General features: G+C 72.3%; 61 protein-coding genes (2 of these 61 only partly in view). 25 read left to right on the top strand and 36 right to left on the bottom strand.

Annotated features, from left to right (window positions below; all coding sequences use genetic code 11):
* Positions 1–484, top strand: the final stretch of a protein-coding gene (locus ACFPIJ_RS22740; RefSeq protein ID WP_380117189.1) for a hypothetical protein. 2,534 nt of this gene lie to the left of the window's left edge; only the last 484 of its 3,018 coding nucleotides appear in the window; its start codon lies beyond the left edge, outside the window; it ends in the stop codon at positions 482–484.
* 128 nt (positions 485–612) lie between these two features.
* On the opposite strand, the gene ACFPIJ_RS22735 is transcribed toward ACFPIJ_RS22740, so the two are convergent.
* A complete protein-coding gene (locus ACFPIJ_RS22735) occupies positions 613–1,863 on the bottom strand; it encodes an MFS transporter (protein ID WP_380117188.1) in 1,251 nt (416 codons plus the stop codon).
* 75 nt (positions 1,864–1,938) lie between these two features.
* On the opposite strand from ACFPIJ_RS22735, the gene ACFPIJ_RS22730 reads away from it, so the two are divergent.
* The gene (locus ACFPIJ_RS22730; RefSeq protein ID WP_380117187.1) at positions 1,939–2,469 is read left to right on the top strand and encodes an SMI1/KNR4 family protein; all 531 of its coding nucleotides are present in this window, start codon (positions 1,939–1,941) and stop codon (positions 2,467–2,469) included.
* A 13-nt stretch (positions 2,470–2,482) separates the two neighbouring features.
* Here ACFPIJ_RS22730 and ACFPIJ_RS22725 read toward each other — a convergent pair whose 3' ends face one another.
* The 3 genes from ACFPIJ_RS22725 to ACFPIJ_RS22715 form a co-directional block, all read right to left on the bottom strand.
* The gene (locus ACFPIJ_RS22725) at positions 2,483–3,910 is read right to left on the bottom strand and encodes a Fic family protein (RefSeq protein WP_380117186.1); all 1,428 of its coding nucleotides are present in this window, start codon (positions 3,908–3,910) and stop codon (positions 2,483–2,485) included.
* Between the two features lie 96 nt (positions 3,911–4,006).
* Positions 4,007–5,008 carry an aldo/keto reductase gene (locus ACFPIJ_RS22720; RefSeq protein ID WP_380117185.1) on the bottom strand — a complete coding sequence of 334 codons (1,002 nt, stop codon included), beginning with the start codon at positions 5,006–5,008 and terminating at the stop codon, positions 4,007–4,009.
* A complete protein-coding gene (locus tag ACFPIJ_RS22715) occupies positions 5,005–5,436 on the bottom strand; it encodes a VOC family protein (protein WP_380117184.1) in 432 nt (143 codons plus the stop codon). The genes ACFPIJ_RS22720 and ACFPIJ_RS22715 overlap by 4 nt, the downstream gene beginning before the upstream one ends.
* Positions 5,437–5,499: 63 nt before the next feature.
* Here ACFPIJ_RS22715 and ACFPIJ_RS22710 point away from each other — a divergent pair, with 63 nt between their 5' ends.
* Positions 5,500–6,102: a TetR/AcrR family transcriptional regulator gene (locus ACFPIJ_RS22710; protein ID WP_380117183.1), complete on the top strand. Its 603-nt coding sequence runs from the start codon at positions 5,500–5,502 to the stop codon at positions 6,100–6,102.
* A 66-nt stretch (positions 6,103–6,168) separates the two neighbouring features.
* Here ACFPIJ_RS22710 and ACFPIJ_RS22705 read toward each other — a convergent pair whose 3' ends face one another.
* The 6 genes from ACFPIJ_RS22705 to ACFPIJ_RS22680 all read right to left on the bottom strand — a co-directional run bounded on the left by ACFPIJ_RS22705 (position 6,169) and on the right by ACFPIJ_RS22680 (position 11,923).
* The gene (locus ACFPIJ_RS22705; RefSeq protein ID WP_380117182.1) at positions 6,169–7,566 is read right to left on the bottom strand and encodes an MFS transporter; all 1,398 of its coding nucleotides are present in this window, start codon (positions 7,564–7,566) and stop codon (positions 6,169–6,171) included.
* 245 nt (positions 7,567–7,811) lie between these two features.
* Positions 7,812–8,132: an ArsR/SmtB family transcription factor gene (locus ACFPIJ_RS22700; RefSeq protein WP_380117181.1), complete on the bottom strand. Its 321-nt coding sequence runs from the start codon at positions 8,130–8,132 to the stop codon at positions 7,812–7,814.
* Positions 8,129–8,566 (bottom strand): SRPBCC domain-containing protein, encoded by a 438-nt coding sequence (locus ACFPIJ_RS22695; protein WP_380117180.1) that lies wholly within the window; start codon positions 8,564–8,566, stop codon positions 8,129–8,131. The genes ACFPIJ_RS22700 and ACFPIJ_RS22695 overlap by 4 nt, the downstream gene beginning before the upstream one ends.
* A 176-nt stretch (positions 8,567–8,742) precedes the next feature.
* Positions 8,743–9,936 (bottom strand): mandelate racemase/muconate lactonizing enzyme family protein, encoded by a 1,194-nt coding sequence (locus ACFPIJ_RS22690; protein ID WP_380117179.1) that lies wholly within the window; start codon positions 9,934–9,936, stop codon positions 8,743–8,745.
* A complete protein-coding gene (locus ACFPIJ_RS22685) occupies positions 9,933–10,820 on the bottom strand; it encodes a glycoside hydrolase family 88 protein (RefSeq protein WP_380117178.1) in 888 nt (295 codons plus the stop codon). The genes ACFPIJ_RS22690 and ACFPIJ_RS22685 overlap by 4 nt, the downstream gene beginning before the upstream one ends.
* A 152-nt stretch (positions 10,821–10,972) precedes the next feature.
* Positions 10,973–11,923 carry a GlxA family transcriptional regulator gene (locus ACFPIJ_RS22680; RefSeq protein WP_380117177.1) on the bottom strand — a complete coding sequence of 317 codons (951 nt, stop codon included), beginning with the start codon at positions 11,921–11,923 and terminating at the stop codon, positions 10,973–10,975.
* A gap of 109 nt (positions 11,924–12,032) precedes the next feature.
* Between ACFPIJ_RS22680 and ACFPIJ_RS22675 the strand changes: the two genes are divergently transcribed.
* Positions 12,033–12,959 carry an NAD-dependent epimerase/dehydratase family protein gene (locus ACFPIJ_RS22675; protein ID WP_380117176.1) on the top strand — a complete coding sequence of 309 codons (927 nt, stop codon included), beginning with the start codon at positions 12,033–12,035 and terminating at the stop codon, positions 12,957–12,959.
* Between the two features lie 98 nt (positions 12,960–13,057).
* On the opposite strand, the gene ACFPIJ_RS22670 is transcribed toward ACFPIJ_RS22675, so the two are convergent.
* From ACFPIJ_RS22670 to ACFPIJ_RS22650, 5 genes are read right to left on the bottom strand one after another with little or no spacing between them, the layout of a single operon-like run.
* Positions 13,058–14,326 (bottom strand): dihydroorotase, encoded by a 1,269-nt coding sequence (locus ACFPIJ_RS22670; RefSeq protein WP_380117175.1) that lies wholly within the window; start codon positions 14,324–14,326, stop codon positions 13,058–13,060.
* Complete coding sequence (locus tag ACFPIJ_RS22665) at positions 14,323–15,597, bottom strand: Zn-dependent hydrolase (RefSeq protein WP_380117174.1); 1,275 nt, start codon at positions 15,595–15,597, stop codon at positions 14,323–14,325. Before ACFPIJ_RS22665 ends, ACFPIJ_RS22670 begins: the two co-directional genes overlap by 4 nt.
* Positions 15,594–15,968 (bottom strand): hypothetical protein, encoded by a 375-nt coding sequence (locus ACFPIJ_RS22660; RefSeq protein ID WP_380117173.1) that lies wholly within the window; start codon positions 15,966–15,968, stop codon positions 15,594–15,596. The genes ACFPIJ_RS22665 and ACFPIJ_RS22660 overlap by 4 nt, the downstream gene beginning before the upstream one ends.
* A gap of 27 nt (positions 15,969–15,995) precedes the next feature.
* Entirely contained in the window at positions 15,996–16,565 is a 570-nt protein-coding gene (locus ACFPIJ_RS22655) for a hypothetical protein (protein ID WP_380117172.1), read from the bottom strand.
* Positions 16,562–17,458, bottom strand: coding sequence for an IclR family transcriptional regulator (locus ACFPIJ_RS22650; protein WP_380117171.1), 897 nt, complete (start codon positions 17,456–17,458; stop codon positions 16,562–16,564). Before ACFPIJ_RS22650 ends, ACFPIJ_RS22655 begins: the two co-directional genes overlap by 4 nt.
* 200 nt (positions 17,459–17,658) lie before the next feature.
* Here ACFPIJ_RS22650 and ACFPIJ_RS22645 point away from each other — a divergent pair, with 200 nt between their 5' ends.
* From ACFPIJ_RS22645 to ACFPIJ_RS22610, 8 genes are read left to right on the top strand one after another with little or no spacing between them, the layout of a single operon-like run.
* Positions 17,659–18,726, top strand: coding sequence for an ABC transporter permease (locus tag ACFPIJ_RS22645; RefSeq protein WP_380117170.1), 1,068 nt, complete (start codon positions 17,659–17,661; stop codon positions 18,724–18,726).
* Positions 18,723–19,544, top strand: coding sequence for an ABC transporter permease (locus ACFPIJ_RS22640; RefSeq protein WP_380117169.1), 822 nt, complete (start codon positions 18,723–18,725; stop codon positions 19,542–19,544). Before ACFPIJ_RS22645 ends, ACFPIJ_RS22640 begins: the two co-directional genes overlap by 4 nt.
* Entirely contained in the window at positions 19,541–20,344 is an 804-nt protein-coding gene (locus tag ACFPIJ_RS22635) for an ABC transporter ATP-binding protein (RefSeq protein ID WP_380117168.1), read from the top strand. Before ACFPIJ_RS22640 ends, ACFPIJ_RS22635 begins: the two co-directional genes overlap by 4 nt.
* Positions 20,341–21,315 carry an oligopeptide/dipeptide ABC transporter ATP-binding protein gene (locus ACFPIJ_RS22630; protein ID WP_380117167.1) on the top strand — a complete coding sequence of 325 codons (975 nt, stop codon included), beginning with the start codon at positions 20,341–20,343 and terminating at the stop codon, positions 21,313–21,315. Before ACFPIJ_RS22635 ends, ACFPIJ_RS22630 begins: the two co-directional genes overlap by 4 nt.
* A gap of 38 nt (positions 21,316–21,353) precedes the next feature.
* Entirely contained in the window at positions 21,354–22,982 is a 1,629-nt protein-coding gene (locus ACFPIJ_RS22625; protein WP_380117166.1) for an ABC transporter substrate-binding protein, read from the top strand.
* Complete coding sequence (locus ACFPIJ_RS22620; protein WP_380117165.1) at positions 22,979–24,367, top strand: amidase; 1,389 nt, start codon at positions 22,979–22,981, stop codon at positions 24,365–24,367. The genes ACFPIJ_RS22625 and ACFPIJ_RS22620 overlap by 4 nt, the downstream gene beginning before the upstream one ends.
* Positions 24,364–25,449 (top strand): ring-opening amidohydrolase, encoded by a 1,086-nt coding sequence (locus ACFPIJ_RS22615; protein WP_380117164.1) that lies wholly within the window; start codon positions 24,364–24,366, stop codon positions 25,447–25,449. Before ACFPIJ_RS22620 ends, ACFPIJ_RS22615 begins: the two co-directional genes overlap by 4 nt.
* An 8-nt stretch (positions 25,450–25,457) precedes the next feature.
* A complete protein-coding gene (locus ACFPIJ_RS22610; RefSeq protein WP_380117163.1) occupies positions 25,458–26,387 on the top strand; it encodes a hypothetical protein in 930 nt (309 codons plus the stop codon).
* 217 nt (positions 26,388–26,604) lie between these two features.
* Here the strand turns inward: ACFPIJ_RS22610 and ACFPIJ_RS22605 are convergent, their stop codons facing one another.
* Complete coding sequence (locus ACFPIJ_RS22605) at positions 26,605–27,519, bottom strand: cation diffusion facilitator family transporter (RefSeq protein WP_380117162.1); 915 nt, start codon at positions 27,517–27,519, stop codon at positions 26,605–26,607.
* A 218-nt stretch (positions 27,520–27,737) separates the two neighbouring features.
* Between ACFPIJ_RS22605 and ACFPIJ_RS22600 the strand changes: the two genes are divergently transcribed.
* The 4 genes from ACFPIJ_RS22600 to ACFPIJ_RS22585 all read left to right on the top strand — a co-directional run bounded on the left by ACFPIJ_RS22600 (position 27,738) and on the right by ACFPIJ_RS22585 (position 31,268).
* Positions 27,738–27,923 (top strand): hypothetical protein, encoded by a 186-nt coding sequence (locus tag ACFPIJ_RS22600; RefSeq protein WP_380117161.1) that lies wholly within the window; start codon positions 27,738–27,740, stop codon positions 27,921–27,923.
* Entirely contained in the window at positions 27,920–29,959 is a 2,040-nt protein-coding gene (locus ACFPIJ_RS22595; RefSeq protein WP_380117160.1) for a bifunctional copper resistance protein CopD/cytochrome c oxidase assembly protein, read from the top strand. The genes ACFPIJ_RS22600 and ACFPIJ_RS22595 overlap by 4 nt, the downstream gene beginning before the upstream one ends.
* Positions 29,960–30,066: 107 nt before the next feature.
* On the top strand, positions 30,067–30,711 hold the full coding sequence (locus ACFPIJ_RS22590; protein WP_380117207.1) for a DsbA family protein: 645 nt from the start codon (positions 30,067–30,069) through the stop codon (positions 30,709–30,711).
* Entirely contained in the window at positions 30,711–31,268 is a 558-nt protein-coding gene (locus ACFPIJ_RS22585) for a vitamin K epoxide reductase family protein (protein ID WP_380117159.1), read from the top strand. Before ACFPIJ_RS22590 ends, ACFPIJ_RS22585 begins: the two co-directional genes overlap by 1 nt.
* Before the next feature lie 285 nt (positions 31,269–31,553).
* On the opposite strand, the gene ACFPIJ_RS22580 is transcribed toward ACFPIJ_RS22585, so the two are convergent.
* Positions 31,554–32,060: a hypothetical protein gene (locus ACFPIJ_RS22580; RefSeq protein WP_380117158.1), complete on the bottom strand. Its 507-nt coding sequence runs from the start codon at positions 32,058–32,060 to the stop codon at positions 31,554–31,556.
* Positions 32,061–32,208: 148 nt separating this feature from the next.
* Between ACFPIJ_RS22580 and ACFPIJ_RS22575 the strand changes: the two genes are divergently transcribed.
* The gene (locus ACFPIJ_RS22575) at positions 32,209–32,595 is read left to right on the top strand and encodes a hypothetical protein (RefSeq protein WP_380117157.1); all 387 of its coding nucleotides are present in this window, start codon (positions 32,209–32,211) and stop codon (positions 32,593–32,595) included.
* 117 nt (positions 32,596–32,712) lie between these two features.
* On the opposite strand, the gene ACFPIJ_RS22570 is transcribed toward ACFPIJ_RS22575, so the two are convergent.
* The 3 genes from ACFPIJ_RS22570 to ACFPIJ_RS22560 all read right to left on the bottom strand — a co-directional run bounded on the left by ACFPIJ_RS22570 (position 32,713) and on the right by ACFPIJ_RS22560 (position 34,353).
* Positions 32,713–32,967 (bottom strand): DUF4229 domain-containing protein, encoded by a 255-nt coding sequence (locus ACFPIJ_RS22570; protein ID WP_380117156.1) that lies wholly within the window; start codon positions 32,965–32,967, stop codon positions 32,713–32,715.
* Positions 32,968–33,043: 76 nt separating this feature from the next.
* Positions 33,044–33,985 carry a M56 family metallopeptidase gene (locus ACFPIJ_RS22565; protein WP_380117155.1) on the bottom strand — a complete coding sequence of 314 codons (942 nt, stop codon included), beginning with the start codon at positions 33,983–33,985 and terminating at the stop codon, positions 33,044–33,046.
* A complete protein-coding gene (locus ACFPIJ_RS22560) occupies positions 33,982–34,353 on the bottom strand; it encodes a BlaI/MecI/CopY family transcriptional regulator (RefSeq protein ID WP_239136184.1) in 372 nt (123 codons plus the stop codon). Before ACFPIJ_RS22560 ends, ACFPIJ_RS22565 begins: the two co-directional genes overlap by 4 nt.
* 438 nt (positions 34,354–34,791) lie before the next feature.
* Here ACFPIJ_RS22560 and ACFPIJ_RS22555 point away from each other — a divergent pair, with 438 nt between their 5' ends.
* Positions 34,792–35,241 carry a hypothetical protein gene (locus ACFPIJ_RS22555; RefSeq protein WP_380117154.1) on the top strand — a complete coding sequence of 150 codons (450 nt, stop codon included), beginning with the start codon at positions 34,792–34,794 and terminating at the stop codon, positions 35,239–35,241.
* A 1-nt stretch (position 35,242) separates the two neighbouring features.
* Here the strand turns inward: ACFPIJ_RS22555 and ACFPIJ_RS22550 are convergent, their stop codons facing one another.
* From ACFPIJ_RS22550 to ACFPIJ_RS22540, 3 genes are all read right to left on the bottom strand, one after another.
* Complete coding sequence (locus tag ACFPIJ_RS22550; protein WP_380117153.1) at positions 35,243–36,316, bottom strand: Dyp-type peroxidase; 1,074 nt, start codon at positions 36,314–36,316, stop codon at positions 35,243–35,245.
* Positions 36,317–36,425: 109 nt separating this feature from the next.
* A complete protein-coding gene (locus ACFPIJ_RS22545; RefSeq protein ID WP_380117206.1) occupies positions 36,426–36,950 on the bottom strand; it encodes a DUF2269 domain-containing protein in 525 nt (174 codons plus the stop codon).
* Positions 36,951–36,952: 2 nt separating this feature from the next.
* The gene (locus tag ACFPIJ_RS22540; protein WP_380117152.1) at positions 36,953–37,138 is read right to left on the bottom strand and encodes a hypothetical protein; all 186 of its coding nucleotides are present in this window, start codon (positions 37,136–37,138) and stop codon (positions 36,953–36,955) included.
* A gap of 81 nt (positions 37,139–37,219) precedes the next feature.
* Between ACFPIJ_RS22540 and ACFPIJ_RS22535 the strand changes: the two genes are divergently transcribed.
* Positions 37,220–37,795, top strand: a complete 576-nt coding sequence (locus ACFPIJ_RS22535) for a TetR/AcrR family transcriptional regulator (RefSeq protein WP_380117151.1) — start codon at positions 37,220–37,222, stop codon at positions 37,793–37,795.
* 48 nt (positions 37,796–37,843) lie between these two features.
* On the opposite strand, the gene ACFPIJ_RS22530 is transcribed toward ACFPIJ_RS22535, so the two are convergent.
* The 8 genes from ACFPIJ_RS22530 to ACFPIJ_RS22495 form a co-directional block, all read right to left on the bottom strand.
* Positions 37,844–38,464, bottom strand: a complete 621-nt coding sequence (locus ACFPIJ_RS22530; protein WP_380117150.1) for a DUF305 domain-containing protein — start codon at positions 38,462–38,464, stop codon at positions 37,844–37,846.
* Positions 38,465–38,567: 103 nt separating this feature from the next.
* Complete coding sequence (locus ACFPIJ_RS22525) at positions 38,568–38,966, bottom strand: DUF6153 family protein (RefSeq protein ID WP_380117149.1); 399 nt, start codon at positions 38,964–38,966, stop codon at positions 38,568–38,570.
* A 32-nt stretch (positions 38,967–38,998) separates the two neighbouring features.
* Positions 38,999–39,232: a GNAT family N-acetyltransferase gene (locus ACFPIJ_RS22520; protein WP_380117148.1), complete on the bottom strand. Its 234-nt coding sequence runs from the start codon at positions 39,230–39,232 to the stop codon at positions 38,999–39,001.
* A gap of 13 nt (positions 39,233–39,245) precedes the next feature.
* Entirely contained in the window at positions 39,246–39,593 is a 348-nt protein-coding gene (locus ACFPIJ_RS22515) for a GNAT family N-acetyltransferase (RefSeq protein WP_380117147.1), read from the bottom strand.
* A 93-nt stretch (positions 39,594–39,686) separates the two neighbouring features.
* On the bottom strand, positions 39,687–40,388 hold the full coding sequence (locus ACFPIJ_RS22510) for an NAD(P)H-binding protein (protein ID WP_380117146.1): 702 nt from the start codon (positions 40,386–40,388) through the stop codon (positions 39,687–39,689).
* Positions 40,354–40,668, bottom strand: coding sequence for a histidine kinase dimerization/phospho-acceptor domain-containing protein (locus ACFPIJ_RS22505; protein WP_380117145.1), 315 nt, complete (start codon positions 40,666–40,668; stop codon positions 40,354–40,356). Before ACFPIJ_RS22505 ends, ACFPIJ_RS22510 begins: the two co-directional genes overlap by 35 nt.
* 280 nt (positions 40,669–40,948) lie before the next feature.
* The gene (locus ACFPIJ_RS22500; protein WP_380117144.1) at positions 40,949–41,587 is read right to left on the bottom strand and encodes a response regulator; all 639 of its coding nucleotides are present in this window, start codon (positions 41,585–41,587) and stop codon (positions 40,949–40,951) included.
* Between the two features lie 38 nt (positions 41,588–41,625).
* Complete coding sequence (locus tag ACFPIJ_RS22495; protein WP_380117143.1) at positions 41,626–42,708, bottom strand: sensor histidine kinase; 1,083 nt, start codon at positions 42,706–42,708, stop codon at positions 41,626–41,628.
* A 65-nt stretch (positions 42,709–42,773) separates the two neighbouring features.
* Here ACFPIJ_RS22495 and ACFPIJ_RS22490 point away from each other — a divergent pair, with 65 nt between their 5' ends.
* Entirely contained in the window at positions 42,774–44,630 is a 1,857-nt protein-coding gene (locus ACFPIJ_RS22490; RefSeq protein WP_380117142.1) for a DJ-1/PfpI family protein, read from the top strand.
* Positions 44,631–44,717: 87 nt separating this feature from the next.
* Here ACFPIJ_RS22490 and ACFPIJ_RS22485 read toward each other — a convergent pair whose 3' ends face one another.
* The gene (locus ACFPIJ_RS22485) at positions 44,718–45,686 is read right to left on the bottom strand and encodes an EamA family transporter (protein WP_380117141.1); all 969 of its coding nucleotides are present in this window, start codon (positions 45,684–45,686) and stop codon (positions 44,718–44,720) included.
* A gap of 38 nt (positions 45,687–45,724) precedes the next feature.
* Between ACFPIJ_RS22485 and ACFPIJ_RS22480 the strand changes: the two genes are divergently transcribed.
* Entirely contained in the window at positions 45,725–46,255 is a 531-nt protein-coding gene (locus ACFPIJ_RS22480; protein WP_380117140.1) for a CGNR zinc finger domain-containing protein, read from the top strand.
* 66 nt (positions 46,256–46,321) lie between these two features.
* On the opposite strand, the gene ACFPIJ_RS22475 is transcribed toward ACFPIJ_RS22480, so the two are convergent.
* Positions 46,322–48,787 carry an FtsX-like permease family protein gene (locus tag ACFPIJ_RS22475; RefSeq protein ID WP_380117139.1) on the bottom strand — a complete coding sequence of 822 codons (2,466 nt, stop codon included), beginning with the start codon at positions 48,785–48,787 and terminating at the stop codon, positions 46,322–46,324.
* Complete coding sequence (locus tag ACFPIJ_RS22470) at positions 48,784–49,551, bottom strand: ABC transporter ATP-binding protein (protein ID WP_380117138.1); 768 nt, start codon at positions 49,549–49,551, stop codon at positions 48,784–48,786. The genes ACFPIJ_RS22475 and ACFPIJ_RS22470 overlap by 4 nt, the downstream gene beginning before the upstream one ends.
* A 241-nt stretch (positions 49,552–49,792) precedes the next feature.
* Here ACFPIJ_RS22470 and ACFPIJ_RS22465 point away from each other — a divergent pair, with 241 nt between their 5' ends.
* Positions 49,793–50,971 carry an RCC1 domain-containing protein gene (locus tag ACFPIJ_RS22465; protein ID WP_380117137.1) on the top strand — a complete coding sequence of 393 codons (1,179 nt, stop codon included), beginning with the start codon at positions 49,793–49,795 and terminating at the stop codon, positions 50,969–50,971.
* Between the two features lie 37 nt (positions 50,972–51,008).
* Here the strand turns inward: ACFPIJ_RS22465 and ACFPIJ_RS22460 are convergent, their stop codons facing one another.
* A complete protein-coding gene (locus tag ACFPIJ_RS22460) occupies positions 51,009–51,665 on the bottom strand; it encodes a response regulator (protein WP_380117136.1) in 657 nt (218 codons plus the stop codon).
* Positions 51,653–52,888 (bottom strand): sensor histidine kinase, encoded by a 1,236-nt coding sequence (locus ACFPIJ_RS22455; protein WP_380117135.1) that lies wholly within the window; start codon positions 52,886–52,888, stop codon positions 51,653–51,655. Before ACFPIJ_RS22455 ends, ACFPIJ_RS22460 begins: the two co-directional genes overlap by 13 nt.
* A gap of 124 nt (positions 52,889–53,012) precedes the next feature.
* On the opposite strand from ACFPIJ_RS22455, the gene ACFPIJ_RS22450 reads away from it, so the two are divergent.
* From ACFPIJ_RS22450 to ACFPIJ_RS22440, 3 genes are all read left to right on the top strand, one after another.
* Entirely contained in the window at positions 53,013–53,213 is a 201-nt protein-coding gene (locus ACFPIJ_RS22450; protein ID WP_380117134.1) for a hypothetical protein, read from the top strand.
* Between the two features lie 111 nt (positions 53,214–53,324).
* Positions 53,325–53,660, top strand: coding sequence for a YciI family protein (locus tag ACFPIJ_RS22445; RefSeq protein ID WP_380117133.1), 336 nt, complete (start codon positions 53,325–53,327; stop codon positions 53,658–53,660).
* Positions 53,657–53,835, top strand: partial view of an RNA polymerase sigma factor gene (locus ACFPIJ_RS22440; protein WP_380117132.1) — the start only. 1,057 nt of this gene lie beyond the right edge of the window; only the first 179 of its 1,236 coding nucleotides appear in the window; the start codon lies at positions 53,657–53,659; its stop codon lies off the right edge, out of view. Before ACFPIJ_RS22445 ends, ACFPIJ_RS22440 begins: the two co-directional genes overlap by 4 nt.

Raw genomic sequence — 53,835 nt, 5'->3', positions numbered from 1 at the left:
CGTGTTCAGCAGAACCGGGCTCAGCGCCGGCACGCACACCATCGTGGTCACCAAGCTGTCCGGTAGTTACGCGGTGCTCGACGGGTTCGCGGTCCTGAACACGGGCCCTTCCACGACCCGCCTCGATGACACCGACAGCCGGATCGCGTACAGCGGCTTCACCCTGCAGTCCGGCCGGACCTTCGGCGACCTCAACGGCGACATCCACTACGCCACCACCAACGGATCCACCGCCACCCTGACGTTCACCGGCACCGGCATCACCGTCTACGGCGAACAGAACACCGACCAGGGCAACCTCGGCATCACCATCGACGGCGGCACCCAACAAACCGTCAACACCGTCCCCGCCGACGGCGTACGCCACGCCAACGTCGCCGTCTACACCAGAACCGGACTCAGCGCCGGCACCCACACCATCGTCGTCACCAAACTGTCGGGCACGTACGCGGTGCTGGACGGATTCGCGGTGACCTCGAGCTGACAGCGTGGGCCGCGGCGGTCTGACCGCCGCGGCCCACGTGTCACTGGCCGAGCTTCACCCGATCGGTCCGGGTCGAAGAAGTCGTCCGGTGAAGGCTGGGTGATGGCGTGGCATCACCCAGCAGGGTCTCAGTCGACATGTTCGGGCTCGTCGGTGGTTGCCTGCGCCGCCCAGAGTTGTGGCGTCACGGTGGCGATCAGCGCGACGGCGGCGAGACTGGTCAGCCCGCCGATGACCAGCGCCGCGCCGCCCGAGGTCCCGGCGGCCAGCAGACCGGCGCGGGCCCCGCCGAGCTGTGGTCCGGCCACGCCGACCACGTGCTCGACCGCGGAGATCCGGCCCCGGTGCGACTCCGGCGTCGCGGACTGCACCACGGTGCCGCGGCACACCACCGCCCAGGTGTCGGCGCCGCCGGCCACCCCGAGCGCCACCAGCACGATCAGCAACTGCGGTGCCGCCCCGGCGATCGCCAGCGCCACCGCCCAGGTCACACCGCAGGCCAGCAGGGCGAGACCCGGCCGGTCGAACCTCGTCACGACCCCGGAGAACGCCGAGGCGGCCACCCCGCCGACGGCGACCGCCGCGGTCAGCAACCCCAGCACCTGCGGTGAGCCGCCGAACCGCTCGTCGTTGATGACCGGGAACAGCGCCATCGGCATCGCCAGCACCGTGGCGGCCAGGTCGGCGAGCAGCGCACCCCGCACGACCGGGGTGCCCACGACGAACCGCAGCCCTTCCCCGATCGCAGCGATCCCGGGCCGGCTCGTCGCCGTTGCCACCTTGCCGGCGGCTGGCAGGCCGGCGATGCCGAGCAGCGCGACGAGGAAGCTCGCCACGTCGATCACGAAGCACCACGTGATGCCCCATACCGCGGTCACCGCACCCGCCAGCACCGGCCCGGCGAGCAGCGTCACCTGGAAGGAGAGCTGGTTCAGGGCCAACCCGGCGGCCAGCCGCTCCGGAGGCAGCAACCCCGGCACGATGCTGCGCAGCACCGGGCTCCCGAGACCGGAGCACGCGGAGGCGACCGCGGTGAGCGCGAGCATCACCCACACCCCGTCCCGGCCGGCGGTCGCCGCGACGAGCACCATCAACGCGCTCGTGACGGCCTGACCGGATGTCACGAGCAGGGCAAGGCGCCGGCGGTCGATGTGATCGATGACGGCACTCCCGAGCAGGGCGATGGAGATCAGTGGTACCGCCGCGAACAACCCGACCAGCCCGACGATTGCCGGGTTGTGCGTCTGCGTCCACAGGTAGTAGACGACGGCGAAGGACGTGAAGTGGCTGCCCAGACTCGATGCGGTCGACCCGAGCCACAGCCTGCGGAAGGCGGCGGTTTCCCGGAGTGGACGAACGTCAACCAGCGACCTCAGCACCCGCCACCCCCATCGGCTCCCACGCACGTGCGCCGCCGTAGAAACCTACTATGTCGATGGGTAAGATGTACATTTATGGCCGAGCTCTTCGCCGGCCGGCGCTACGGTGGTCCGGTGGATCTCGCAGCGTTCGACGCCCTGGCCGAGCCGTTGCGGCGGAAGTCGGCCGAATCGGTAGCGCGGCACGGCTTCGCGTTGGTCGAAGGGCGCACCTGTACGCCGGACGAGATCGCGCGCGTCGAGGACCGGATGGGCGTGACCTTTCCGGAGCGGTACAAGGCCTTCATGATGCGGTACGGCGGCGGCGTGTTCGGCTACCTCGAACTGTTCTTCCCCGTCGACCCTGATGGGCCGGAAACGCGCCTCGGCGTCCGGTCGGAGAACGATCTGGAGTTCCCCGACCGCGATTTCGTCGCCGTCGCCGCGGTGGGCACCGGCGACTACTGGGGCTTCCCGGTGACCGATGGGCGCTGCCACGAACAGGTCTGGTTCCACTTCCACGACGACTACGACCGGGAGCTCGTGGCCGCGGACTTCCTGGAGTTCGTCGCCGAGTACGGGCTGAAGAGCTCCACCGATCGGGCGCTGGAACGCCGCAATCAGTGAAGCCCGAGGCCAACTAACGGTCGCGGGTCCGTTCGATGAGGGTGGCGACGAAGCGGGCCACTCCTTCGGCGCCGCGGGGGTCGGTCGCCGGCCAGCGGGTCATCAGCAGTGGCGCGGCCCGGTCCAGGACCACGCCGTCGCGGGCGAGCACGAAGTACAGCGCGAGCGCCGCCGAGCGTGCGTTGCCGTCGGCGAACGGGTGGAAGAACAGCACGTCGAGGTACACCCGCGCGGCCCGGGACGGCAACGGTACGGCCGGGTCGGTGGACTCGGCCAGGCACGCCTCGAACGCCGAGGGGAGTTCGGCGTCATAGGCGTACCGCTCCCTGCCGCCCCTCGCCCAGGCGGACGTCGTGCGGAACGGCGCGGCGGTGACGCCGAGCACCTCCCGTTGCCACGTCGCGAGGCGCGCGAACGTGAGCGGGCCGTCCTCGGCCGCGTCGGCCCGGACCAGTCCCAGCGCGGCGAGGGCGCGGCCGGCGTCGTACTTCCGCTTCGCGAGGACCTCGGCGATGCCATCACGCGCGGTGCGGGCCGGGCCGTCGACGTGCCCGGCAACGTCCGCCCAGCGGGCCGCCTGCCGGACCTGCCGCCACGCCGCGAGGAAGTCGGGGACCGTCGCCGGCGGTACGCCCGGCCGCGCCTGCCGGGCGGCGGTGGGGATCTCCGTGCTGCGCAGGCTCGGCCAGTCCTGCGGCCAGGTGTCGGGCCACGCGTCGTCCGGCCGCGGCGTGATGCCGGTGAGGGCGGCCGCCAGCGACTCCGCCCCGTCGGCCACCTCGACGCCTTGCGGGGAGACGGAGCTGGAGAACTGCCCGCCGATCGTGGCGTCGACGAGTGCGTCGTGGTCGTCTCCCGGGACCTCGGCGACGTCCAGGAACCACTTCAAGGCCAGGGTGCACACCGGGTACCAGTGCTCGTCGGCGCCGGAGCGTGCCGCCACCGTCGCGACCAGGGCAGCGGCGGTGGCCTCCCAGGCGGCGAAGGCCGCGTGGGGCTCGGTGGGCAGCGGCAGGTGCCGCGCGAAGATCCCGACCAGGTCCTCGAGGAACCTCCGCCAGTCCAGCAGCGCCCCGGCGACGGCGTCGAGCGTCGCATCGGGCGTCGTGATCGAGTCCTGGGCGCCGTTCCACCGGACGATCAGCGCACCGTCGGGCGTGTGACCGCCCATCTGGGAGGTCCAGCCGAGCGCCCAGGGACCGTAGTTTTCGAGGAGGGCCTCCCCCATCGCCCACTGCCAGGCCCAGCGCGCGTCGGCCGCGACGGGGTCGTAGCCACGGACCGGGTCGTACCGGTACGGCGTCGGCACGCCGCCCGCCGGGGCCAGCGCCCGCACGAGGTCGTGCACGGCGTCCGGGTCGAACGGGTGCCGAGCGGGGTCGACGTCAGCCCAGGTGAGGGATTCGAACCGCCGCCGCAGACCTTCGAAATCGATCTCCATCGCCGGCCATCGTGCCACGGCGCCCGAGACGGGGATACCCGATTCCCTCAAGGCGTTCATCCCCGCAGTACGGCGGCACCCGCAGTCGTTGCTGATCTACGGCGACATGAGGTCGTGGGACCCGAGCACCCACGACGACGTCTGCGCGATGAAATCGGCCGGGAAGCCGAGACTGAAGCCGGTCGCCGTTTCCAGTCGTGCGGCGGCCTCCGGCGGCAGGGTCACGTCGAGACAGCCCAGGTTCTCGCGCAGTTGCTCGACGGTGCGCGCGCCGATCATCGGTAGCACGCCGCTGTGCTGGCGCACCCACGCGAGCGCCACCTGCGCCGGGGTGGCGCCGAGTTCACCGGCGACCTTTTGCACGGCCTCAGCGATGTTGAGGTCGCGCTCGCTGATCGAATCGCGGCTGAGCCGCGTCGGTGCGCCGCCGTCGCCGGTGTACTTGCCGGACAGGACACCGCCGCCCAGCGGGCTCCACGCGGTGACGGTGAGGCCGTAGGCGCCGGCCATCGGCAGCAGTTCCCGCTCGGCGTCGCGGTTGACGAGGCTGTACGGCACCTGCAGACCGGCGAACGGGGTCCAGCCGCGCCACTCGGCAAGCGTGTTGCCGCGGGACACGACCCATGCGGGCGTGTCGGAGACGCCGACGTAGAGCACCTTGCCGGCGGCGACCGCGTCGTCGAGGGCCCGCATCGTCTCCTCGATCGGGGTGTGCCGGTCCCAGATGTGCACCCAGTAGATGTCGAGGTGGTCGGTGCGCAGCCGGCGCAGGCTGGTCTCCAGGGACAGGCGCAGATTCTTGCGGTGGTTGCCGCCGCCGTTGGGGTCGGTCGCGTCGCGCGTCACCGTGTACTTGGACGCGACCACGAAACGGTCGCGGCGGCCGGCCAGCACCTCGCCGAGGATCTCCTCGCTGGCGCCGCCCCGGTAGTTGATCGCCGTGTCGACGACGTTGCCGCCCGCCTCTGCGTAGACATCGAGGATGCGCCGGCATTCCGCCGGGGGTGCGCCGACCCCGCCCTGCTCGCCGAACGTCATCGCGCCGAGGACCAGTTCGGACACGCGCAGGCCGGTCCGGCCGAAGGTTGTGTACCTCATGCGAATGCCTTCGCGACGAACGCGGCGAGCTCGTCGGCGGAGACGTCGCGCAGGTGCCGGTTGACCGCCCACCGATGACCGGAGGGGTCGAGGAACTGCGCGGTGCGGTCGCCCCAGAACGCGTCGTGCGGCGGCTCGAACGCGGTGGCGCCGGAGGCGATCGCCCGGTCCCAGACCGCGTCGACATCGGGCACCGGGAGGTGGAACGCGGCCGGCGTGCCACCCAGCGACGCCGGCGTGCGCAGGTTGCGCGCCGGCTGCTCCCCGGCGATGGCGAGCTCGGTGTCGCCGACGCGCAGGTTGATCGTGAGCGGCCGACCGTCGGGCAGCGGGAGGCGGCCGGTCTCCTGCGCACCCAGCACTTCGGTGTACCAGGCGGCCGCGGCCTCGGGGTCGGCGACTACCAGATGGATGGCGATCTGCGTCATGCCGCGACCATACACAGCGTCTGGTCACAGTGTCCAGACGGCACGTGCGGTACGCTGCGTCACATGCCGCGTCGCGACGAACCCAACCAGCACCCCACCGAGCTGCGCGAACGCATCCTCGGCGCGCTGCGCGACCTGCTGGGTGAGCGCACGTTCGACACGCTGAGCGTGGCCGAGATCATCGCCGCGGCCGGAGTCTCACGGGCGAGCTTCTACTTCTACTTCCCGGGCAAACAGGCGGCGCTGGCCGAACTCGTGCGGCGCGCGGTGAGCTCCGGCCACGAGGCCGCGCAGCCATGGGTCCGCGGAGAGGTCGATGCGCGCGAGGCACTGCGGCTCGGCGTCGACGCAGGCGCCGGACTGTGGCTCGCGAACGCGCCGGTGCTGCGTGCGATTGTGGAGAGCTGGGCCTCCGACCCGCAGCTGCGGGAGCTCTGGCTGGCCCAGATGGCCACGTTCACGGAGGCGGCGCTCGCCCGCATCGAGGCCGACCCAGCGGTGACGGCCCGGCTCGCCGGCGTCGACGCACCGGCCCTCGCCGCATCGCTCACCTGGACCGGCGAGCGGCTGTACTACCTGGCGGCCTGCGCAGTGCCGCCGTTCGACGACCGCACCGTCCTGGTCGACACGCTCACCCACATCTGGGTGTCGACGCTGTACGCCTAGTGGTACCTCGCCAGGTTTACGCTGCAGGGGCCGGCGGCCAACGGACGTGGCCGCCGGAGTCCTGGCTCAGTCCCGCGCTGCGACGGCTACAGCTGCCAGCGATGTCCGGTGTTCGTCGCTGGGGCGCAGGCCGAACCAGATGACCGCCGCGCTGACGAGCGTCACGGCCACGTCCACGCCCAGAGCGAGGTGGATGCCCGGCAGCTCCGCGCTTTGCGTCGCGGCAACCGAGCTCAGGACCGGAATCCCGACGGTGATCGCCACTTGCTGGGTCATCGAGGTCAGGCCCGTGGCCAGGCCCTGTTCCTCGTTCGCCAGGCCGGAGGTTCCGGTCACGGTGTACGCCACGATCGACGTGACGTGACCGAAGAACCCGATGAACAGCGCTGGGATCAGGATCGCAAGCGCCAGCCGGTCGGCGCCGAGGAACACCAGCGGGAAGGTCGCGAGCCCCTGCACAGTCATGCCCACGACAAGGACCTTGCGGCTGCCAAAGCGTCCGATGAGGCGTCCGGCCAGCACGCCTGCCACGACGGCTGCCAGGCCGGGGATCCCGAAGATCAAGCCGGTGATCATCGGGGTGAGGCCCAGGACCTTCTGCAGGTAGAGCGTCGTCAGAAAGATCATGGCGGTCTCCATGGTGAACACCACGAACCCCGCGTAGTTACCCCACTTCACCGTGGCTTTCCTGAGAATGCGCACGGGTGCCAGCGGCACGGTCGAACGCAGCTCGATCACCCAGAACGCGGCCAGAAGCACGATACCGGCGACGGCCGAAGGGGCGTGCTTCTCGATGACCGCATAGATCACCGTCAGCAGACCGGCGGTCCCGGTCACCGCTCCGGGCAGGTCCAGCTTCACCCGGCCGGGCACGCTGCTCTCGCGGATCAGCAACGGGGTGAGCACCAGCATGACCACGGCGACCGGGACGTTGATGAAGAACGCGGCCCGCCAGTTCAGCAGACCGACCAGGGTGCCGCCGACCAGCGCGCCGACGGTGAAGCCGCCGGAGAGCAGCGCGCCGTTGAGCCCGAGGATCCGGTTCCGCACCGCGCCCTCCGCGAACGTGGTGGTGAGCAATGACAACGCTGCCGGGATCGTCATCGCGGTGGCGAAGCCCTGCAGCGCCCGGGCGGCCAGGAGCATCTCCGGGTTGGATGCGAAGCCGCCGAGCAGGGAGGACCCGGTCAGCAGGACAAGGCCGGAAAGGAACAGTCTGCGGCGGCCGAAAAGATCCGCCATCCGGCCGAACAGCAGGGTGAAGCCGGCCGCGGGCAGCGCGTACGCGGCGGTGATCCAGGGAAGCCCGGTCAGCCCCAGCCCGACGCCGGCGCCAACCTCGGGTAGTGCGACGTTGAGGATCGAGAAGTCGACGGACAACATGAACCCAGCGCCGAGCAGAACGAACAGGATCCAACGGCGCCTGATGTCGAGATCGGGCGGCGAGGCGGTGTTGGTGGGCAAGAAAGGTTCCTTCCTCGGTTGGATCGGGCCTGGGGCACGGCTCGACGCGGCCCGTCCCTCCCGCTTCCACAATGGACAGCGGCAACGACGGCCCGCAGTGCGCTCAGCGCCGGTTCGTGACTGATGGGAGGCACCCGCGTTCGGGCGGAACACGAACGCAGGTGCGGCGATCCCTGCCGACTGCCAGGGACTGGCGTCGCAGCGGCTGCCCGGGCCGAGACGGCGGGGCTGCTGCGACTGGAATGTCAGTGCTGTTCGGCCTGACGTTTGAGGAGAGCCAGGCGCTCGTCCCAGGTGGAGGCGAGGGTGGTCATCCAGGACGCGGTGGCGACCAGCGACTCGGGTTGCACCTGGTAGCGCACCTCGCGACCGGTCCGTACGCCGGACACGAGGCCGGCGTCCTGCAAGACGCCGAGGTGCTTGAGGATGCCCTGGCGGGACACCGGCAGTTCGCGGGCCAACATGCTGGCGGTGGTGGGCGAGCGCCCGACGAGCTCGAGCACCCGGCGCCGGGTCGGATCGGCCAGCGCGACCAGCACCCGGTCGACGTCGACCGGGCCGGTCATCCTGGCTGCTGCGCCCGGTCGCGCAGGGTGTCCATCATCTCGCCCCAGCCCTGCGTGTTTCCTTCGAAACCTTTGCTGCGCACCTCGTCGGAAATGGGCAATGCGGCAAATCCGGTCTCGACCACGGTCACCTTGACGGCGGCGGCTTCGTCAACCAGGTGGAATTCGACCAGTGTCGTGTTGTCGTCGGTGAGATCGCTGCCCGGGCTGGTGCTGGCCCATCGGAATGCGGCGTACGTCTTCGGATCGACACGTACCACCTGCACCGGGAACCGCCCCCACTGCTCGGATTCACGAACCACGATCGTCCCCGACGTTCGGTCATTCGGGGTCTGGATCTGGCTCGGCACCCACCATCCTGGATCGGTCACCAGGTCCCAGACCCGGTTCAACGGTGCGTTGATGAGCACGGAGCGCTCGATACGGTCATTCACGTGTGGCCCCCTTCATGAGCAACTCAACAGTTGCACATGGCCTCCCGAACTGCAACCCGCAAGTTGCATGTCGGGGCAGTTGGCCTGATCAGGATGCCGCGGAGCGTCCACAGTCCACCGAGGACGATGGCGTCGACGATGGCGGCCGGTACGCCGGCGGTGTCGAGCGCCCTCGATCAGGATGGCCGCGTTTGCCGGGCCTGCTCGGCGAGGATGCGCACCGCGGGTTCGTCGACGGTGATGCCAAGGCCGGGACCCGGGCTCACCAGCCATTGACCAGCGACCGGGACCTCGAGGTCCGGGGCAACGGGCCGGCCGAGTGGGTTGTTGCCGATCCAGTACTCGCAGATGTCGAAATTGGGCATGGCCGCGGCGCACTGCAGGCTGGCGGCGAAGTGCACCGCCGATCCGATGCTGACGTGGGGCGTCGCCATCGCGCCGAACGCGTCGGCGAGTGCGGCGATGCGGGTGACGCCGGTGATGCCGCCGGCCCGGCACACGTCGGGTTGCAGCACGTGCAGCGCGCCGAGCCGGAGGAAGTCCAGGGCCCGGTGCCGGGTGGCGAGGGAGTCCAGGGCCAGCGGGGTGTCCAGTCGTTGCGCCAGGTCGCGGTAGCCGTCGATGTCCTCGGGTGGGATCGGCATCTCGAAGAAGCCGATGCCGAGTTCTCCGAGGGCCCGGCCGACCCGCAGCGCTTGGCGCAGGTCATACTGGCCGGCCGCGTCGGCGAAGACCCGGCCGGTCGGGCCGACGACGTCGGTGACGGCGGCGACCGAGGCGACGTCGCAGGCCGGGTCGGTGCCGATGGCGACCTTGATGGCGGTGTACCCGGCGGCCACGAGCCGTTCGGCCTCTGCGCGGACCCGGTCGGTGTCGGCGCCGGCGGGGATGCCGGACGCGTACACCGGGACGCTGCCGCGGAACGCGCCGCCGAGCAGCGCGTGGATCGGCTGTTGCAAGGTTCGGGCCCACGCGTCCCACAGTGCGATGTCGACGCCGGACAGGGCTTCCAGCCAGAAGCCGCTGTCGTGGCCGCGTACGCGCATGGCGGCGTACATCCGCTCCCAGCTGACCGCGATCTCGTCGAGCCGGCTGCCGACGATCATGGGGGTGAGCAGCTCGGTGACGAGGGCCGCGGTGGCCGGCGCGGCGACCGGTGCCTTGCATTCGCCCCATCCGACGACGCCGTCGGAGGTGACCACGCGGACGAGGACGGTGTCGACGGTGTTCGAGTACGCGTACCGGCGGCGTGCCGTGACCGGGTATTCGCCCAGTTCCGTGCCCTGGTCGGCGCTCCAGGTCCGGGCGCCCCAGTAGGTTTCGGCGGGCTGGACCCGCAGCACGATCGGTTCGACGGATTCGATCTTCATGGCTTCTCTTCCTGGCGAGCGGACAGCAGTGCGAGCAGCAGTGGTCCCTGGCCCCAGGGGTAGGTGCCGGTCTGGCGGTCGAGGTAGGTGGCGGGCGGCCCGACGGGTGTCGCCGATGACACCGGCAGGCCACCGTCCGCGTCGAGCGCGGCGACTGCCGCGTCCAGTGCGCGGCGTCCCATGGCTGCCCAGTCGGCGTCGCGCAGGGTGTCTGCGGCGATCAGGGCGCTGACGCTGTGTTCGATCGGCGCGGCCGGATCGTCGACAATGGTTCGCCAGCTGCCGTCCTGTTCGTGTGCTGCGAGTGCGGTCAGCAGTTGCGTGGCCCTGGGTCGTAGTCCGGCGGCGAGGAGCCCGTGCAGTGCCCAGCCTTGTCCGCGGCCCCAGTGCACGCCGTTGGGTGCCGCGGTGGCGGTGTCGTAGCCGTGGCTGAACAGGCCGGATGCGTCCTGCAGCACGGCGGCGGCCTCCTCGACCAGGGCCGCCGCGGCTGCCGGGTGGCCGGTTGCGACCAGGCCCGGGCCGTCGGTGTGCAGGCAGTCGACCCAGATCATGGTGGCCAGGTGGGGCAGGTCCGGCCGGTGGACCGGCGGCCGGTCCGCAACCGGTCGGCTCGCGCCGAGGACCGCCGCCTGGAATCGCCGGAGCGCTTCGTCGGTGGCGATCGCGGGTCGCAGTCGCCGCAGCTCGACCAGGACGTCGACCGCGATGAGGTGGTCGGTCGGTCGAGGGGGGCCGGCCAGGCTCGGGGCGAGCAGGTCAGCGACGGCGTCGATCCAGGTCGGCTGGCCCAGCTGTTCGGCGGCGCGCAGCACGCCCAGCAACGCCATGCCCTCGCCGAAGCCCCAGGCCACGTACGGGTATGCGAGCGCGCGCCCCGCCACCGCCTCGATCAACTCTCTGCAATCGCCTTGCATATGCTGCAAGCACCACCCTCATGCCGCAATCGTCTTGCGCATGATCGAACGTAGCGGGAATCAGCGGCCGAAGCAATCGCGAGAAGGTCGGCGCCCGCCGCAGGCCCTCCCGGGCGGCATCACGACGAGCTGAGCCGGGTGAATGCGGTCCGGTAGGCCGTGGGTGTCACACCGTTGCGTCTCATCAGGTGCTGTCGCAGGGATTCCGCGGTGCCGAGGCCGCTGCGCCGTGCCACCTGTTCGATCGGCAGGTCGGTCGCTTCCAGGAGTTCGCAGGCCCGATCGACGCGCTGGTGCAGGAGCCACTGCAGCGGGCTGAGTCCCGTCTCTTCGCGGAACCGACGGGTCAGGGTTCGAGTGCTGGCACGGGCGTGGGCTGCGAGGTCGGCGAGCGTGAGTGGTTCGCCGAGGCGCTCCAACGCCCACGCCCGGGTCTCGGCCAACCCAGTACCGCTCTCCGGCGGCAACGGCGTCTGGATGAACTGCGCCTGGCCGCCCGGACGCACCGGCGCGACGACGGCGAGTCGGGCCACCGCGTTGGCGGCCACCGCGCCGTAGTCGATGCGGATCATGTGCAGGCACAGGTCGAGTCCTGCGGCGAGTCCGGCCGAGGTGAGGATCGCGCCATCGTCGACGAACAGCACGTCGGGTTGCAGGTCGACAGCGGGGAACCGATCACGCATCTCCTGGGTGAACAGCCAGTACGTGGTCGCCGGGCGCCCGTCGAGCAGCCCGGCCTGAGCGAGGACGAAGGCTCCGGTGCAGATCGAAGCGATCCGCTTTCCCCGGCCGGCCGCGCGACGCAGGGCGTCCAGTACCCGCGGATCGGCCGCCTCGCGGGCTCCGGTCCCGGTGACGATCAGGGTGTCGGCGTCCTCGACGACGTCGAGCCCGTTCGGGATCACGACGGCGAGGCCGTTGTAACCGGGCACCACTCCCGGTTCCGGCGTGCAGACCGTCACCTCGTAACCCGGACGGCCGTCCACGCGCACCGCAGGGAACACAACCTCGGGGATGGCCAGGTCGAACGTGGTAACGGGAGGCACGGCGATGACGGCGATTCGACGCATGGCTCGATCCTTGGGGTATTCGGCATTCGAGCCACTACCCTACGCCCGCCATGACGAGCAGATTGGGGACGAGCCCGCCACCTCGGCGGCTCCGCTTTGGAGGAAGACCATGTCGTTGCACGTGATAACCGGCGCTGGAGGCACTGGAAGCCCCACCGCCCTGCTGCTGGCCGAGGCTGGTGAGAACGTCCGGCTGATCAGCCGCCGAGGCAGCGGGCCGCAGCACCCGCTGATCGAGCGGGTTGCCGCGGACGCCAGCGACGCCGACCGGTTGACGGCGCTGACCCGGGGGGCAGCAAGCTTGATCAACACGGCGATGCCGCCGTACGACCGCTGGCCGGCGGAGTTCCCAACACTCGCCGCGGCGCTGCTCACGGCCGCCGAACGCACCGGCGCCGGCTACGTGATGATGGGCAACACCTACGGCTACGGACAGGTCAACGGGCGCTTCACAGAAGACCTGCCCATGGCGCCCGTCTCGGTGAAGGGCAAGGTACGGGCACAGATGTGGTCGGACGCCCTCGCCTCCCACCAAGCCGGACGGGCACGCGTCACCGAGGTGCGGGCCTCCGCGTTCCTGGGCGCCGGAGCGGGATCACTCTACAACTTCACGGTGCCACCGCTGGTTCTCGCAGGCGAGCCGGCCGCATTCCCCGGCGACCTGGACGTTCCCAAGACGTGGTCCTACCTCGGAGACGTCGCGCGAACCCTGATGGCGGTCACACAGGACGACCGATCCTGGGGGCGGGCCTGGCATGTGCCCTCCACCGCCATGATCTCGGTTCGTGACCTCACCGTTCGCCTGACGGAAATCGCCGGCGCCCCCGCACCTGACCTGCAGCCGATGTCCACCGCAGAACTGGCCGCCATCGGTCAGACCAGTCCCATCATGGCCGAAGTCATCGAAATGATGTACTCACTGGACAACCCGGATCTCCTGGACTCCACCGTGACGGAGCAGACGTTCGGGTTGTCGGCAACCCCGATAGACGACGTCCTCGCCGAGACAGTGAAAGCCTTCTCACCACATGCGTAGCCGGCGTCCGGCGGTAGCGCCATTCGGCGACGTCGTGGCCTGATTTCGGGACAACGACCGCCGACCCGGTCTGCCCGCGATGCCCGTCGCTTCCAAGCTCACCGATCCCGGGAGTCGTGGGTGATTCGACCGTCCAGGACGGTGAGGACCACCCGGTGCTGAAACTGCCGGGCCGTGAAGGGGGTGTTCGACGACCGGCTGAACCCGTCGGCCGGGTCGACGCGCCACGGGGCGCGGCGCACGACGCAGAAGGTGGCCGGGCCGCCGGCCACGATCGGGCGGCCTGCCTGGCCGTCGATGCGGCCGATCTCGGCCGGGCGGGTCGACAGCACGCGTGCGACCGTCGCCCAGTCGACGGTGGTGCCGGACGTGCAGACCTCGGCGGTGACTGCGAGGGCGGTCTCCAGGGCGGTGAGGCCGAACGCGGCGTCCTGCCACGAGCCGGTCTTGGTGCGGGCGGGGTGCGGCGCGTGGTCGGTGGCGACGATGTCGATGGTGCCGTCGAGCAGCGCGGCGCGGACCGCATGGACGTCGTGGGCGGCGCGCAGCGGCGGGTTCACCTTCAGCGCGGGGCCGTGCCGCACCGCATCCGCGTCGGTCAGCACGAGGTGGTGGGGGGTGACCTCGGCGGTCACCGGAAGGCCGGCGCGCCGGGCCGCGCGGACCAGGTCCACGGCGCCGGCGGTGGAGACGTGACAGACGTGCAGGTGACCGCCGGTCGCGGCGGCCAGGGCGAGGTCGCGGCCGATGACGGCCTGCTCGCCCTCGGCCGGCCAGCCGGGCACGCCGAGGGTGGCGGCCACGCGGGCGTTCACCACGCCGTCGCGGACGATCGAGCCGCTCTGGGCGTGCTGCGCGAAGACGGTGCCGTGGCGGGCGGCCGCACGCAGCAGGGCCAGGACGAGGGCGGCGTCGTCGACGCAGCGGCCGTCGTCGGAGAACACGGTGACGCCGGCGTCGGCGAGGCGGTCCACGTCCACCAGGTCGTGGCCGGCGAGGCCGATGGTCGCTGCGGCGACCGGGTGGACCCGGGCCGAGGCCGTGCGGGCCCAGTCGCGCACCCGCTCGACGCGGTCGACGGTGTCGGTGACCGGCGAGGTGTTGGCCATCGCGAAGACGTCGGTGAAGCCGCCTGCGGCCGCCGCCCGGGTGCCCGAGTCGATGGTCTCGGCCTCCTCACCGCCCGGCTGCCGCAGGTGGGTGTGCAGGTCGACCAGGCCGGGCAGGACCACGTCGGTGTCCGGGCCGGGAGCGCCGGCGACGGGTGTGACGGCCTCGATCCGGGCGCCATGGACGTGCACGTCGGCGAGGCCCGGGCGGCCCGCGACGACGACGCCGGCCAGGCGCATTTCACGCGGCGCGGTCACGCGTCGGCGTCCAGGCGGAGCAACGTCTGCAGCACGACCCGCGTGCCGGCGGCGATCTGGGCCGGCGTGGTGTACTCCTGCGGCGCGTGGCTCACGCCGTCCCGGCTGGGCACGAAGACGAGCGCGGCCGGGGTGATCCGGTTGACCTGCTGGGCATCGTGGCTGGCGCCGCTGGGCAGCACCCGGTAGGACAGGCCGAGCGCGGCGCACGAGTCGCGGACACGTCCGGCGAGCGCGGCGGACAGCAGCACCGGAGAGGTGTCGGCCAGCACGTCGACCCGCACGCTCGTGCCGTGTGACCGGGCGATCCGGTCGAACTCGGCGGCCAGCCGCCGGGCCACGTCGCGCTGCCGGACGGTGTCCACGTCGCGGACGTCGACGGAGAAGTCGACCGCGCCGGGGATCGTGGTGATCGAGCCGGGCTCGACCTCGAGCCGCCCGACGGTGACCCGGGTGCCGTGGTGCCGTGCGTCGCGCGCCAGCCGGTCGCCCAGCGTCACGCACTCCGCGGCGACCACGAGCGCGTCGTGGCGCAGGTGCATCGGCGTGCCGCCGGAGTGGGTGGCCCGGCCGTGCACGGCGACCCGCAGCCGGGTGCTGCCGGAGATCAGGTCGACCACGCCGATGTCGGCGTCACGCGACTGCAGGACCTCGCCCTGCTCGATGTGCAGCTCCACGAACGCGTGCCAGTCCTCGGGTTCCCAACGGGCCTCGTCGATGCGGTCCGGGGTCAGCCCGACGGCGGACATTGCCTCGGCCATGGTGCGGCCGTCGCAGTCGGCGAGCCGGTCCAGGTCGGCCCGGACGGTGAGACCGGCGACCATCCGGCTGCCGTTGCAGGCCTGACCGAACCGGGCGCCCTCCTCGGCGGCGAAGGCGACGAAGCGCCACGTCCGCCGGCGCGCCGAAGCCCGGCGGGTCACCACCTCCGCGATCTCCATCGCCGCGGCCACCCCGGCGATCCCGTCGAGCCCGCCGCCGTGCGGGACGGTGTCCAGATGCGAACCCGTGCCGAGGGCGCCGAGGGCGGCGTCCTCGCCGGGCAGTTCGGCAATCGTGTTTCCGGCCGGATCCGTGTGTACGAGCAGGCCCAGGCCGCTCATGTGGGCGGCGAAGACGGCGTGCGCCTCCCGTTCCAGCGGGGTGTACGCGAGCCGGGTGCAGCCCTCGCCGGCCTCGGTCAGCCGCGCGAACCGGTCCAGGTGCGCCGCGATCCGGCCACTGTCCACAGTGTCCAGTGCGGCCGCGTCGAGAGCGGTCGGCGGCGTCATGGCGTGTGGTCCGCCGTCCTGACGCCGTCGCGGGCCGAGCAGACCGCGACGACCCGCCCACCGCCGCCCGCCACCGCGGCGATGAGCGGCTCGAGCGGCCGGTCGGTGGTGATCGCGTCGGCGACGAGGACCACCCGCTCGGCGCTCAGCCCGTCGGACGGGTCGTGGCCGTCCAGCAGCAGCCGGCCCAGGTCGAGGTCCGCCTCCAGGCGGGGGATCCCGAGCTCCCGGGCCACCACGTGGGCGAGCAGCACGTCGAGCGTGGCCGACCAGCTCACCACCGACGTCGGACGGTACTGCGCTGCGACCTCCGCCAGTGCCGCGCCGGCGAGTTCCACATTGGACGGATCGGCCCGGTTGGTCATGGGCATGAGACTCCTCCTGTCACGTACGAGCTGTCAGGCTGGGACAAAGCCGTGCGGGCCGCGGCGCACGAGCGCCATGGCACCGGGCTCCTCGGCGACACCGGCGACACCGGCGACACCGGGCTCCTCGGCGACGACGACGGCAACTGCGGCGATCACCACCCCGTCCGCGCGCAACCGTGGCACCAGGTCCCGAGCCGCCGCCCCGTTCAGTGCGACGACCACCACCCGGTCACCCCGGTCGAGCTCGCCGAGGTCCGGCACGCACGAGCCGCGCTCCGGTTCGCCAGACCCGGCGGGGAGCGCACCAGACCCGGCGGGAGTTGCGACTGTGCCGGGGAACGCGACGAAGGGCAGCCCGGTCCACAGGGACACGGCCGCGCCCAGCGCCGCGGCGCCCGGCCCGCCGGCCGCGATCCGGTCGGCGGTCGCGGGGACATGCCCGGCCAGCCCTTCCGCCAGTCGGCGCAGCAGCGCCGGTCGGGACAGCCACCGGGCCGCCGCGTCCACGGAGCCGGTGCTCGTCGCCCAGAGGTCGGCCGCCAGCTCGGCGGCGAGCTCGGCCGGGGACCGGTCCAGCGCGGCCAGGGTGAACGGGCTCACGACTCGGCCCGGGCCTGGGGCACCCGCGGCGCACGACCGGCGGGCAGGCCGGTCGCCGCGGCGTCGCCGGCGAACAGGTCGGTCAGCTCGGCCACGTCCGGGTCGGTCGCGAACGGCTTGTCGTAGCCCTGTTCCCGGGAGATCCGCTGCGCGGTGTCGAGCACCACCCGGGCCGCGGCCGCACGCTCGGCCGGATCGGCCACCCGCGACCACGCGGCGCAGACGGTCACCGCGGTGCTGACCCGGCCGGACGGTCCACTGTGGACAGGCACGGACACGGCCCACACGCCTTCGTCGAGCTCGTTGTCGCAGACGTCGAACCCGCGCTCGCGGATCAGTGCCAGGTGGTCGATGATCCGGTTCAGCTCGCGCACCGTGCCGGCCGTGAACGACGGTCGCGGAAACGACGAGAGCAGCGCCTCGGCGAGGGCCGGGTCCTGGTAGGCAAGGATCGCCCGGGCCGAGGCCGCGGCGTGCAGCGGGACCTCCTGGCCGAGGCGGACGAACAGGCGCAACGGCCGTTTCGTGCCGGCGATGGAGACGGCCACGACCCGCCCGTCGATGAGCTGGGTGAGGATGACGCTCTCGCCGAGCAGCCGCTCCGCCTCCAGCAACGCCGCCGGCGGCTGAATCAGGAACGGCTCGTAGTCGTCGCTGTGGCCGAGCTTGACCGCGTTGGCGCCGAGCACGTACCGCTTCGTGGTCGGCGACCGGCTGACGAAGCCTTCGTGCTCCAGGGTGCCCAGCAGCCGGTGCATGCTTCCGACCGGGATCTCCAGCTGCTGGTGCAGCTGCTGCAGTGTCAGTCCCTGCCGGTAGCTCGAGAGGTGATTGAGCACGGCAAGCGCACGCACGACGACATGCATCGGCTTCTCCTCGCCAGTCTTGCCCATCAGCCGTTCCCCATCCCTCGTGTCGCGCATGTTTCCGCCACACGAAATCGTTGTTTCCGCGAGGTCCGAAGTATTGAAGCCACTGTACTGGCTTGTCAATGGCCCCTCTTGACAGCCGCGCGGGACGTTCCAATACTTGCCCGATCAAAGCTGGAAATGCAGTTTCCGCCAGACGGAAACAGAGTTTGAGGAGGTCCGGCTTGGTTGGCACAGTCACCGCCCAACCCACTGCCGAACCCACCGCCGCGCGACTGGCGGCGGTGGCGCTGCTCGCCGGCCGGAAGCTCGGCGGTGCCCTGCTCGTGATCTGGGGCGTGGTCACCTTCACCTTCCTCGTCGTGCGGGTCGTCGCACCCGACCCGATCGGCCTGCTCGTCCCGCCCGGGGCCGGCACCGAGGTCCGCGACGCGGTGCGCACCGAGCTCGGGCTGGACGGCTCGATCGTCAGCCAGTACGGCATCTACCTCGGCCACCTCGCCCGCGGCGACCTGGGCACCTCGTTCGGCACCAACCAGCCCGTCAGCAGCGACCTGCTCGACCGGTTCCCGGCCACGCTGGAGCTGGCCGTGCCGGCCCTGATCATCGGCGTCGTGCTCGGCACCGGCCTGGGCATCGTCGCCGCACTGCGCCGAGGCCGGCTCGCCGACCACGCCGTCCGCGTCGTCACCGTGGCCGCCCTGGCCATGCCGCCGTTCTGGCTCGGCCTGATGCTGCTCTCGCTGTTCTTCGTCAGCCTCGGGATCCTGCCCGGCCCGATCGGGCGGCTTCCCGCCGGCGTCGACCCGCCGCCGACCGTGACCGGCTCCTACGTGCTCGACGCGCTCCTGGCCGGCGACACGCAGACGGCCGGCCTCGCGGCGGCCCAGCTGGTGCTGCCGGTGGCCGTGCTGGCCTGCGGGATCTTCGCACCGATCACGCGGGTGGCCCGCTCCGGCATGGTGGAGGCGCTGCGCAGCGACTACGTGCGCACCGCCACCGCGTACGGGTTCCCGCACCGCCGGGTGCTGACCGCTCACGCCCTGCGCAACGCGCTCCTGCCGGTGATCACCATGATCGCCAACGGCGTCGCGTTCGCGTTCACCGGCGCCGTGCTGGTCGAGGGCGTCTTCGGCTGGCCGGGCATCGGGCAGTACGCCCTGGTCGCCGTGCAGCAGTCCGACTTCCCGGCCCTGCAGGGTTTCGTGCTCTACGCCGCGGTCGTCTACGTCGTGCTCTACGCGTTGGTCGACCTCGCCTACGCCGCCGCCGACCCGAGGACGCGCTCATGAGCGCCGCACCGAGCCGCTGGTGGCGGCACCATCCGATGTCCGCCCGGCTGGGTGCGGCGCTGATGCTGCTGCTGCTCGTCGCCGCGCTCGTCGGCCGGCTGTGGACGCCGTACGACCCGAACACCCCCGGCGTCGGGGACCCGTTCGTGGCACCCGGTGCCCGGCACTGGTTCGGCACCGACCAGGCCGGCGCCGACGTGTTCTCGATGACCCTGGCCGCGACCGCGACCGACGTCTGGCTGACCGTGGTCGCGGTGGCCCTCGCCTTCGCCCTCGGCGGCGTGCTCGGCGCCGTCGCCGGGTACTGGGGTGGCTGGACCGACTGGCTCATCATGCGCGTCACCGAGGTCCTGCAGTCGTTCCCGGCCCTCCTGCTGGCCATGCTCCTGGTCGCGGCCCTGGGCAACGGACTGGTCAACGTCATCGTCGTGGTGGCCTTCGTGGGCCTGCCCGGCTACCTGCGGCTGATCCGCGCCGAGGTGAAGGCCCGGCGCGGCTGGGAGTTCGCCGACGCCGCGATCCTCGCCGGCAACAGCGGCGCCGGCGTGCTCGCCCGGCATCTCGTCCCCAACAGCCTCACCCCGCTGGTGTCCTACGCCGCCGTCAACGCCGCCTGGGTCGCGATCGTCGTGTCCAGCCTCGGCTTCATCGGCGTCGGCATCGAGCCCGGCAGCCCGGAATGGGGCTCGATGATCGCCGGCGGCCGCGACTTCCCCGACGAGTACTGGATCTCGCTCTTCCCCGGCCTCGGCATCCTGCTCCTGTCGACCGCCTTCTACCTGCTGGGCGACGGCATCGTCGATCGGGACGAGCGATGAGCGCGGCGCTGCTCGAGGTGCGCGGGCTCACCGGGGTGTTCCGCACCCCGGCGGGCGACACCCCCGTCCTGCACGACGTGTCGTTCGACCTGCCGGCCGGCGGCATCACCGCCGTCGTCGGCGAGACCGGCAGCGGCAAGTCGCTGACCGCACTGTCCATCCTCGGCCTGCAGCCGCCCGGCCTGGTCACCGAAGGCTCGATCCGCTTCGACGGCCGGGAGCTGATGGGTCTGGACGAGGCCGGCTACCGCGCCCTGCGCGGGTCGCAGATCGCGATGGTCTTCCAGGACGCCCGTGCGTCGCTCAACCCGGTGCTCACCGTCGGGCGGCAGCTGTGCGACGTGGCGCGGCTGCACCGCGGGCTCTCCCGCCGGGACGCGGCCGCGCTGGTGGAGCAGACCCTGGCCCGGGTCGCGATCCCCGAGCCCCGCCGCCGGATGGCCCAGTATCCGCACGAGTTCTCCGGCGGCATGGCGCAGCGCGTGATGATCGTCATGGCCCTGCTGTGCGAGCCGCGGCTGCTGCTGCTCGACGAGCCGACCACCGGCCTGGACGTCACCACGCAGGCCGACGTCATGGAGCTCATCGTGGCGCTGACCGAGGAGGCCGGCCTCACCACCTGCCTGGTCACCCACGACCTCGGCCTCGTCGGCGAGGCCTGCGACCGGGTGGTGGTGATGCGGCGCGGGCGCGTGGTCGAGCAGGCCGACGCGGCCACCTTCTTCTCCGCCCCGGCCACCGACTACGCGCGGGCCCTGCTCGCGGCCAACCGGGACACGGAATCGGAGGGAATGGCATGACCGATCCGTTGCGGCCACTGCTGAGCGTCACCGGGCTGCGCACCGAGTTCACCGTGCGCAGCCGGGGGTCCCGGCGCACCCTGCGCGCCGTCGACGGGGTCGACCTGGAGCTGCACGCCGGCCGGACGTCGGCCGTGGTCGGCGAGAGCGGCTCGGGCAAGTCGACCCTGGCCCGGTCCATCCTGCGGCTGGTCGAGCCGACCGCCGGCACCGTCCTGGTCGACGGCCGCCCGCTGTCGGCGTTCCGCCGCCGACGCGACATCTACAAGGACATCCAGATGGTGTTCCAGGACCCGCGCTCCTCACTGGACCCGCGCCAGCGCGTCCGCGAGATCCTGGACGAGCCGATGCGGCTGCACCTGCGCCGCTCCCCCGCCGACCGGGCCCGCCGCATCCGGGAGCTGCTCGCGGCGGTGGAGCTGGACGAGGCGATCCTCGAACGGCGGCCGGCCGCGCTCTCCGGCGGCCAGCGCCAACGCGTCGGCATCGCCCGGGCGCTCGCGGTCGAGCCGAAGGTCGTCATCCTCGACGAGCCGACCGCGTCGCTGGACGCCTCCACCCGCGGCGTGGTGCTCGACCTGCTGGCCCGGCTGCAGCGCGAGAACGACCTCGCCTACCTGCTCATCTCGCACGACCTGCACACCGTGCGTCGGATCGCGCACACCGTGGCCGTGATGTACCTCGGCAGGGTGATCGAGACCGGCCCGGTCGCGGAGGTGCTCCGGCATCCGGCACACCCGTACACGCAGGCCCTCATCGACGCTGCGCCCGTTGCGGCGCACGGCGGGCACCACCGCACCATCCGCCTCACCGGCGAGATTCCGAGCCCCTTCGACCGCAACCCGGGCTGCGTGCTCGCGTCGCGCTGCCCGCTCGCCGAGGCGAGCTGTACCACGCGGCAACCCTCCCTGGTCGAGTTCCGGCCCGACCACCTCGCCGCATGTCCGGTGACGCACCGGCAACCGCGATGACGATCCCGGTACCCCTCACTGAGAAGAGGATCGATACCATGACCCGTTCCCGCTTACGCCGCCCCCTGGCGTACGCGCTCGTGCTCGTCCCCCTGCTGACCGCGTGCTCCGGCAAGACGGACACGCCGAGCGCCGCGCCGACCGGCCTGGTGGCCGCCTGGCCCAGCGACGTGTCCACGATGGACCCCGGTGACACCCGGACCGACCAGGACAAAGAGCTGGCCATGAACGTCTACCAGAACCTGGTCGGCTACCAGCTCGACGCCGACGGCGACCACGCCGTGTCACACGGCCTCACCTCGACGCCCGCGGTGGCCGCGTCGTGGACGTTCGCCGCCGACACGATCACCTTCACGCTGCGCCCGGGCCTGAAGTTCCACCCGAGCGGCAACCCGCTGACGGCCAAGGACGTGGTCTGGTCGCTGCAGCGCGCACTCAAGCTCAACGGTGCCGTCGAGCTCAACAACAGCGGCGTGTTCAAGCCGGAGCAGATCACCGCGCCGGACGACGCGCACGTCGCGATCCGCTACACCGACAGCGCCGGCGCGCCCGTCAAGGCCAGCGACGTCAACCTGGCCACGCTGCGCACCTGCTGGTACGGGATCGTGGACTCGGCCGTCGCCAAGAGCCACGCCACCGCGGACGACCCGATCGCCAAGGAGTGGCTCAAGAACAACACCGCCGGCAGCGGCCCGTACTTCGTGAAGAGCCGCCAGGTCGGCCAGACCATCAACCTGGCCGCCGTGCCCGGCAACGACATCAACAAGGCGGCGTTCGAGACGGTGACGCTGCGGGTGGTGAGCGACGGCAACGTGGCGACGCTGCTCAAGGGCAAGAGCGTCAACGTGGCGCTGTACGGGCTCAGCCCCCACGACACCAACTCACTGAAGGCCGACGCGTTCCGGGTCGCGCACGCAGCCACGTCCAGCTATGTCTACCTGCAGCTGGCCTCCGACACCGGGCCGTTCGCCGACCAGCGCGTCCGGCAGGCGGTGGCGCACGCCCTGCCCTACGACGGCATCATCAAGAACGTCTACTTCGGACAGGCCACCCGCGCCGACTCCTACGTGGCGGCGGCCGCCCCGGGCTACGACCCGGCCTGGAAGTCCTACGGGGACAAGGCTGCGGCCACCGCCCTGATGGCACAGGCGGGCAACCCGAAGATCGGCACGAAGCTGCGGTACCCCAGCGAGGACCCCACCTACGCCACCGAAGCCCAGCTGATCAAGGAGGCCCTCAAGCCGCTGGGCATCGAGGTGACGCTTGAGCCGCAGACGTCGGCGGCCATGTTCAAGCTCATCATCGGCCGCGCGACCAGCAAGTCGCCCGGCGCGCCCGACGACGGCATGGTGCTGTTCAGCCTGTCGACGTACGTCGAGGACGCGAAGACCCCGGTCAAGCTGTGGAGCGTCACCGGCGGCGTGGTCAACTTCGCCCGTACCGGCATCGCCGAGGTCGACACGCTGCAGGCGCGGCACGCGATGGCGCCCCCGAGCGACGAGCGGGTCCAGGCGTACAAACGGATCCAGCAGCTCGCCGCGCAGGACGCCGGCTTCCTGCCGCTGGTGCTCACCGGCCGGACCATGGTCAGCGCCACCGGGGTGACCGGCCTGGCCTTCACACCCGAGCCAGTGATCCTCTACTGGGCGTTGCGGCCCACGACGTGACCTCCACCGAACTGTGGCGTAGGTCGGCGCGAGCACTCGCGTCGGCCTACGCCGAGGGGTCGACGACCCCGGCCGAGGTGGTCGGGTCCGTCATCGAGCACGCGGCCCGCGTCGACGGGCGCCTCAACGTCTTCGCCCACCGTGCGTTCGACGCCGCCCGCGCGCAGGCCGAACAGAGCACCCTGCGGTGGCGCCGCGGCGAGCCGCTGAGCCCGTACGACGGGGTACCGCTGACGGTCAAGGACAACATCCCGGTCGCGGGCATGCCGTGCGAGTGGGGCAGCCGGGTGTTCGAGGGCCGGGTCGCGCCGCGCGACGAGCTGTGCGTGGCCCGGCTGCGCGAACGCGGCTGGGTCGTCCTCGGCAAGACCAACGTCTCGGAGTTCACCCTCGGCCGCGGCAACGTCAGCACGCGACTGCACGGCACCACCCGCAACCCGTGGGATCCGGCGCTGACGACCGGCGCGTCCACCGGCGGCGGCGCGGCCGCGGTCGCGTCCGGCGTGGGCCCGGTCGCGCTGGGCACCGACGGCGGCGGGTCGATCCGCTGGCCGGCCGGCTACTGCGGGCTGGTCGGCCTCAAGCCCTCGGTCGGCCGGGTGCCGCGGGTGGACGGGCTGCCCGTCGTCCTGCACGACTTCGAGGTGGCGGCGCCGCTGGCGCGCAGCGTGGCCGACGTCGAGGCGCTGCTGGACGCGATCGCCGGACCGGATCCGCGCGACCGCGCCTCGCACCTGACGCCCGCGGCCGCCGGGCCGGACCGATCGCTGCGGATCCGGTACGTGCCGCAGTTCGGCGAGCACCCGGTGGACCCGGAGATCACCGCCTCGGTCGGCGTCGTGGCCGACCGGCTGCGCGCCCTCGGGCACCAGGTCGACGCCGGCCCGGCCCCGCACGACGTGGCGACCTTCGACGCCCACTGGCCCACCGTCGGCACCGCGGGGCTGGCCTGGCTGCTGCGCGGCCACGACGGCTGGCGCGACATCGTCGCCGACATATACCCGCCGATGGTCGCCCACGGCGAGTCGCTGAGCGCCGTCGACTACGTGGCCGCGCTCACCGCCTTCCGCGGGCTGTACCTCGAGCTCGCCGACTGTTTCCGCACCACCGACCTGCTGCTGACCCCGGTCGCCGGCGCGATGCCCTGGCCTGCCGACCGGCTCGCCCCGCCGCACCAGCGGGTGTTCACCGGCATCGCCAACGCGACCGGCGTCCCGGCGATCAGCCTGCCCGGCCCCCCGTCGCCGGCCGGGCTGCCGATCGGGTTCCAGCTCATCGCCGCGTTCGGCGCCGACCGGCTGCTGCTGCGCCTCGCCGCGCAGTACGAGCAGGCCTACCCGTGGGCCGACCGCCGACCCGTCCCGCCACCGAAGGACACACCATGACCGTAGTGATCGACTCATTCGACACCGCCGGACCCGGCGACGTCGACGGCCTCACCGCCGCGCTGCACCGCCACGAGGCGGCCACCATCCGCCGGCTGGCCCTCGTGGTCAAAACCGAGGGCAGCGCGCAGATCGACGACTTCTCCCGTGAGTACGCCGCCTACCAGGCTCGCGAGGTGGTGACCCGGCACGGCGGGACCGCCCTGCTGGACCGGACCGTCTTCCTGCACTCGACCGGCTGCGAGGGGGCGATGACACCGTTCGGCTACCTCATGGCCGACCTCGAACCGGGCCCCGCGCTTGTCGATGAGCCCGCCGGTCCGGCGCTGGCCCTCGGCGTCGGGCGCAGCCGGCCGATCCCGGGCCCGCTGATCGGCACCGTGGCCCATGCCGAGCTCGTCGAGCAGGCCGTCCGGGATGCGATGGCCGACGCCGGGCTCACCGCCGACGCGGTCGAACTGGCCGTGGTGAAGACACCGCTGGTCAGTCACGACCCGCCCGCCCCGGACGCACCACCGGCCCGGGTCACCTCGGCCTACGCCAAGGCTGTCGGCGCGCTCGGGTCGGCCGTCGCGCTCGGGGAGGTCGCCCGCGAGCGGGTCGTGCCAGCCGCGTTCGGCGCCGAGCTCGACCTGTACTCCCGCCGCACCATGGTCTTCTCCAGCTCCGAGGCGGCCGCCGTGGAGGTGCTGGTGCTCGGCAACCGGGCCGGCGCCACCGGATCGCTGCGCATCGCCTCCGGCCTGCTCGCCGACGTCCTCGACGCCGACGGCGTCCGCCGGGTCCTCGCCGCCGCCGGCGCCGAGCTCGCCGGCGGCCGGGTGGCCGATCCGAGCCGGGTCGCGGCCCTGCTGGTCAAGGCCGGCTACCGGCACGACGGGGCGCTGCGCGGCGCCCGCACCACCGTGCACACCAGCCGCATCGACGCCGACACCCACACCCGGGCGACGATGAGCGGCGTCGCCGGATCGGTGCTCGGCACCGGCCGCATGTTCATCTCGGCCAACTCGGTCCACCAGGCGCCCGACGGCGGCGGCCTCTGCGTCGCGATCGTCGGCCCCGCAGCGCCCGAAGGAGCCTGAACATTCCCATGTTGCCTCTCGTCACCGACGCACAGGCCCGCGATGCCGTCTCCGCCCAGGACGCCATCGACATCGTCGAGCAGACCTACGGCGACCTCGGGTCGGCGCGGGCGTCGCTCAGCGATCCCGAGCTGATGCGCCTGGACCACGACGCGTGGGGCTTCGCGCTGAAGGGGGCCGTCCTGGACCGGTACGGGACCGCCGGTGTCCGGGTGATCCCATCACACTTGGGCGGCGGCAACGGCTGGTGCCTGCTGCTGGACACCGCGTCCGGCCGGCCCCTCGCCCGGGTCGAGGAGACCTGGCTGCACCGGCTGCGGACCGCGGCCTCGGCGGTGGTCACCGCGCGGCTGCTGGCCCGCCCGGACAGCCGGGTGCTCACGCTCGTGGGCACCGGCCGCATCGCCGACCTCGTGCCCCCCGCGTGCGCGGCCGGCTTCGCCGTCGAGGAGATCCGAGTGGTCGGCCGCCGGGCCGACGCGGCCGCCGACTTCGCCGCCCGGCATTGCGCCGACGGCGTCAAGGTCGCGGCCTACGACAGCGTCGACGAGGCCGCCGACGGCGCCGACGTGATCATCGCGGTGACCTCCGCCACCGAACCCGTGATCCACGCCGGGCACCTGGAGCCGCGCCGCGCCGTCATCGGTCTCGGCGGCGGAGCCGAGATCGCCGCCGGGGTGCTGCTGGCGTCCGACCGGTTCTACGTCGACGAGCTCGGATTCGCCCGCACGGTGGGGTCGGTGGCCGGTTGGCTCAGGACCGGCCTCGCCCCGGCCGAGCTGCGCGCCCGGCTCACCGGCACCCTGTCCGCCGTCGTCAACGGCGAGGTGCCGGGCCGCACCACCCCGGACGAACGCATCCTCGCCGTGGTGCAGGGCGTGGCCGCCTGCGACGTGGCCCTCGCCTGCCTGGTCGTGCAACGCCTCGGCCTCGCCTGAGCTGACCGTTGACGTGATTGCCGGCCGGAGCTGGCGTGTCGCAGGACATGGGTACGGCCACCCGTGATCCTTCGGAGTGCTGAAGCTTCGAGGGAGGGTGGCCGTGGCCCTGCTCCGCCGGGGTTGCGTGCGGTGCCGGTGCCGGGCCCGCCCCGGCGATCGAGTCCACGGCGACGGTGAGGTCGGTCGGCGCCCGGCGTCTGGACATGATGCACTCCTACGGGTGGCTGGGGTGTTCGTGGTCGGTGTGGCCGGCCGGCTCCAGCTGGAACGTCGAGTGGGCCACGTCGAAGTGCCCGGCCACGCACGCCTGGAGGGCATCGAGCAGCTGCGGGGCGCGCCCGTCCTGGAAGCACTCGTCGCGCACGACGACGTGCGCGGTCAGCACCGGCAGGCCGGACGTGACGGCGTGCACGTGCAGGTCGTGCACGTCCAGCACGTGTTCGAGGTCGGTGATGTGCCTACGGATCCGGTCCAGGTCGATGCCGGCCGGGGTCGCTTCGAGCAGGACGTTGACCGCCTCGCGCAGCAGGCGGACCGCTCGCGGCGCGATGATGAGACCGATCAGCACCGACACGATCGCGTCGGCACGGGTGAAATCGGTCGCCGCGATCACCCCGGCCGCGACGAGGACACCGACGGAGGTGGCGGCGTCGGTGGCGACCTCGAGAAACGCGCCGCGCATGTTGAGGCTGGCGTTGCGGGCCCGCCACAGCAGCGCGACGCCCACGAGGTTGCCGGCCAGGCCGATGACCCCGAACAGAGCCATCCCGCCCGGCTCGACCTCGGACGGCTCGATCAACCGCCGGACGCCCTCAACGAACACGTAGACGCTCATACCGGCGAGCACCAGGCCGTTGACGGCTGCGGCGAGGATCTCCGCCCGCGCCCAGCCGAACGTGCGCCGATCCGTCGCAGGCCGGGCGGCGAGCACCGTCGCACCGAGGGCGAGGGCCACCCCGCCGGCGTCGGCGAGGACGTGACCAGCGTCAGCGAACAGGGCGAGACTGCCGGTGACGAGTGCTCCGACGACCTCGACGGCGAAGATCGCCACCGACACGGCGAGGGCCCCGGCGAGCGCTGCACGGTGCCGGCCGGTCGCCGTCACGTCGTGGTCGTGTCCGTGGCCCATCAGGGCACCATCGCAAATCTCATGTTCACATGCGCATACTAATATGTGTTGGCGACGACGCGTCAAGGGGTGTCCGGGCCACCACCTGCCTCCCTGTCTACTATGTTGCTTCGTACTTGTGGCCCCGGCAGCGATCGAGTTGCGGGCCTCGGGAACTTTTGCGTCGTGGTGAACGACTATGTGGCGTAGGAGTCAGGCCAGAGGAAGGAACGGGTGCGGTGAGGTCAGCAGTGCCGGCGGGACGGCGGTTCCGATGGAGCGCGGGCGCCGCGCTGACGGTCGTCAGCATCGTCACGGCCCTGGCCGCCACGGCGGCACCGGCCTGGGCGCACAACGCGCTGCGCAGCAGCAACCCGGCCGAGGGCGCGAGCCTCCCCACCAGCCCCACGGCCATCACAGCGTGACGCTCGGGAACCGGCGTGCGACCGTCGCCACGCTGGTCGTCGTCGGGGTCGCCGCGGCGGCGGGCGCGGTGTATGCCGGTGGCGGCACCGACACCACGGCACTGCCGGGATTGACGGTGGCCGGGCCCGTGACCGCATGGGGACTGCCGATCGCCCGGGTGCTGGCCGATGTGAGCGCGGCGGCAACGCTCGGGCTGCTCGTCGCCGCCGCCTGCCTCGTGCCGGTCGAACGCGAAAGGGCACGTCTTTCACTCTCCGCCACCGGATTCCATGCGACCCGGCTGGCGTCCCTCGCCGCAGCCGGATGGCTGGTAGCGGTCGCCGCCCTCGCCGTGTTCACCGTGTCGGACCTCCTGGCCACCCCGGCTGCCGACGTCCTGCGCGGGCGGGCGACCGTGAGCTTCCTGTTCGACCTGGTGCAGGGCCGGGCCCTGCTCGTGTGCGCGACCGCGGCCCTCGCCATCGCGGTCGTGGCACGGTTCGCCCTCGAGGTGCGCACGGTCGTCCCTCTCGCGGCGGTGGCGGTGGCCGGGCTGGCCGCGCCGGCGTTCGCCGGGCACGCCGCCTCGTCCGGCAACCACCAGCTCGCCGTGTCGTCGCTGGTCCTGCACAGCGTCGCCGCGGCCGCCTGGCTCGGCGGACTCACCGCGCTGCTCCTCCTGCATCATCGCGGCACCGCCGACCGGCACCGGGCCGTGCGCCGCTTCTCGGTCCTCGCCACCTGGTGCCTGCCGCTCGTCGTCGCCGCCGGAACCCTCAACGCCACGACCCGCCTGCAACACCCGGCCGAGCTGTGGAGCAGCACGTACGGACGACTCATCACCGTCAAGATCGCCGCCGTGGCGGTGGTCGCAGTGCTCGCCGCGTGGCACCGGCGGGTCAGCATCCCGGCCCTGGCCGACGGCAGGCCCGGTGTGTTCCGGCGGATCGCCGTCGTCGAGGTGGCCGTCCTCGCCGCGGCGTCCGGGCTCGCCGTCGCGCTGTCGCGCACGCCACCACCCACCGGTGACAGCGGCGAGGAGACCCTCGCCCAGACCCTGCTCGGCTTCCCGATGCCCGACCCGCTGTCCGCCGGCCGGCTGCTGACGCAGTGGCTCGTCGAACCCCTGGCGATGACCGTCGCGTTCATCGCGATCGGCAGCTACCTCGCCGGCTGGTGGCGGCTCCGGCGGCGCGGCATCGCCTGGCCCGTGCACCGCCTGGTCGTGTGGACGGCTGGCTGGACGGTCGTGGTCCTCGTCACCAGCTCCGGCCTGGCCCGCTACGCGCCGGTGCTGTTCAGCGCGCACATGGTGGTGCACATGGCGTTGAGCATGCTCGCCCCGATCCTGCTCGTCCTCGGCGCACCGGTCACCCTCGCGCTGCGCGCCCTGCGTCCCACCCGCTCATCGGACTGGCCGGGGCCGCGGGAATGGCTGACCGCCGCCCTGCACAGCCGCCCCGCCGCCCTGTTCGGCCATCCGCTCGTCGCGCTCGCGGTCTACGTCAGCAGCCTCTACGGGCTGTACTTCACCGGCCTGTTCGAGCTCGCGCTGCGCTCCCACGCCGCGCACCTGGCGATGCAGGCACACTTCCTCGCCGCCGGGTACCTGTTCTTCCACGCCCTGATCGGCGTCGACCCCGGCCGGCGGCCCGCGCCGTATCCGCTGCGGATGCTGCTGCTGTTCGCGGCGATGGCCCTGCACGCCATCTTCGGCCTCGCCGTCCAGCAGTCCACGACGGTGCTCGCCGCCGACTGGTACACCGCCCTCGCCCGGCCGTGGGGTGCGTCGCCGCTCGACGATCAACGGCTCGGCGGCGGCATCGCGTGGTCGTTCGGGGAACTGCCGACCGCTCTTGTCGCGATCATCCTGCTCACCCAGTGGTGGCGCGCCGACCAGCGCGAGGCACGACGGGTCGACCGGGCCATCGACCGCGCCGAGGCCGACGGCGAAGACCACGCGCTCGCCGCCTACAACCGACAGCTGGCCGCCTGGGCCGCCGAAGCACGCCGTACCACCGAAGACGCCACCGACGAGGGAGCCTCCCGCCGATGACCAAGAAGGCCAAGCCCCGCACCACGCGGCAGACGTTCACCGCCCCGCCCCGACGGGCCAGCTCAACCCGCCAGCCGGCCCGCAAGTGGTGGCAGAGCGGCAACCTGATGCTGACCGTCACCCTCGTGGTCGCCGCCGTGATCACCGTCGGCGCGTTCCTGGTCCTCGACGACACCGGCAGCGAAGCCGAGCCGGTCACCGGCGCGGCCGACCCGCGCCTCGTGCGCGAGGACAGTCACCGCCTCGACGTGGCTGGCGACGGCAAGGTCACCCTGGTCGAGTTCCTGGACTTCGAATGCGAGTCCTGTGGCGCCGCGTACCCGTCGGTCGAGCGGCTCCGCAAGGAGTACGCCGGGAAGATCACCTACGTGGTGCGGTACTTCCCGCTGCCGAACCACACCAACGCCCAGAACGCCGCCCAGGCGGCCGAGGCCGCGGCGAAACAGGACAAGTTCGAGGCCATGTACACCAGACTCTTCGACACCCAGAAGGAGTGGGGCGAGGCACGCACGTCACACGCGGCGACGTTCGAGGGCTTCGCCGAACAGCTCGGCCTCGACATGACCCGCTACCGGGCCGACGTCACCGCCCAGGCCACGGTCGAGCGCGTCAACCGGGACAAGGCCGACGGCACCGACCTCGGCGTCCAGGGCACCCCGACGTTCTTCCTCAACGGCAAACGGCTCCAGGTCTCCCCCACGTACACCAACCTCAAGAAGGCCGTCGACGACGCCCTCGCGGCCGGCAGCTGATGCCCGTCCGCAGGCTCGGGTGGCTGCTCACCGTCGCGGGCGCGCTCGGGCTGGTCGCCGCGTTCGTGCTGACCGTCGAGAAGATCCGGCTGCTGCAGGACCCGGCGTACCGGCCGACGTGCAGCATCAACCCGATCCTGTCCTGCGGCTCGATCATGGCCAGCGACCAGGCAGAGGTGTTCGGGTTCCCGAACCCGCTGCTCGGCCTGGTCGGGTTCACCGTCGTCGTCACCACCGGCGTCGCCGTGCTCGCCGGCGCCGTGCTGCCCCGCTGGTGGTGGCTCGGGCTGCAAGCGGGTGCGGTCCTCGGCGTGGTGTTCGTGCACTGGTTGTTCGTGCAGAGCGTGTACCGCATCGGCGCCCTGTGCCCGTACTGCATGGCCGTCTGGGTCGTCACCATCGTCATCTTCTGGTACGTGACCCTGCACAACCTCCGCGGGCGGCCTTTCCTCGACGCGGTCGCGCGGTACCACAGCACGATCCTCACCGGCTGGCTCCTCGTCCTGGTCGCATTGATCGGCGTGGAGTTCTGGGAGTTCTGGAGAACCTTGCGATGAGCCGGCGGACACTCCTCGCCGCGGTCATGCTCGGCGCGCTCACCGTCCTCGCGCTGCCGGCCGTGCCCGCAGGCGCGCACGCGACGCCTCGACGAACTACTAGGCATGATAGTAGTATTCACAGCGAGTCGGGGACTCTGGTGTGGGTCGCTGTTAACCCGGCTTGACGTGGCGCGAGTTCTGTCTCGCTCAGGGGCTCGCGCCGCGTGACAGCGATCACCGCGAGCATTGCCGTCACGGCAACAGCGACTCCTATCCTCCGCAGTAGGAGGATGTCCGCCGTGCTCAGCCTTGCGCGGAGGATCTGCCGGGCGGGCCGCCCGCGCCCAGCATCCCGGCGAACAGGCGGACCAGGTCGGCGCCGGCCTGACCCGCCGCCGTGAACTCGAGCTCGTCGCCCTCTTCCATTCCAACGGTGAGGCGCACCCGCTCCCCCTCGCCGGTGCTGCGGGCCCAGCGTATTGCGGCCAGCGGCAGGTCCGGCGGTGTCACACCGTCACGGATCGCCCGGCCGGCCCGCACGGACAGTGCCCAACCGACGGAGGCAGTGACCACGGCCACGGTGCCGACAACGCCGGCCACCACGAAGAGCACCACGCCGGCCCGGGCACTGACGGCACTGCCGACGCCCATCGCGGTCATCGCAACGGCCAACGCAGCGAACGCAGATCCGCCGGCCAGCCGCAGCAACGTGTGCTGACGGGCCGAGCGGCCTACGACGTACACGCCGTCGGCGGTGAACCACAGCGTCGCCGTGGTCCCATCCGATGTCTGAATCCCGCGCAGTTGCACCCCGTCACCGTACGCGACCGCCCACCGTCGCCTGATCCGGCCGTGGCCGTGGCACGATTCGGGGATTCGTCACTACGATCGTGCCTAGTAGTGTCCTTCTCATCGGAACGAACGACAACGGCAACAGCCACTTGGAAGGAACACCGCGATGAGTGAGTACGGCGAGTTCGAGACCGGTGCCGAGTCCGGCGAGATCGAGCAGTTGCACACCGAGGCCGGCAGCGAGCAGGACTACCAGTCCGACTTCGGCGTCTACAGCCAGGACAGCGCGTCGGCCGAGTCCACCGACTTCGAGACCGGCAAGCACATCGAGTACGAGGGCGCCGATGGCTCCCGCTACGAGTCCACCGACTACACCAGCTACAGCCACGACGAGGCCGAGACCAACAGCGTCTTCGCCGCCGAGGGCAGCGAGCAGTACTCCGCCTCGGAGTTCTCCAGCCTCGACGCGCTGCGCGCCCAGTTCGATTCGGCGTTCGCCGAAGGCACCCAGATCACGGACGGCGGTCACGGCCCGGCCATCGCCGGACACTGACGTCGGCGGCACCGACGAGGTGCCAAGCCGTGCGTATGCGCAACTACGAGGGGTGTGTCAGCCGCCATCCGGTGGATGACGCACCCCTCGCCGCATCAATCCCCGCAGGTCATGGTCTCACTGCCGCGGTGCTCGTTTCGCGGGTTGCGCGTCTCGTTCACGGTCCAGGCGCTGCTGGGCTCCACGCTCCAGCCGAGCGCCGACATCCCGGCGGAGGCCACGCAGCACGAAGGCCGACACAACCATGCTCACCACGAGCGCGATCAACAGCTTGACGAACGGATCCAGCTCGATCGGCAACACCGACAACACGGCAGCGACCGCCACGAACAGGACAAGGCGCGCACCAAGCAGTTTGAGGACGGGTCCCACAACCGGCGACTCTACCGTGCGGCACCTGCGGCGTCGGCGCCGCCGCAGGTTGCTCTACTCACGGAACAGAACGCGGCTACAAGGACAGCGCGTCGGGCACCCAGGACACGTAGCGGTCGAACATCGCCAGCGCCAGAGGGGCGACCGCAACCGCGCCAACTCCCGCGGCCACAGACGCCCGGGCGACGGCGGTGAGTGGTCGCGGCGGGGTGAGGAGGCGGTGCAGCCGTTCCAGGCTGTCGCCGCCGCTGACGGCCAGCAGCTCGCCGTCCGGGCTCACCGGTTGCGCCATGGTGACGAGCGCCCGGGCCAGGTCGATCCGCTCGGCACTGCGGGCGGCGGTGTCGTCGGCGCACAATTCGACCAGCCGCTCCACCTGTCGCCTCGCCAGCCTGAAGCAGGCGACCCTTGGAAACGCCTGGACCAGGAACCTGACCCAGTGGGTGAGGTGGTAATGGCGCCCGCTGGCGTGGGCCCGCTCGTGGGCGAGCACGGCGTGCAGCTCCGGCACCCTGAGCTGGTCGACAGCGCCGGAGGTGATGACGATGTCGGTGGTCTTCCCCGGCATCAGGTAGGCGGCGGGCCGGTCATGCCGCACCACCGTCGCGCCAGGCACCAGCGAGGGGATGCCGGCCAGCCGGACCAGCATCCGCAGATCGGCCCGCCGGGCCCGCTGAGCGGCGGCCAGCCGGGTGATGCCGAGCCCCATCCGATAGCACAGCCCGACGACGGTCAGCAGCCCGACGACCGCGGCGACCTGAGCGGGAGCGTCGTGCCGGCCGAGCAGGGAGTCCAGGCAGAAGTGCCAGGCCCCGCTCACCAGGTCGTGGGTGCGGTCCCAGTACAACAGCAGGTTGAGGCCGGTGAGCAGGCCCGACGCCACGACGGCACCCGACCCGACGAGCCAGGTGGTCAGGGCCAGCCGCGGCGCCCGCAGCACCCACGACGCCGCTGCCAGCCGCGGCGCCGCCACGAACGCGAGGACCAGCGTGAACGCGATCAGCAGCAGCGGGCTCATCGGCCCGTGATCCGGCGTTCGTAGCTGCTCAGCGCCTCGCGGAGGGCGGCCGCATCATCCATCGTCATCCGGCCGACGAAGTGCATCAGCGCCTCGCCGCGGTCGCCGCTGTCGACGAGGACCTCGTGCATGGTCTGCGCCACGAGCTGGTCGCGGGTCAGCGCCGGCAGGTACCGGTACGCGCGGCCGTCCGGCTCCCGGGTCAGCCAGCCCTTGCGGTACAGCGTGTCGATCACCGTCATGACCGTGGTGTAGGCGAGCTGCCGATGCCACCGCAGGTCGTCCATCGCCTCACGGACGGTCGTCGGCGCCTGCCGTTTCCACAGCACCTCCATGAGTGCCGTTTCCAGCTCTCCGAACCCCTGCACGATGCACCCCTCCACGCGGCTGACGGCAAGCGTAACGTGGCGGCGCGCACACCGGGGCCGCTCGATCGGTGGTCGTCCGTTCCGTGCCGGCTGACCATCAAGGATACGACCGTGCAGCTCCACCTACTATTTTCACTAGTAGCGTTCCGCTGCGTGCTCCTCGATCGCTGCCAGATCGCTCCATGCAGGTCACAGGCTTTTTTCGCGACCTATCAAAACTCCATCGATCGTCGTAGACTCCCGCTCATGTGGAGAACGCCCGCCAAGCAATCGTTTTCCTACCGCATGGTCGTACTAGCGGCCCTAGTAACCAGCTGTGCCGGCTGCACCAGCGCATCGCCGTCATCCCCGCCGCCGGAAGCGCGCCACACCCCCGCTCCAGCCGGCCCGCCTCCGTCCCACGGGCCACTGGCCGGTCCTCCGGGAAGCCCGACGGCGATGCACGGTTCGTGGGACGTCAGCCAGCTGGCCGACCCCTGCCGGACGCTCACCCAGGAGGAGGTCGTCCAGGTCCTGAAGATCCCGGTCAATCCAGCGCTGAAGGTGGACAGCTGGCCGCCGGTGTGCGCGTTCGGCATCACCCCCGGGTTCGGCCCCCTCGCACCGAGCGAGAAGCCCAGCGTGACCGAGTACTTCTACATCCTCGACGACTCCGAGGCCAGCGGCCGGGACGACTTCGAACGCGGCCGCAGCAACCCGGCCGTCGTCGAGGCCGTCACCGGGATCGGCGACGAGGCGTACTGGACGCCGGACAAGTACGAGCTGCAGGTGATGAGCGGCAAGACCCACCTCACCGCCAAGTTCAGCGGTGCCAAGCCACCCGCCGACCCCAAGACCAAGGTCATCGCCCTCGCGCGGATCGCCCTGCCCCGCGCCAAACCTCAATAGTTCAGGACAGCAGACCTTCGCCGATCCATGAGCCGCGTTCGATGCCGGGCGGGCACGCGAACACGCCGCTGGACAGGTGCTGGCTGAAGCCGTTGAGCGGGTCGTTCGCGGCCAGACGTTGCTGGATCGCGGCGAACTGGCGCTGCGGGTCGCGCTGGAAGCAGATGAAGATGAGCCCGGCGTCCATCAGCCCGTTGGGGTCTGCGCCGGCGTCGTAGGAGTAGGAGCGCCGCAGCAGCTTGACGCCGCCGTTCGCCTCGGGTGAGGCCAACTGTGCGTGCGCGCCGGGGGCGCCGTCGAGGCGGTCGTTGCTGTCGCGGCGGCGGCCGATGATCGCCTCCTGCGTGGCGAGATCGGTGCGGTCCCAGGTGTCCAGCAGCAGCCGGATCCGCCGCACCACCAGGTAGGTGCCACCGTGCAGCCACGCCGGGCCGTCGCTCACCCACAGATGCTCCGCCTGCTCCTTCGCGACGTCGAGGTTGGCGGTGCCGTCGCGGAAGCCGAACAAACCGACGGGGTCAGCCCTGTCAGCACCGCCGACGGCGTCGCGGAAACCGACCTGCCGCCAGCGCAGATGCGCGCTCGACCGGCCCGCGTTGACGAGCGCCCGCACGGCGTCGTGCGCGACGGTCGGGTGCCGGGCACAGACCTGCACGCAGACATCCCCACCGCCGGCGGCCGGGTCCAGCTGCTCACCGGGAAACGCCGGCAGCTCGGCCAGCGCCGGCGGGCGGCGATCCGCCAGCCCGAACCGGCCTTCCGTGAACAGCCCCGGGCCGAAACCGAACGTCACCGTCAGCTCGGCACCCGGCCGCCCGGCCAGCTCCGCCGCGACTCGGGTCCACGTCCGCAACAGCTCGACCAGCCCGCCGCGATCCCGCGCTACCACGTCAAAGCCCGCGATCTGCAGACACGGAAGCACCGCCGTCGTAATTCCGGCCTGACGCGCGCCATGGAACGCCCGCGACGGCTCGTCGCTGCATCCCGCCGCACCGAGCAGCGCTCCCCCCAGGACTCCGGTGCCGGCGAGCACCGAGCGGCGGGACATCCCCCGTCCGTCTGCCGCTGGATCCATGGCGAGAACCTACATTGATCGGCCTCCATCAGACCAGCGTGAGACGCCGATCCGCGGGCAGAGAGGGCGAGCGACGGCGACCGGGATGATGACTGCCGCCGGCTGCCTGCTACGACGCGGCTGAAGACCGGAGTGTCGCAGTCGCCGTGGCGCTGCGTGCGCCGTATCCGGTGATGCCGCGCGGCTTGTACACCGACAACACCGTCGCGGCGATGAGCAGCAGCAGGCCGGCGCCGGCGTGGACGAGCGGCGACGGGCTGCGCAACTGCGCCAGGGTCGCCGACGGGTCTCCGGCAAGGTCGGCGAGCAGGCCGAGGGTCTGGGTGTACAGCAGCAGCACGGTGGTGGCGACCACGTTGATGACGAGCTTGAACAGCACCCAGTAGTGCCGTGCGAGACCCCATACCGTGCCCAGGGACTGCACCACACCGGTCAGCAGCGACGCGACGCTGATCGGCACGAGCACCGTCCGGCCGAGCACGTCCATCGCCAGGTAGGCGGCCCGGACCACCTGCACGTCGCGTGAGGTCAGCGCGGCGACGGCCAGGGCGAGGGATGCCGCGACCGCGCCGAGCCAGCCGACCGATGCGGCGACGTGCACGGTGAGCATCGCCTTGCGCAGCGGCGGCGCCATCCTCACCGGAGCCACCCGGCGGCCCCGCCCAGAGCCATGGGCGCGGACGCGCCATGACCGCCCATGTGCCGTCCCGGACCGTGCCCACTCAGCAGCGCGACGACCAGCAGGACGACGAGCAGGATCGCGGCAACGCCAACGATCTTCACCCACCGCGGCATCCGCGCCGCGCCGTCTTCGTCCGTCATCTCGTCCTCCCAGTTTTTCAATACAATGTGTCTATGACCGATTCATAGTGTCACGCATGCGGCGAGACGTACAGTGGGGAGGTGCCGAAGTTGTGGAACGACACGATCAGCGAGCACCGCCATGCCGTGCGGGATGCGGTTCTGGACGCGGCGGCGGCGCTGGTGCACGAGCACGGGCTGAGCGGGGTGACGATGTCGCAGCTGGCCGCCACGGCCGGAATCGGCAGGGCGACGCTGTACAAGTACTTCCCCGACGTGCAGGCCGTGCTGCTCGCCTGGCACGAGCGGCAGGTCGGCGGGCATGTGCGGCAGCTGGCCGCCGCCCGCGACGCGGCCGGGCAACCCCTCGACAAGCTGGCGGCGGTGCTGCGCACGTATGCACTGATCGGCCACCGGCACCACGGCACCGACCTCGCCGCCGGGCTGCATCGTGGGCCACACCTGGCCGAGGCCGAGCAGCACCTGCACGCCCTGCTCCGCGACCTGATCGCCGACAGCGCTGCGGCCGGCGCCGCCCGAACCGACGTGGACGCCGCAGAACTGGCGCAGTTCTGCCGGCACGCGCTCGGGGCCGCGGCGGACCTGCCGTCGGAGGCAGCGGTCGAACGGCTCGTCGCGGTCACGATCGCCGCGATACGTCCAGAGCCCCGGCACTGAACGGCCCGCGGGCGGGCACTGCTGCCACACCCGCGGGCCGACCCTCGTCTACATCTTGGCCAGCAGGCCCTGCATCTCGGTGATCTCCGCGGTCTGGTCCGCGGCGATCTTGGCAGCGAGTTGCCTGGCCGCCGGGTCCTGACCCTGAGCCTGTTCGGTCTTGGCCATCTCGACCGCACCCTGATGATGTTTGATCATCATCTGCAGGAACATCGTGTCGAAGTCCTTGCCGGCGGCCTTGGACAGGTCCTGCATCTCCCGGTCGGTCATCATGCCGGGCATCTGGGCCATGTCACCCATGTCGTGGTGCATGGCGCCGGGGCTGGGGACCGGTTCACCCCAGGCGGTCAGCCACCCGGACATCGTGGCGATCTCCGGCTCCTGCGCCTTGGCGATCTTGTCGGCGAGGGCCTTGACCTCAGGTGTGACGGCCTTCGACTGGGCGGCCGTGGCCATGTCGATCGCCTGACGGTGGTGCGGAATCATCTCGGTGGCGAACCTGACGTCGATGGCGTTGAAGGTCGCGCCAGACTTCGGCGCCGCGGTGGATGTGGCGGTGGCACCCATGGTGTTGTGGTCCGTCTGGTGGTCGCCGCAGCCGCCGGCGAGCAAGGCGAGGATGAGTGCGCCGGTGGCCAGGACGGCCCCGCGCGGGTTGATCTTATGCATGGTGGATCGAGCTCCTGGAGATTCGAAACGGTGACGCGGATGCGTCCAGGACGTCGCCGCCGGAGCCTGTGGCCCGGCGGCATCAGCCAACTCCAGAGCCGGTCTACGTTCGCCAGATCGACAGCACACTGCGCAACGGTGGTCCACAACCACTACCGCCGGCCGCCTCCGCCGCGACGGTGAGCGTCAACGTCCGGACCGGTGAGGCGGGCAGCGCGGCCGACGATGCGGCGAAGGTGGGCGCCGGCGCGCCGATCGCGGGCGGCAGCGCGGACTGGCACATCGCTGCCGCGTGACCGCCGTCGTGCGGTTCATCCGGACACGGGTCGTGGTGCCCGTCCGGGGTGCACCGGGGCATCGCCTGCGCGGCCATCGACGGGCCCGCGTGCATGGCGGGCGGGAGCGGGGCCGCGGCGAGCATGTGCATCCAAACGACACCGAGCACCAGAAGAAGCACCGCGGTCAGCAGCCGGACGTGCGAATGCGCCCCGGCAAGCTGCATGCGGCGACTGCGCACCACTCCCCGACCACCTCCTACACAACATCGTAGACCGTGGCGAGATCCACGACCGCTTGCCGCCACTCCCGCCTGAGCAGCCCGTACACCCACGAGTCGGAGACCTCGCCGTTCACGACGCAGTCCTCCCGCAAGGTCCCTTCACGCACGAAGCCGAGCTTCTCCAGCACGCGGGCCGATGCCACGTTGCGCGTATCGGTCTCGGCCTGGACCCGGTTCAGGTCCAGCGTGTCGAATGCCCACCGCAGCACAACGCGCCCGGCCTCAGTCGCGTAGCCGTGGCCCCACGCCGCATCGCCGAAAGCAGTAGCCCAGCGACGCGCTGCGGTAGTCCGGGTTCCACCGGCTCAGGCTGCACCAGCCGATGAACGCCCCGTCGGAGACACGATCCACGGCCAGCCGCGCCCCGGTGCCCTCCTCTGCCATCTGCCGGCAAGCCGTGATGAACCGTTCGGCGCGCACCTGTTCGGTCCACGGCGGCGCGTCCCAGTAGCGCAGCACGTGGGCGCTGCTGTGCAGCGCGAAGATGGCGTCCGCATCCGCGTCGTCGAAGGGACGCAGTCGAAGGCGGCCGGTGTGCAACGTGGGGGTGGGCAGCGACAGACCCGTCATGTTCTCTCCCGTGATCGGTGGCCGATCAACCACACATCCGATGCCGGCCACCCGCAACGGGTTTCCTCGGAAGCCGGCAACGGCAGGACCATCTCAGCGGAAGGCAGTGATATTGCGCTGGACCCAGTCGGTGAAGGTGTACGGCGCCCGGCCGAGGACCCGTTCGACGTCGGGACTGATCCGCTGCTCGGCGGAGGTGGGTTCGCCGATGGCATCGAGGGTGGTCTCGACCACGGGTTCGGGCATGAACTGCAGCATCTGCGCGCGGGCCTCGTCGCGGGTCTGTTCGACGAACCGGATCGGCTCGCCGAGCGCCTCGCCGAGCGTCTCGGCTCGTTGCCGGGGTGTGGTGAGGGCCGGCCCGGTCAGCTCGTAGATCTGTCCGGCGTGGCCGTCTTCGTGCAGGGCTGCGGCGGCGACCTCGGCGATGTCGGCCGGGTCGACGGTCGGCAGGCCGACGTCGCCGAAGGGCGCGGCGACCGTCCGCTGCGCACGGACCGTCTCCGCCCAGGCGTACATGTTGGAGTTGAAGGCGCCAGGCCGCAGGATCGTCCAGGCCATCGCCGATTGCCGCACGGCGTCTTCGAATGCCCGCATCATGCCGCCATGGGATGCCGAGTGCGGTCGGGTGGCGACTCCGATGGAGGACAGCAACACGATGCGGCCGACTCCGCCGGCTTTCGCGACATCGAGGATGTCCCGTGGGCTCAACAGATGGGCACCAGCGCCGCCGTCGTGGAGGAACAGCGCGTCAGCGCCGTCAAGCACGGGCCGGAGGCTCTCCGGGTCGGTCAAGCTGCAGCTGACCCGCCTCGATCTTGGAGAAGTCGAGGATGTCGTTGATGATCGTGAGCAGCGCCTCGCCGCTGTCGCGCACGACGGTGGCGAGTTCGCGCTGCCCGTCGCTGAGATCGGTGTCCAGCAGCAGGCCGGTCATGCCGATGACGGCGTTCATCGGGGTGCGGATCTCGTGGCTCATGGTGGCCAGGAACGCGGACTTGGCCTGGGCGGCAGCCATCGCCTCGTCGCGGGCGCGCAGCACGACAAGGGTGGCCTCCCCGACGGCCTCAGCCATCTCGGGCGAGCTCGGTCGGCCCGCGCACGCGCGCGGCCCCGCGCAGGACCGGCAAGGCACCCCGCTCACCCGTCGCGATTCCCCGGGCGGCCTGGGTCACCGCGGCGATCGACGACCTGAGCGCGTCAGCCCGCCGGCCCGCTTCGCCCGTCTCCGTCGTTCCGATCCGGCGCTGAGCGCCGATCTCGCCGGTGCAGTTCGGTTGTGGTACGGCCAAAGCACGGGCCGAGCGATGGGCGGCGTGTGTCAGGCTGTGGCGGTGCGCATCGGCCGCCTCTGCTCAGAGCAGGCCGAGCTCCCGGGCGCGGAGCGCGGCCTGGGTCCGGTCCCGCGCGCCGAGTTTCGCCAGCGCGCTGGTCACGTGGTTCTTCACGGTCCCTTCGGCGAGGAACAGCGCGGACGCGATCTCCCGGTTGCTGCGCCCGCCCGCCAGCAGCCGCACCACGTCCAGCTCCCGCCCGGACAGCGGCACGACGAGCGGGGCGGGGACCGGCGGCGGGAGCTGCGCCACCCGGGACACCAGTTTGGCGGCCACGCCCGGCTCGAGGACCGACTCGCCGCGGACGGCGGCGCGGATCGCCTCCATCAGCCGCTGCGAGGAGGCGTCCTTGAGCAGGTAGCCGATCGCGCCGGCCTGGATGGCGGGGAAGACGTCGGCGTCGTCGTCGAAGGTGGTCAGGGCGATCACCTGGACGGCCGGGTGGTCGGCGCGCAGGCGGCGGGTGGCGGTCACGCCGTCCATCACCGGCATCCGCAGGTCCATGAGCACCACGTCGGGTGACGTGCGGGCGGCCAGCTCCACCGCCTGCGCACCGTCCGCCGCCTCACCGACGACGTCGATCTCGGCCTGCACCGACAGCAGCAGCGCGAGCGCCTCCCGGAACAGCCGCTGATCGTCAGCGAGCAGCACCCGGATCACACGAGCGCCGTCCCGGATCACACGAGCGCTGTCCCGCATCACGCGGGCGCCGTCACGGTGAGCGTGGAACCCTTGCCCGGCACCGAGTCCAGCGCCACCGCGCCGCCCAGCCCGGTCACCCGTTCCCGGAGGCCGGTGAGACCGAACCCGCCGGACCCGCCAGACCCGCCGGACCGGTCCGGTGGTTGCCCGCAGCCGTCGTCACCGACGACCACCCGGACCTCGGCGGGGCGGTAGTCCAGCAGGACGTGTGCGTGTGCCGCGTGGGCGTGCCGGCGGACGTTGGTGAGGCCTTCCTGCGCCGCCCGGTACAGCGCCTCCTCCACGTCCGGTGCCAGCCGGCGGGACGCCCCGCGGACCTCGACGCTCGTCGGCGGCCCGGACTGCGACGCCTCCCGGGCCAGCCGCTCCACCCGCTCGCTCAGCGGCACGCGCGGCGCCCGCAGCGCCGACACCGACCGCCGCACCTCCGACAGCGCCTCCCGGGCCTGCTCCTCGGCCTGGGCGAGGACCTCGTCGGCGCGGTCCGGGTCCCGGTCGAGCAGCGCACGCCCGGCCCGGATCTGCATCTGCAGCGTCGTCAGGTAGTGGCCGAGCCCGTCGTGGATGTCCCGGGCGACGCGGTTGCGTTCCTGGGTGGTGGCCAGCTCCTCCAGCTGCGCGTTGGCCAGGGCCAGCTCGACGCGGGTCTGCTGCTCGCGGCGCAGCAACCGGGTCACGACCAGCGCCATCAGCGACGCGACGAGCATCCCGGCGATCTCCCGCACGCCCTCGCCGAGGTCCATGCCGACGTGCCCGAGCGGCACCACGAGCGCCACGACGGCGGCTCCACGCAGCGGCAGCAGCTGCGCGGCCTGGACGACCAGCACGATGAGCAGCAGCGTGCCGCCCCACGAGGCGTGGGCCGCACTGAACATGACGAACCCGAGCCCGATCTGCAGCAGCATGTACGCGACGAGCCACACCGGTCCGCGGCCGGGCAGCAGCCACGCCCCGAGCACCACGAGCGCGGTGTACGCGGCGCCGGTGACGATCGCCGGCCACGGGTTCGCACCGGCGACGGCCTCGAGGACGAGCACGGCGTACGCACCGACGGCCAGCATCCACAGGAACCGTTCCACGTCTGCACCATGCAGGCGCCCGGCCGGCGAAGTCAATCCGGCCGGACCGACCCATGACCCCGGTCATGACGTTCGGCACGGGCGCTGTGACCCGCCCGGCCGACACCATCAGCGGCATGGGAATCCGCCGTATCCGCCGTGTGCTCGCCGTTGCCCTCGCCGGACTGGCCGCCGCGACCGCCGTGGGCGCGATCCACGCGTCCGACGCCGCCGACGCCGTCTACCCGCCGCCCCGATCCGTACCCATGTCGCCCAGCTCCGTACCCATGTCGCCCAGCTCCGTGCCCCTGCCGCCGCCGTCCACCGCCGGCGCCGACGCCCGGCCGACCGTCGCGGTGCTGCTGGGACCGGCCGGCGCCAACGCGGCCGACGTCCTCGCCCCGTACGAGACCCTCGCCGCGTCCGGCCACTACCAGGTGCTGACCGTCGCGGAGCACCGCACCCCGATCCCGTTGACCGGTGGTCTGGAACTGGTGCCCGACCGCACCTTCGCCGACCTCGGGCACGCCGACTGGATCATCGTGCCGGAGGTGCAGCAGGCCTCCTCGCCGCTACTGCAGTCCACTGTGGACTGGCTCCGGGCCCGCTACGCCGACGGCGCCCAGATCATGAGCGTCTGCGCCGGAGCCGGACTCCTCGCCCGCACCGGCCTGCTCACCGGCCGGCCCGCCACGAGCAACTGGCTCGCCCTGTACGGCTACGAACGACAGTACCCGGACGTGCGGTGGCAGCGCGGTGTCCGCTACGTCGACGACGGCCGGATCATCACGACCGCCGCCGTCCTGTCCGGAGTGGACGGTGCGCTGCGCATCCTGGAACGCGAACACGGCACCGACGCCGCCCGGCAGGCCGCCACCGCGATCGGCTGGCGCACCTACCATCCGGGTGCCGCGGCGGACATCGCCGCCGCCCACCCCGCACCGGCGGACACCGTCGCGCTGCTCAACGCCGGGTTCCGCGCGCCGGTCCACGCCGGTGTGCTGCTGACCCCGGGCGTCGGCGAGATCGAGCTGGCCTCGGTGTTCCGGACCTACACGCAACTGGTGTACGTCGCACGGCTCACCGCCGTCACCGCCGACGGGCAGCCGATTCGCTCCCGCCACGGCCTCACGTTCATCCCGCGGACCGCCGTGCCGACCGGCTACGACCGGCTGCTCGTCCCCGGCCACGACGCCGCCCTCGCCCACCGCGCCGACCCGGCGTGGAACCCGGTGTACGTCCACGCCCGCGCCGAGTTCCCGTTCGACGGCACGCTGCGCGACCTCGCCGCCACCACCGACGTGCCGACCGCCCGGTGGGTGGCCAAGACCCTCGAGTACGCACCCGGCGAGCTGTCCGGCCCCGCGTTCCCCTGGGTGCCCGCGCTGCTGCTGGCGCTGGCGACCGCGGCCGGCGGCACCCTGTACGTCCTGGTCCGCGCCGGGCTGGCCCGGCGTCCTCGGCTGCGGCACTGGCTGCGGCACCTGGCCGAGATGCTCGTCGCCATGTTCGCCGGGATGATGCTGCTGGCCCCGGCGTGGCACTGGCTGACGCACGACCGGCCGGTGCTGATGACGCTGGTGATGGCAGTGGACATGGCCGCCGGCATGGCGGCGTGGATGGCGATCCGCGGGCACGACCGGCGCATGATCGGTGAGATGGCGCTGGTCATGGTGGCGCCGTTCGTCGTGCTGCTGCCGTTTCTGTCCGGCGCCGCCCTGTCCACGGCCGGGCACGTGCTGATGCTGGCCGCGATGGTCGCGCTCATGCTCGTGCGGTGGGAGCACTACGCCGCGGCTCCCACCTGGGCCTTCCGGGCAAGGTGGCACGCTCTCCGGAAGCAGGGCACCCGGGTCGACCAGCTCCCCCATCGGTCCGGTGATGATCCCGGACGCGGCGATCTGCCGCAGCAGGTCGAGGAGTCCGCCGGGGAGACCCGGTAGGCGCCCACAACACGGTCGGCGCATGCGGCTGATCGCACACCGCGATCGTTGGCACCGGCGGTGAGGACGGCCCGCGAGGTCGGTGCGCTACGCGGCCACCGGCTCAGGGACCTCGGCCGGGGCGGGTTCGGGCTGCTCGTCGGCGCGGACCAGCGCGATCCCGGCCAGCACGACGACGCCGCCGGCCAGCTGCCAGCCGCCCGGTGCCTGGCCCAGCGCGGCCCACGCGAACAGCACGGCGAAGAGCACCTCGGTCAGGCCGACGAACGAGGCGACCTTCGCGCCGAGCAGGCGGGACGCGGCGATGCCGGACGCGTAGGCCAGCGCGGCGGCGACGACGGCCAGGCCGGCGATCGGCACGATCCAGCTCATCTGCGTGCCCACCAGGGTGACCGGGGCCGCGCTGGTGCGAAACGGCAGCAGGCCGGTCACGTCGAACGCGGCCAAGGCGAGCGCGCCGACGACCATCGCGGCCCAGGCCAGCGCGATCGGCGGGAGCGCGCTGTCGCCGCGGGAGGCGATGACGAAGTAGACGGCCAGGCCCGCGCCGGCCAGGACGCCCCACGCGACGCCGGCTGCGTCCAGGCTGCGGCCGCCCGGGTCGAGCACCAGCACCAGACCGGCCAGGGCCGCGAGGCCGCCGAGGACGGTGCGCCGGCCCGGGCGGCGGCCGTGGCGCAGCCAGACCCAGACGACGACGAGCAGGATGCCGCCGTACTCCAGCAGCAGCGCCACCCCGACGTCGAGCCGGCGGACGGCGTTGAAGAAGAACAACTGGCATCCGGCGACCGCGACGAGCCCGAACGCGAGCACCTCGCCGGCGGCCCGGCGCAGCAGCCCGAACCGCCCGCGCAGGGCGATGAGCGCGGGCGGGGTCAGCAGCAGTGCCGCGATCGCGATCCGCAGCGTGACCACCGCGCCCGGCGACCAGCCAGTCTCCATGAGCGCGCCGGCGAACGTGCCGGAGGTGCCGAACATCGCCGCCGACGCCAGCGCCAGCCCCAGCCCGGCCGCGCCCCGCGCCCGATCGTCACGAGTAAAACGCGTTATGCTCATGACAGGAACGCTAGTCGCGCTGCTAGTAAGGAGTCAAGATGCTTTTTGCGCATGACACGGAGGTTGCGCTCGTGGCGACGGCGGCGATGATCAACGCGGACCTCCCCGACGTCGCCGCGCTCGACGCCTTCCTGGACCCGTGGGGCTGGACCGGCGCCCGCGCCCACGACGACGCCGAACTGGCCGCGGTCCAGGCCGCCTGCGTCCGGATGCGCGAGTTCTGGAGCGCCGACGAGGACGCCGCCGTGGAACTGGCCAACGCACTGCTGCGCGAAGGCGGGGCACTGCCGCAGCTGCTCCGGCACGACGGCTGGGACTACCACCTGCACGCCACCCCGCCGGACGCCTCCCTCGACGTGCGGATGACCGTCGAGACGGCAATGGCGATGATCGACGTGATCCGCCTCCAGCAGCTCGACCGGCTGCGGATCTGCGCCGCCGACGACTGCGACGCGGTCCTCGTGGACCTGTCGAAGAACCGCTCACGGCGCTTCTGCGAGGGCGGCTGCGGCAACCGCGGCAACGTGGCGGCCTACCGCGCCCGCCGCGCCGCCCGCCAAGACGCGTAGCCCACAACCCCGTGCCTGCCCCCTGTGCGGCCTGCCACGACGCGATGGCCGGGGTGTAGCGGGCCGCTACCGCCCGATCGGAGGCATCCGCAGCAGCCGGCCGATCGGCAGCACCGTGGTGAGCAGCGCGAGCAGCGCCGTGCCCCCGATGACGGCGGTCCAGCCCAGCGGCGGCACGTAGGGCACCGGCTCGCCGGTGACCGAGCGCACCACCGTGGTCAGGGTCGCCAGCGCGATCGACGCGCCCAGCAGGACCGCGACCCCGAGCAGCCCGGCCTGTTCGGCGTGGACCATCCGCCTGGCCTGGCCGCGGGTGACGCCCACGAGCCGCAGCACGGCCAGTTCCCGGCGCCGGGCGAGGGCGGCGATGACCATCGTGTTCGCGGCGGCCAGCGCGGCGTAGCCGACCATCACGCCGACGAGCAGCTTGTTCAGCCAGGCGCTGACCGCCAGGTCGGCGGCGAGCCGGCGGGTGAGATCGCCGGTCGCGGCGACGGTGCTGCCGGGGTGCCGGGCCGCGAGCGCCCGCAGATCCGCGGGTCCGGAGGTGCGGATGAGCACCTCATCGTCGAGGTCCCGCGCGGTGTGGCCGGCGACCGTCTCCCGGGCCAGCGTGATGTCGCCGAAGCCGAGGCCCCGCTCGTAGATGGCGACGAGGGTCAGCGAGACAGGCGTGCCGTCGCCGAGCCAGAACGTGACGCGGTCGCCGACGTCCCAGCCGTGCATGGACGCCCGGATCGACGACGCCGCGACGGTGCCGCCCGCCAGGTCGGCAAGGCGGCCCGCGCGCACCCGGAGGTCCATTGTGGACTCCATCCCGGTCGGGTCGACCGCCTGCGCGGCGACCGTTTCCGCGCCGTCCAGGAACCTGACGACGACGGACGTCCGGCGGACCGCAGTGGCCGCCACGACGCCGGGAGTCCCGCGCGCCTCGTCGGCGGCGCCGGACGGCAGGCCCGCCGATGCGACCAGTGCGTGCTGGGCGAGCAGTCCGTCGCGGCGCTGCGACAGGGTCTGCCGCTCCAGGTTGTCCTGCAGGAACCAGACCGACCCGCCGAGGCCGATCGACAGCACCAGCGCGGTGAGCACGGCGGCCATGCCGCGCGCATTGGCCCGGAGGTTGGCGGTCGCCAGGTAGCCGCTGGGCCCCCAGACGGTCCGCAGCACCGGCGCGAGCACCCCTGCCGCGGCCCGGTTGATCCACGGTGCGAGCAGGCCGACGGCGAGCACGAACAGGTACAGCATGCCGATCGCGCCGGCCAGGGCCGCCGGCCCGGCGGCGCCGAGCGTGACCGCGCTCGACGACCCGGCACCGGCCAGGGCGGCCAGGCCGGAGAACAGCCGCACCCTGCCGCTGCGCGGTGGTTCGACCGCCACCTCGCCGAGCGCCTCGACGGGACGGATCGCGGTGACCCGGCGGGCGGCGAGCAGCGCCGAGAGGACGGCGACGAGTGCGGTGGCGCCGGCGGCCGCGGCGATGGCGACCAGTCCGTGGGAGATGGGGAATCCGGCCGGCACGAAGCCCCGGCCGACCATCTCGTCGTGCACCCACCGGGTGGCGAGGAGGCCGGCCGGCACGCCGATCGCCACCGCGACCAGACCGACGATCGCCGCCTCCGCCATGATCATCCGGCGGACCTGGCCGGGGGTCGCGGCGACGGCCCGCAGCAGTGCGAGGTCGCGGCGGCGGTGCCGCATCGACCGGCCGACGGTGACGGCGACGACGAACCCGACCAGCAGGACCACGTATCCGCCGAACCCGCCGCCGGCCTGGATGAGGAGCTCCTGCGCGGCGAGTTCGGCGGACTCCTCGGCCAGCCCGCGGTCGGCGCCGGTATAGACGCCCGCGTCGGCGGTGAGGCCCCGGACCGCCGCCACGAGGGCGGCCTTGTCCGTGCCGGGTGCTGCGACGATCCCGATGGCGGCGACCCGGCCCGGGTGCGCCGACAGCGTCGCGGCGTGCGCGTCGGTGAAGAACACCGCGGCCGCCGGCCCGTCCAGCACACCGCTGACCCGGTAGGTCCGCGCGGTTGCGCCGACCAGCACCTCGATCTCCTGCCCCGGCGTCAGCCCGAGCCGCCGGTCGACCGCGACCTGGTCATCACCGGCGGGTGGATTCCCGTTTCGGATCTGGTACGGCGTGAGCACTGCACTGCCCCACCCGTGCCCGGTGACCGTGCCGGCGCCCGAGGACAGCACCACGGGCACCGGGTCGTCGGCGGCGACCGTCGCGACGCCGGGCAGCCCGCGGAGGCGGCCGACCAGGTCTGCCGGGACGGTGCCGCCCTCCGGCAGCCGGACCTTCGAGCGGACGACCTCGCCGTCGAGGTCCTTGGCGCTGACGGTCATCTCGCGGTGCGCGACCACGACGTCGGCGGCGGCATACCGGACCGGCTCCGGCCGGTAGCGCAGCCCCGACTCGACGAGCGTGCCCATCGCCATCAGGATCATGACCCCGGCGGCGAGGGCGACGAGCGTCGCCACCGCCGAGCCCGGCCGGTGCCGCAGCATCCGCAGCGCAAGCCCGATCATGCCGGCACCACCCGGCGGCGGCCGAGCGACGCCAACTGCTCGGCGATGCGCTCCACGCCGGGCTGCGGCAGGTCCCGCACGACCCGGCCATCGGCGAGGACCAGGACGCGGTCAGCGTACGAGGCGGCCACCGGGTCGTGTGTCACCATGACGACGGTCTGCCGGTGCTCGTCGACCACCGCGCGCAGCAGGCCCAGCACGTCCGCCGCGGTCACGGTGTCCAGGGCACCGGTCGGTTCGTCGCAGAAGATCACCTCGGGCCGGGTGGCGAGGGCCCGGGCGACGGCGACCCGCTGCTGCTGCCCGCCGGACAGGGCGGACGGCCGGTGGTGCAGCCGGTCCCGCAGCCCGACCCGGTCGATGACGTGGTCCAGCCAGGCGTGGTCGGGCCGCCCGCCCGACAGCCGCGCCGGCAGCCCGATGTTCTCCTCCACCGTGAGCGCGTCGACGAGGTTGAACGCCTGGAAGACGAAGCCGATCCGGTCCCGGCGCAGCCTCGTCAGCCCGGTCTCCGACAGCCCGGACAGCTCGGTGGCGCCGATCCACACCCGCCCGGAGGTGGGCCGGTCCAGGCCGGCCGCGGTCTGCAGCAGCGTGCTCTTGCCGGAGCCGGACGGCCCCATCACCGCCGTGAACGTGCCGCGGTGGAACGCCACATCGACGCCCGCGAGCGCGGCGACGGCCTGCGTCCCGGTGCCGTAGGTGCGGGTGAGCCGTTCGGCGCGGACCACCGGGTCGCCGGTGGGTCCGATGTGGACGGACATGAAGTGCCTCTCCGGGTCGCTCAACAGGACGAATACCCGGATGACGCTATGGCGCCGCCGGCCGGCGGACGATCCAGCGCACTGGCGAACCGTGGTACAGCCTGCTGTACCACCGCTGTAAGTTTCCCGGCCCGGGCCAGGCCGGCGGCGGTGCGACCGCGGCGCAGTTGCCCCGCTCGGGCGGGCGATCGTAGCGTCGCCCGTCAATGCTCGGGTATCAATGGCGTGGGGAGAACAGCACATGGGTGGATCTCAGGACGGTCGGCTGCGGGTCCGATGGCGACGTCCGCTGAGCATGTTCATCACCGCGGCCGCGTTCGTCGCCACCGCCGTGCTCGCCACCGCGGCACCGGCCGCCGCCGCCCCGACGGTCACGAAGGTCGCCGCGGGCTACGGACAGACCTGCGCGATCCGGACCGACGCGACGCTGTGGTGCTGGGGCAGCAACTGGAGCGGCGAGGTCGGCGACGGCACCAACGACACCCGGACCACCCCGGTCCGGGTCGGCACCGCCGCCAACTGGGCCGGCATCGAGGCCGGCAGCAACTTCGCGTGCGCGACCAGGACCGACCGGACGCTGTGGTGCTGGGGCGGCAACCGCAGGGGCCAGCTCGGCGACGGCACCACCACCAACCGCAACGCCCCGGTGCAGGCCGGCACCGCGACCACCTGGGCCACCGTCAGCGCCGGCGACGCCCACACCTGCGGCGTGCAGACCGACGGCACGCTGTGGTGCTGGGGCTTCAACCGGCTCGGGCAGCTCGGTCTCGGCACCGCCGACTGGACCGTGTCCACGCCGACCCGGGTCGGCACGGCGAGCAACTGGGCGAGCGTCACCGCCGGTTTCGCACACACCTGCGCGACCCGCACCGACGGCACCCTGTGGTGCTGGGGTGACAGCTCCAGCGGGCAGATCGGGACGGGCACGCTGAGCTACTCGACGACCCCGGCGCAGGTCGGCACCGCGACCACGTGGCGCGGCGCGTCGGCCGGGCTGGTGCACACCTGCGCGGACCGCACCGACGGGACCCTCTGGTGCTGGGGCAACAACGGCTACGGGCAGCTGGGTGCCGGCACCACCCTGCAGACCACACCCCAGCAGGTCGGCAGCGGCACCACCTGGAGCGCGGTCAACGCCGGCTACGACACGTCGTGCGCATCCCGCACGGACGGCAGCCTGTGGTGCTGGGGCAACAACATGGCCGGCGGGCTCGGTGACGGCACCACCACCAGCCGGTCCGTTCCCACCCGCGTCGGCACCGCGACCACCTGGACGACCGGCCTCGTCGCCGGTTACCACACGTGCGGGGTGCGCACCGACGCGACGCTGTGGTGCTGGGGCAACAACGGCAACTCGCAGCTGGGCGACGGCACGACCACCAACCGGTCGGCCCCGGCGCAGGTGATCCTGCCGGGCTGACCCTCCGCTGAGCCTGCCCGCCCCGCGGCGGGCAGGCTCAGCCGCGGCGGGAGTCGTCCAGGTAGCGCAGCACCGCCGTCACCCGCCGGTCGGCACGGTCGTCCGGGGCGAGGTCGAGCTTGGCGAAAATGCTCCGGATGTGCTTGTGCACGGCTCCTTCGGTGACGAACAGCCGCTCCGCGATCGCGGTGTTGCCGAGGCCCTCCGCCATCAGGGCGAGCACGTCGCGTTCGCGCGGGCTGAGCCGGCTCAGCGTGCTGTCGGGGCGGCTACGGGCCAGCAGCTGCCCGACGACCTCCGGGTCGATGGCCGTGCCGCCGCCGGCGACGCGGTGCAGCGCGCCGAGGAACTCCTCGACCCGCCCGACCCGTTCCTTCAGCAGGTAGCCGAGCCGGTCCGCGCCGCCCGCGAGCAGGTCGGTGGCGAACGCCTGCTCGACGTACGCCGACAGGACCAGCACCGCGAGGCCGGGGTGGCGGCGCCGGGCCTCGACGGCGGCCACGATGCCCTCGTCGGTGTGTGTGGGCGGCATCCGGACGTCGACGATCGCGACGTCGGGCCGGTGGGTGTCCACCGCGGACAGGAACGCGGCCGGCGAGTCGGTGGCGGCGACCACGTCGAGCTGCTCGGCCCGCAGCAGCAGCGCCAGGCCCTCCCGCAGCAGGGCGTCGTCCTCGGCGATCACGATCCGCACGGCAGCTCCACGAGTATCGTCGTCGGCCCACCGGGTGGGCTGGTCAGGGTGAACCGGCCGTCGTGCGCCTCGACCCGCCGGCGGATACCGCCGATGCCGGAGCCGTGGCTCTCGTCGGCGCCGCCGCGGCCGTCGTCGACCACCGTCACGTGCAGCCGGTCGGCGTCGCGCAGGACGGTGACGGCGACGTTGGCGGCGCCGCTGTGCCGGGAGACGTTGGTGAGCGCCTCGGCCACCACGAAATACGCCGTCGCCTCGACCGACGCCGCGCACCGGCCCGGCACGTCGACCCGCACGAGGCACGGCACACCGCAGCCGGCGGCCAGGCCCGCGAGGGCCCCGGCGAGCCCGCGGTCGTCGAGCACCGGCGGCAGGATCCCGCGGACCACGGCGCGCAGTTCGGCGAGGGCGAGCTCGGCGGCGTCGTGCGCGCGGTCCAGGATCTCCTCCGCGCGGGCCGGGTCCCGGGTGAGGGCCCGCCGGGCCGCGCCGAGCAGCACGGTGACCGCGACGAGCCGGTTCTGCGCGCCGTCGTGCAGGGACCGTTCGATGCGCCGCAGTTCGACCGCGTGCGCGTCCAGCGCGGCCGCGCGGGTGGCGGTCAGCTCGGCGATCCGCAGCGACATGTCGACGTCGCGCGGCGGCGCCAGCAGCCGCCGGCCCGGCAACGCCTGCAGCCGGGCCATCCTCGGGACCAGCGCGACGGCCAGGGAGAGCCAGCCGACGCCGAGGAGCGCGACCGCGAGCGCGTCGAGCAGCCCGTCGACCGGCCAGAAGACCAGGCCGGGGCTCTCGCCCGGCGGCAGCGCCCAGAAGTACAGCGGGAACAGCAGATACTGCACCGAGTCGAGTGGCAGCGCCATCCCGAAGAGGCCCAGCGCGAAGCCGGCCGTGCCGTGCGTGGCCACGAACGCGACGTCGCGCCGCACCCACGGGTCACGCAGGGCGTCCCGCAGGCCGGCCGGGACCGGCGGCGGCAGGGGCAGGTCCGAACCCCACCGCGACAGCCTGGCCCGCTCGCGGTCGGTGGCGGACCGCACCACCTGCAATGCCGAGGGCACCAGGAGCAGGCCGACGCCGGCCAGACTGGCAACGGCCACGACGAGCAGCAGCAGGAGCGCCGCCAGGGCCAGGATCGCCGTGCCGAGGCCACCGACGAGGTGTTCGAGGGCGTCGACGGTCGCGCGCACGCGATCCCGGAGATACCGTCCCCGTTCCGCCACGTCCGCACCCCCTCCGCCAGCGACAATAGGCGACCGCCGGGTCCGGCGAAGTACAGCCTGCTGTACCCCGGTGGACGCGCTGGCTGGATCGCCGGCCGGTGCGTGGCTGCATAGCGTCAGGGTCATGACCGACCCCGAGACCACCGGCAACCGTCCTGGCATGCTTCGCCCCGTGCTCTGGCTGGTGCTGATCGTCAGCGCCGCCGCCAACGCGACCGCGTCGACCGCCGGCGCGCACCCGATCGTGGGTGTCGGCTTCGGCCTGATCACCCTGGCCAGCGCGGCCGCGCTCGTCGTGCACCACTACCGTCACCGCAGCCGATAAATTCCTGGAAGAATTCTCCGGCGATACTGTCGGATCGGGGCGACGCCGTTCGTGGACAGGTCGAGTGGCCGCCCGTGAGGGGCGCCCCGGAGCACAGGAGTTGGTCTTCAGATGCAGTACCTGGTTTCCGTGATCTTCGACTCGGACGAACTCGCCACCCCGGAGGAGGCGGCGGCAATCGACGTGTTCAACGACCGGGTGCAGGCCGACGGTCACTGGGTCTTCGCCGGCGGTCTCGCGTCGCCCGCGACGGCCACCGTGATCGACAACCGGGACGGGGCGAGCGTGTTCACCGACGGGCCGTTCGTGGAGACGAAGGAGCACGTCGCCGGCTTCTGGGTGTTCGAGGCGCCCGACCTCGACGTGGCACTCAAACTCGCCGCCGACGGGTCGAAGGCCTGCAACCGGAAGGTCGAGGTCCGGCCGTTCCTCGCCCCGCCGGAGTGACCGACGTCCAGACGGCCATCACCCGCGCCCACCACGAGGAGTGGGCCCGGGTGGTCGCCACGCTGACCAGGCGCTTCGGCGACCTCGACGTCGCCGAGGAGGCGGCGGCCGAGGCGTTCGCGACCGCCGTCGAGCGGTGGCCGGTCGACGGCGTGCCGCCCAACCCCGGCGGCTG

The organism is Dactylosporangium cerinum, from assembly GCF_042653625.1.
Classification (GTDB): Bacteria; Actinomycetota; Actinomycetes; order Mycobacteriales; family Micromonosporaceae; genus Dactylosporangium; species Dactylosporangium cerinum.
The sequence above is the reverse complement of the archived record's forward strand: the minus strand, read 5'-3'. Positions and strand labels throughout refer to the sequence as shown.

Bases quoted from the DNA above. Each gene is read 5' to 3' on its own strand.
- ACFPIJ_RS22530 (WP_380117150.1), bottom strand. From the start codon at position 38,464: ATGCATAAGATCAACCCGCGCGGGGCCGTCCTGGCCACCGGCGCACTC.
- ACFPIJ_RS22625 (WP_380117166.1), top strand. From the start codon at position 21,354: ATGACCCGTTCCCGCTTACGCCGCCCCCTGGCGTACGCGCTCGTGCTC.
- ACFPIJ_RS22490 (WP_380117142.1), top strand. From the start codon at position 42,774: ATGACGTTCGGCACGGGCGCTGTGACCCGCCCGGCCGACACCATCAGC.
- ACFPIJ_RS22470 (WP_380117138.1), bottom strand. From the start codon at position 49,551: ATGTCCGTCCACATCGGACCCACCGGCGACCCGGTGGTCCGCGCCGAA.
- ACFPIJ_RS22485 (WP_380117141.1), bottom strand. From the start codon at position 45,686: ATGAGCATAACGCGTTTTACTCGTGACGATCGGGCGCGGGGCGCGGCC.
- ACFPIJ_RS22475 (WP_380117139.1), bottom strand. From the start codon at position 48,787: ATGATCGGGCTTGCGCTGCGGATGCTGCGGCACCGGCCGGGCTCGGCG.
- ACFPIJ_RS22730 (WP_380117187.1), top strand. From the start codon at position 1,939: ATGGCCGAGCTCTTCGCCGGCCGGCGCTACGGTGGTCCGGTGGATCTC.
- ACFPIJ_RS22715 (WP_380117184.1), bottom strand. From the start codon at position 5,436: ATGACGCAGATCGCCATCCATCTGGTAGTCGCCGACCCCGAGGCCGCG.
- ACFPIJ_RS22640 (WP_380117169.1), top strand. From the start codon at position 18,723: ATGAGCGCCGCACCGAGCCGCTGGTGGCGGCACCATCCGATGTCCGCC.
- ACFPIJ_RS22590 (WP_380117207.1), top strand. From the start codon at position 30,067: ATGCTGACCGTCACCCTCGTGGTCGCCGCCGTGATCACCGTCGGCGCG.
- ACFPIJ_RS22550 (WP_380117153.1), bottom strand. From the start codon at position 36,316: ATGGATCCAGCGGCAGACGGACGGGGGATGTCCCGCCGCTCGGTGCTC.
- ACFPIJ_RS22680 (WP_380117177.1), bottom strand. From the start codon at position 11,923: ATGCGTCGAATCGCCGTCATCGCCGTGCCTCCCGTTACCACGTTCGAC.
- ACFPIJ_RS22665 (WP_380117174.1), bottom strand. From the start codon at position 15,597: ATGACGCCGCCGACCGCTCTCGACGCGGCCGCACTGGACACTGTGGAC.
- ACFPIJ_RS22675 (WP_380117176.1), top strand. From the start codon at position 12,033: ATGTCGTTGCACGTGATAACCGGCGCTGGAGGCACTGGAAGCCCCACC.
- ACFPIJ_RS22565 (WP_380117155.1), bottom strand. From the start codon at position 33,985: ATGAGCCCGCTGCTGCTGATCGCGTTCACGCTGGTCCTCGCGTTCGTG.
- ACFPIJ_RS22635 (WP_380117168.1), top strand. From the start codon at position 19,541: ATGAGCGCGGCGCTGCTCGAGGTGCGCGGGCTCACCGGGGTGTTCCGC.
- ACFPIJ_RS22725 (WP_380117186.1), bottom strand. From the start codon at position 3,910: ATGGAGATCGATTTCGAAGGTCTGCGGCGGCGGTTCGAATCCCTCACC.
- ACFPIJ_RS22480 (WP_380117140.1), top strand. From the start codon at position 45,725: ATGCTTTTTGCGCATGACACGGAGGTTGCGCTCGTGGCGACGGCGGCG.
- ACFPIJ_RS22650 (WP_380117171.1), bottom strand. From the start codon at position 17,458: ATGGGCAAGACTGGCGAGGAGAAGCCGATGCATGTCGTCGTGCGTGCG.
- ACFPIJ_RS22540 (WP_380117152.1), bottom strand. From the start codon at position 37,138: ATGACGGACGAAGACGGCGCGGCGCGGATGCCGCGGTGGGTGAAGATC.
- ACFPIJ_RS22630 (WP_380117167.1), top strand. From the start codon at position 20,341: ATGACCGATCCGTTGCGGCCACTGCTGAGCGTCACCGGGCTGCGCACC.
- ACFPIJ_RS22465 (WP_380117137.1), top strand. From the start codon at position 49,793: ATGGGTGGATCTCAGGACGGTCGGCTGCGGGTCCGATGGCGACGTCCG.
- ACFPIJ_RS22690 (WP_380117179.1), bottom strand. From the start codon at position 9,936: ATGAAGATCGAATCCGTCGAACCGATCGTGCTGCGGGTCCAGCCCGCC.
- ACFPIJ_RS22545 (WP_380117206.1), bottom strand. From the start codon at position 36,950: ATGGCGCCGCCGCTGCGCAAGGCGATGCTCACCGTGCACGTCGCCGCA.
- ACFPIJ_RS22450 (WP_380117134.1), top strand. From the start codon at position 53,013: ATGACCGACCCCGAGACCACCGGCAACCGTCCTGGCATGCTTCGCCCC.
- ACFPIJ_RS22445 (WP_380117133.1), top strand. From the start codon at position 53,325: ATGCAGTACCTGGTTTCCGTGATCTTCGACTCGGACGAACTCGCCACC.
- ACFPIJ_RS22720 (WP_380117185.1), bottom strand. From the start codon at position 5,008: ATGAGGTACACAACCTTCGGCCGGACCGGCCTGCGCGTGTCCGAACTG.
- ACFPIJ_RS22555 (WP_380117154.1), top strand. From the start codon at position 34,792: ATGCACGGTTCGTGGGACGTCAGCCAGCTGGCCGACCCCTGCCGGACG.
- ACFPIJ_RS22585 (WP_380117159.1), top strand. From the start codon at position 30,711: ATGCCCGTCCGCAGGCTCGGGTGGCTGCTCACCGTCGCGGGCGCGCTC.
- ACFPIJ_RS22505 (WP_380117145.1), bottom strand. From the start codon at position 40,668: ATGGCTGAGGCCGTCGGGGAGGCCACCCTTGTCGTGCTGCGCGCCCGC.
- ACFPIJ_RS22615 (WP_380117164.1), top strand. From the start codon at position 24,364: ATGACCGTAGTGATCGACTCATTCGACACCGCCGGACCCGGCGACGTC.
- ACFPIJ_RS22515 (WP_380117147.1), bottom strand. From the start codon at position 39,593: ATGACGGGTCTGTCGCTGCCCACCCCCACGTTGCACACCGGCCGCCTT.
- ACFPIJ_RS22700 (WP_380117181.1), bottom strand. From the start codon at position 8,132: ATGACCGGCCCGGTCGACGTCGACCGGGTGCTGGTCGCGCTGGCCGAT.
- ACFPIJ_RS22525 (WP_380117149.1), bottom strand. From the start codon at position 38,966: ATGCAGCTTGCCGGGGCGCATTCGCACGTCCGGCTGCTGACCGCGGTG.
- ACFPIJ_RS22575 (WP_380117157.1), top strand. From the start codon at position 32,209: ATGAGTGAGTACGGCGAGTTCGAGACCGGTGCCGAGTCCGGCGAGATC.
- ACFPIJ_RS22660 (WP_380117173.1), bottom strand. From the start codon at position 15,968: ATGCCCATGACCAACCGGGCCGATCCGTCCAATGTGGAACTCGCCGGC.
- ACFPIJ_RS22710 (WP_380117183.1), top strand. From the start codon at position 5,500: ATGCCGCGTCGCGACGAACCCAACCAGCACCCCACCGAGCTGCGCGAA.
- ACFPIJ_RS22610 (WP_380117163.1), top strand. From the start codon at position 25,458: ATGTTGCCTCTCGTCACCGACGCACAGGCCCGCGATGCCGTCTCCGCC.
- ACFPIJ_RS22605 (WP_380117162.1), bottom strand. From the start codon at position 27,519: ATGGGCCACGGACACGACCACGACGTGACGGCGACCGGCCGGCACCGT.